The sequence below is a fragment of the Aquamicrobium terrae genome, from assembly GCF_040545735.1.
In the GTDB taxonomy this organism is placed as follows: Bacteria; Pseudomonadota; Alphaproteobacteria; order Rhizobiales; family Rhizobiaceae; genus Mesorhizobium; species Mesorhizobium terrae_A.
The window spans coordinates 1-57,671 of sequence record NZ_JBEPML010000018.1 but is presented as its reverse complement, the minus strand read 5'-3'; the positions used below and the strand labels follow the sequence as shown (position 1 = coordinate 57,671).

At 66.7% G+C, this 57,671-nt stretch carries 49 protein-coding genes (1 of these 49 running past the window's edge); 27 read left to right on the top strand and 22 right to left on the bottom strand.

The window, feature by feature from the left end; translation table 11 throughout:
- The 4 genes in view from hutH to ABID37_RS20480 are tightly spaced (at most 13 nt apart) and all read left to right on the top strand, a layout consistent with a single transcriptional unit that may run on beyond the window.
- Positions 1-609, top strand: partial view of a histidine ammonia-lyase gene (gene hutH, locus ABID37_RS20495; RefSeq protein ID WP_354198156.1) — the 3' portion only. It extends 927 nt beyond the left edge of the window; only the last 609 of its 1,536 coding nucleotides appear in the window; its start codon lies beyond the left edge, outside the window; the stop codon is at positions 607-609.
- A 1-nt stretch (position 610) separates the two neighbouring features.
- Entirely contained in the window at positions 611-1,414 is an 804-nt protein-coding gene (gene hutG, locus ABID37_RS20490; RefSeq protein WP_354198154.1) for an N-formylglutamate deformylase, read from the top strand.
- Between the two features lie 13 nt (positions 1,415-1,427).
- Positions 1,428-3,101, top strand: a complete 1,674-nt coding sequence (gene hutU / locus ABID37_RS20485; protein ID WP_354198152.1) for a urocanate hydratase — start codon at positions 1,428-1,430, stop codon at positions 3,099-3,101.
- Positions 3,102-3,109: 8 nt separating this feature from the next.
- On the top strand, positions 3,110-3,682 hold the full coding sequence (locus tag ABID37_RS20480; protein WP_354198150.1) for a HutD/Ves family protein: 573 nt from the start codon (positions 3,110-3,112) through the stop codon (positions 3,680-3,682).
- On the opposite strand, the gene ABID37_RS20475 is transcribed toward ABID37_RS20480, so the two are convergent.
- Positions 3,666-4,541 carry a carbon-nitrogen hydrolase family protein gene (locus ABID37_RS20475; protein WP_354198148.1) on the bottom strand — a complete coding sequence of 292 codons (876 nt, stop codon included), beginning with the start codon at positions 4,539-4,541 and terminating at the stop codon, positions 3,666-3,668. The two genes, ABID37_RS20480 and ABID37_RS20475, sit on opposite strands and share 17 nt — an antisense overlap.
- Positions 4,541-5,128 carry a GNAT family N-acetyltransferase gene (locus ABID37_RS20470; protein ID WP_354198146.1) on the bottom strand — a complete coding sequence of 196 codons (588 nt, stop codon included), beginning with the start codon at positions 5,126-5,128 and terminating at the stop codon, positions 4,541-4,543. Before ABID37_RS20470 ends, ABID37_RS20475 begins: the two co-directional genes overlap by 1 nt.
- 98 nt (positions 5,129-5,226) lie before the next feature.
- Between ABID37_RS20470 and ABID37_RS20465 the strand changes: the two genes are divergently transcribed.
- Entirely contained in the window at positions 5,227-5,628 is a 402-nt protein-coding gene (locus tag ABID37_RS20465) for a ketosteroid isomerase-related protein (RefSeq protein ID WP_354198145.1), read from the top strand.
- A gap of 72 nt (positions 5,629-5,700) precedes the next feature.
- Here the strand turns inward: ABID37_RS20465 and ABID37_RS20460 are convergent, their stop codons facing one another.
- The 6 genes from ABID37_RS20460 to ABID37_RS20435 all read right to left on the bottom strand — a co-directional run bounded on the left by ABID37_RS20460 (position 5,701) and on the right by ABID37_RS20435 (position 12,736).
- Positions 5,701-6,522: an ABC transporter permease gene (locus ABID37_RS20460; RefSeq protein ID WP_354198143.1), complete on the bottom strand. Its 822-nt coding sequence runs from the start codon at positions 6,520-6,522 to the stop codon at positions 5,701-5,703.
- 1 nt (position 6,523) lies between these two features.
- A complete protein-coding gene (locus ABID37_RS20455; protein ID WP_354198141.1) occupies positions 6,524-7,489 on the bottom strand; it encodes an ABC transporter permease subunit in 966 nt (321 codons plus the stop codon).
- Positions 7,490-7,498: 9 nt separating this feature from the next.
- Complete coding sequence (locus ABID37_RS20450) at positions 7,499-8,638, bottom strand: ABC transporter ATP-binding protein (protein ID WP_354198139.1); 1,140 nt, start codon at positions 8,636-8,638, stop codon at positions 7,499-7,501.
- A gap of 144 nt (positions 8,639-8,782) precedes the next feature.
- On the bottom strand, positions 8,783-9,880 hold the full coding sequence (locus ABID37_RS20445) for a polyamine ABC transporter substrate-binding protein (RefSeq protein ID WP_435521605.1): 1,098 nt from the start codon (positions 9,878-9,880) through the stop codon (positions 8,783-8,785).
- Positions 9,881-10,232: 352 nt separating this feature from the next.
- Positions 10,233-11,183, bottom strand: coding sequence for a DMT family transporter (locus ABID37_RS20440; RefSeq protein WP_354198137.1), 951 nt, complete (start codon positions 11,181-11,183; stop codon positions 10,233-10,235).
- A gap of 113 nt (positions 11,184-11,296) precedes the next feature.
- The gene (locus tag ABID37_RS20435) at positions 11,297-12,736 is read right to left on the bottom strand and encodes a helix-turn-helix domain-containing protein (protein ID WP_354198135.1); all 1,440 of its coding nucleotides are present in this window, start codon (positions 12,734-12,736) and stop codon (positions 11,297-11,299) included.
- A gap of 250 nt (positions 12,737-12,986) precedes the next feature.
- On the opposite strand from ABID37_RS20435, the gene aceA reads away from it, so the two are divergent.
- The 4 genes from aceA to pyrC all read left to right on the top strand — a co-directional run bounded on the left by aceA (position 12,987) and on the right by pyrC (position 16,489).
- Positions 12,987-14,273 carry an isocitrate lyase gene (gene aceA / locus ABID37_RS20430; protein WP_354198133.1) on the top strand — a complete coding sequence of 429 codons (1,287 nt, stop codon included), beginning with the start codon at positions 12,987-12,989 and terminating at the stop codon, positions 14,271-14,273.
- Between the two features lie 42 nt (positions 14,274-14,315).
- Positions 14,316-14,555: an SMc00767 family acetate metabolism repressor gene (locus ABID37_RS20425; protein ID WP_354198131.1), complete on the top strand. Its 240-nt coding sequence runs from the start codon at positions 14,316-14,318 to the stop codon at positions 14,553-14,555.
- A gap of 278 nt (positions 14,556-14,833) precedes the next feature.
- Positions 14,834-15,241: a response regulator gene (locus tag ABID37_RS20420; protein ID WP_354198129.1), complete on the top strand. Its 408-nt coding sequence runs from the start codon at positions 14,834-14,836 to the stop codon at positions 15,239-15,241.
- Between the two features lie 156 nt (positions 15,242-15,397).
- Positions 15,398-16,489, top strand: a complete 1,092-nt coding sequence (pyrC, locus tag ABID37_RS20415; RefSeq protein ID WP_354198127.1) for a dihydroorotase — start codon at positions 15,398-15,400, stop codon at positions 16,487-16,489.
- 97 nt (positions 16,490-16,586) lie between these two features.
- On the opposite strand, the gene ABID37_RS20410 is transcribed toward pyrC, so the two are convergent.
- Positions 16,587-18,095, bottom strand: a complete 1,509-nt coding sequence (locus tag ABID37_RS20410) for a trimethylamine methyltransferase family protein (RefSeq protein WP_354198125.1) — start codon at positions 18,093-18,095, stop codon at positions 16,587-16,589.
- Positions 18,096-18,197: 102 nt separating this feature from the next.
- A complete protein-coding gene (gene pdxR, locus ABID37_RS20405; RefSeq protein ID WP_354198123.1) occupies positions 18,198-19,688 on the bottom strand; it encodes a MocR-like pyridoxine biosynthesis transcription factor PdxR in 1,491 nt (496 codons plus the stop codon).
- Positions 19,689-19,986: 298 nt separating this feature from the next.
- Between pdxR and pgi the strand changes: the two genes are divergently transcribed.
- Genes pgi through ABID37_RS20390 form a run of 3 tightly spaced genes read left to right on the top strand, consistent with a single transcriptional unit; the run spans position 19,987 to position 23,184 of the window.
- A complete protein-coding gene (gene pgi, locus ABID37_RS20400; protein ID WP_354198122.1) occupies positions 19,987-21,633 on the top strand; it encodes a glucose-6-phosphate isomerase in 1,647 nt (548 codons plus the stop codon).
- A gap of 4 nt (positions 21,634-21,637) precedes the next feature.
- Positions 21,638-22,345, top strand: a complete 708-nt coding sequence (locus ABID37_RS20395; RefSeq protein ID WP_354198121.1) for an HAD family hydrolase — start codon at positions 21,638-21,640, stop codon at positions 22,343-22,345.
- Between the two features lie 41 nt (positions 22,346-22,386).
- Complete coding sequence (locus tag ABID37_RS20390; protein WP_354198119.1) at positions 22,387-23,184, top strand: glutamate racemase; 798 nt, start codon at positions 22,387-22,389, stop codon at positions 23,182-23,184.
- Positions 23,185-23,208: 24 nt separating this feature from the next.
- Here ABID37_RS20390 and ABID37_RS20385 read toward each other — a convergent pair whose 3' ends face one another.
- Complete coding sequence (locus ABID37_RS20385) at positions 23,209-25,485, bottom strand: long-chain-fatty-acid--CoA ligase (protein WP_354198117.1); 2,277 nt, start codon at positions 25,483-25,485, stop codon at positions 23,209-23,211.
- Between the two features lie 425 nt (positions 25,486-25,910).
- On the opposite strand from ABID37_RS20385, the gene ABID37_RS20380 reads away from it, so the two are divergent.
- From ABID37_RS20380 to ABID37_RS20355, 6 genes are all read left to right on the top strand, one after another.
- Positions 25,911-27,506 (top strand): ABC transporter substrate-binding protein, encoded by a 1,596-nt coding sequence (locus ABID37_RS20380; RefSeq protein WP_354198115.1) that lies wholly within the window; start codon positions 25,911-25,913, stop codon positions 27,504-27,506.
- 86 nt (positions 27,507-27,592) lie between these two features.
- Positions 27,593-28,597, top strand: coding sequence for an ABC transporter permease subunit (locus tag ABID37_RS20375; protein ID WP_354198113.1), 1,005 nt, complete (start codon positions 27,593-27,595; stop codon positions 28,595-28,597).
- A 10-nt stretch (positions 28,598-28,607) separates the two neighbouring features.
- Positions 28,608-29,516, top strand: a complete 909-nt coding sequence (locus ABID37_RS20370) for an ABC transporter permease subunit (protein WP_354198111.1) — start codon at positions 28,608-28,610, stop codon at positions 29,514-29,516.
- Positions 29,516-30,364 (top strand): ABC transporter ATP-binding protein, encoded by an 849-nt coding sequence (locus ABID37_RS20365; RefSeq protein ID WP_354198231.1) that lies wholly within the window; start codon positions 29,516-29,518, stop codon positions 30,362-30,364. Before ABID37_RS20370 ends, ABID37_RS20365 begins: the two co-directional genes overlap by 1 nt.
- Positions 30,361-31,206 carry a dipeptide ABC transporter ATP-binding protein gene (locus tag ABID37_RS20360; RefSeq protein ID WP_354198109.1) on the top strand — a complete coding sequence of 282 codons (846 nt, stop codon included), beginning with the start codon at positions 30,361-30,363 and terminating at the stop codon, positions 31,204-31,206. The genes ABID37_RS20365 and ABID37_RS20360 overlap by 4 nt, the downstream gene beginning before the upstream one ends.
- A 162-nt stretch (positions 31,207-31,368) precedes the next feature.
- Positions 31,369-32,328, top strand: coding sequence for a DUF1402 family protein (locus tag ABID37_RS20355; protein ID WP_354198107.1), 960 nt, complete (start codon positions 31,369-31,371; stop codon positions 32,326-32,328).
- Between the two features lie 75 nt (positions 32,329-32,403).
- Here the strand turns inward: ABID37_RS20355 and ABID37_RS20350 are convergent, their stop codons facing one another.
- Both ABID37_RS20350 and ABID37_RS20345 read right to left on the bottom strand, forming a co-directional pair.
- Complete coding sequence (locus ABID37_RS20350; protein ID WP_354198105.1) at positions 32,404-33,774, bottom strand: dicarboxylate/amino acid:cation symporter; 1,371 nt, start codon at positions 33,772-33,774, stop codon at positions 32,404-32,406.
- A gap of 228 nt (positions 33,775-34,002) precedes the next feature.
- Positions 34,003-36,282, bottom strand: coding sequence for an NADP-dependent malic enzyme (locus tag ABID37_RS20345; RefSeq protein ID WP_354198103.1), 2,280 nt, complete (start codon positions 36,280-36,282; stop codon positions 34,003-34,005).
- Between the two features lie 135 nt (positions 36,283-36,417).
- Here ABID37_RS20345 and mutS point away from each other — a divergent pair, with 135 nt between their 5' ends.
- Positions 36,418-39,138, top strand: coding sequence for a DNA mismatch repair protein MutS (mutS, locus tag ABID37_RS20340; protein ID WP_435521604.1), 2,721 nt, complete (start codon positions 36,418-36,420; stop codon positions 39,136-39,138).
- Positions 39,139-39,211: 73 nt separating this feature from the next.
- On the top strand, positions 39,212-39,961 hold the full coding sequence (map, locus tag ABID37_RS20335) for a type I methionyl aminopeptidase (RefSeq protein WP_354198101.1): 750 nt from the start codon (positions 39,212-39,214) through the stop codon (positions 39,959-39,961).
- A 181-nt stretch (positions 39,962-40,142) separates the two neighbouring features.
- Here the strand turns inward: map and ABID37_RS20330 are convergent, their stop codons facing one another.
- From ABID37_RS20330 to ABID37_RS20320, 3 genes are all read right to left on the bottom strand, one after another.
- Positions 40,143-40,982 carry an aldo/keto reductase gene (locus ABID37_RS20330; protein ID WP_354198099.1) on the bottom strand — a complete coding sequence of 280 codons (840 nt, stop codon included), beginning with the start codon at positions 40,980-40,982 and terminating at the stop codon, positions 40,143-40,145.
- Positions 40,983-41,048: 66 nt separating this feature from the next.
- Positions 41,049-41,438: a CopM family metallochaperone gene (gene copM / locus ABID37_RS20325; RefSeq protein WP_354198097.1), complete on the bottom strand. Its 390-nt coding sequence runs from the start codon at positions 41,436-41,438 to the stop codon at positions 41,049-41,051.
- Between the two features lie 32 nt (positions 41,439-41,470).
- Positions 41,471-44,005, bottom strand: a complete 2,535-nt coding sequence (locus ABID37_RS20320; RefSeq protein ID WP_354198095.1) for a heavy metal translocating P-type ATPase — start codon at positions 44,003-44,005, stop codon at positions 41,471-41,473.
- Positions 44,006-44,188: 183 nt separating this feature from the next.
- Here ABID37_RS20320 and ABID37_RS20315 point away from each other — a divergent pair, with 183 nt between their 5' ends.
- The 5 genes from ABID37_RS20315 (at position 44,189) to ABID37_RS20295 (ending at position 51,334) form a co-directional block, all read left to right on the top strand.
- Positions 44,189-46,984, top strand: a complete 2,796-nt coding sequence (locus ABID37_RS20315; protein WP_354198093.1) for a [protein-PII] uridylyltransferase — start codon at positions 44,189-44,191, stop codon at positions 46,982-46,984.
- A gap of 217 nt (positions 46,985-47,201) precedes the next feature.
- On the top strand, positions 47,202-48,791 hold the full coding sequence (gene murJ, locus ABID37_RS20310) for a murein biosynthesis integral membrane protein MurJ (RefSeq protein ID WP_354198091.1): 1,590 nt from the start codon (positions 47,202-47,204) through the stop codon (positions 48,789-48,791).
- Positions 48,792-48,962: 171 nt separating this feature from the next.
- Positions 48,963-50,030, top strand: a complete 1,068-nt coding sequence (trpS, locus tag ABID37_RS20305; RefSeq protein ID WP_354198089.1) for a tryptophan--tRNA ligase — start codon at positions 48,963-48,965, stop codon at positions 50,028-50,030.
- Positions 50,031-50,170: 140 nt separating this feature from the next.
- Positions 50,171-50,662 carry a universal stress protein gene (locus ABID37_RS20300; RefSeq protein WP_354198087.1) on the top strand — a complete coding sequence of 164 codons (492 nt, stop codon included), beginning with the start codon at positions 50,171-50,173 and terminating at the stop codon, positions 50,660-50,662.
- Positions 50,663-50,764: 102 nt separating this feature from the next.
- Positions 50,765-51,334, top strand: coding sequence for a NifU family protein (locus ABID37_RS20295; RefSeq protein WP_354198085.1), 570 nt, complete (start codon positions 50,765-50,767; stop codon positions 51,332-51,334).
- A 132-nt stretch (positions 51,335-51,466) separates the two neighbouring features.
- Here the strand turns inward: ABID37_RS20295 and ABID37_RS20290 are convergent, their stop codons facing one another.
- Complete coding sequence (locus ABID37_RS20290; RefSeq protein WP_354198083.1) at positions 51,467-52,081, bottom strand: L,D-transpeptidase; 615 nt, start codon at positions 52,079-52,081, stop codon at positions 51,467-51,469.
- Positions 52,082-52,288: 207 nt separating this feature from the next.
- On the opposite strand from ABID37_RS20290, the gene cueR reads away from it, so the two are divergent.
- The gene (cueR, locus tag ABID37_RS20285) at positions 52,289-52,693 is read left to right on the top strand and encodes a Cu(I)-responsive transcriptional regulator (protein WP_354198081.1); all 405 of its coding nucleotides are present in this window, start codon (positions 52,289-52,291) and stop codon (positions 52,691-52,693) included.
- Positions 52,694-52,779: 86 nt separating this feature from the next.
- The gene (locus ABID37_RS20280) at positions 52,780-53,280 is read left to right on the top strand and encodes an MmcB family DNA repair protein (protein WP_354198079.1); all 501 of its coding nucleotides are present in this window, start codon (positions 52,780-52,782) and stop codon (positions 53,278-53,280) included.
- 204 nt (positions 53,281-53,484) lie between these two features.
- On the opposite strand, the gene ABID37_RS20275 is transcribed toward ABID37_RS20280, so the two are convergent.
- The 5 genes from ABID37_RS20275 to ABID37_RS20255 all read right to left on the bottom strand — a co-directional run bounded on the left by ABID37_RS20275 (position 53,485) and on the right by ABID37_RS20255 (position 57,368).
- The gene (locus tag ABID37_RS20275; RefSeq protein WP_354198077.1) at positions 53,485-54,048 is read right to left on the bottom strand and encodes an ActR/PrrA/RegA family redox response regulator transcription factor; all 564 of its coding nucleotides are present in this window, start codon (positions 54,046-54,048) and stop codon (positions 53,485-53,487) included.
- A gap of 149 nt (positions 54,049-54,197) precedes the next feature.
- Positions 54,198-55,520 carry an ActS/PrrB/RegB family redox-sensitive histidine kinase gene (locus tag ABID37_RS20270; RefSeq protein WP_354198075.1) on the bottom strand — a complete coding sequence of 441 codons (1,323 nt, stop codon included), beginning with the start codon at positions 55,518-55,520 and terminating at the stop codon, positions 54,198-54,200.
- On the bottom strand, positions 55,520-56,014 hold the full coding sequence (locus ABID37_RS20265; protein WP_354198073.1) for a GAF domain-containing protein: 495 nt from the start codon (positions 56,012-56,014) through the stop codon (positions 55,520-55,522). The genes ABID37_RS20270 and ABID37_RS20265 overlap by 1 nt, the downstream gene beginning before the upstream one ends.
- A gap of 5 nt (positions 56,015-56,019) precedes the next feature.
- Positions 56,020-56,934 (bottom strand): DMT family transporter, encoded by a 915-nt coding sequence (locus tag ABID37_RS20260; protein WP_354198071.1) that lies wholly within the window; start codon positions 56,932-56,934, stop codon positions 56,020-56,022.
- 182 nt (positions 56,935-57,116) lie between these two features.
- Entirely contained in the window at positions 57,117-57,368 is a 252-nt protein-coding gene (locus tag ABID37_RS20255; protein ID WP_354198069.1) for a hypothetical protein, read from the bottom strand.
- Positions 57,369-57,671: the final 303 nt, after the last annotated feature.

Genomic DNA, 57,671 nt, shown 5'->3' with positions numbered 1-57,671 from the left:
GTCACCGACAATCCGCTGGTGCTGTCCGACGACAGCGTCGTCTCCGGCGGCAATTTCCACGCCGAGCCGGTGGCCTTCGCCGCCGACCAGATCGCGCTTGCCGTCTGCGAGATCGGCGCTATCGCCCAGCGCCGCATCGCGCTGCTGGTCGATCCGGCCCTTTCCTACGGCCTGCCGCCTTTCCTCGCCCGCAACCCGGGCCTCAACTCCGGCCTGATGATCGCCGAGGTCACGTCCGCCGCGCTGATGAGCGAGAACAAGCAGATGTCGCACCCGGCCTCGGTGGACTCGACGCCGACCTCGGCCAATCAGGAAGACCATGTGTCCATGGCCTGCCACGGCGCGCGCCGCCTGTTGCAGATGACGGAGAACCTGTTCAACATCGTCGGCATCGAGGCGCTGGCCGGCGCGCAGGGCGTGGAACTGCGCGGGCCGCTGACCACCAGCCCCGAATTGCAGAAGGCGATTGCCTGCCTTCGTGCTGCGGTCCCTGCGCTGGAAAACGACCGCTACATGGCCCCGGACCTCGCCATTGCCGCCCGCATCGTCGCCGACGGCTCGCTGACAGCCAGCGTTTCGGCAGGGCTGCTGCCCGCCCTGGAGGCGTAAGATGAGCGACGTGTTCGAAGTCCGGCGCGGCTCCTCGCCGGTCGTCCTCGGCTTTCCCCACACCGGCGTCGACGTGCCGGCCGACATCAGGGAACGCCTGAACGACAACGGGCTCAAGCTCGCCGACACCGACTGGCACCTGCACCGGCTCTATGAGGGCCTGCTGCGGAACGCGACCATCGTGCGCGCCACCTTCCACCGCTACGTCATCGACGCCAACCGCGACCCGGAAGGCATCAGCCTCTATCCGGGCCAGAACACCACGACGCTGGTGCCGCTGACCGATTTCGACGGCCAGCCGATCTGGAAGGAGGGGGCGGAACCGACCGAAGCCGATATCATCGCCCGCCGCGACGCCTTCCACCGGCCCTATCACGCGGCGCTGGCGGCGGAAGTCGAGCGCGTCAGGGCCGAGCATGGCGTGGCGGTGCTCTACGACTGCCATTCGATCCGCTCGCTGATCCCCTTCCTGTTCGAAGGCCGTCTGCCGGACTTCAACATCGGCACCGATGGCGGCGTCACCTGCGATGCGGCCATCGAGGCCGCCACGGTGGAGGCTTCGGCAGCGGCGGAAGGCTACACCCATGTTCTCAACGGCCGCTTTCGCGGCGGCTGGACCACACGCCACTACGGCCGTCCGCGGGACAATGTCCATGCCATCCAGATGGAGCTGGCGCAGGTCAACTATCTCGCCACCGAAACCGTGCCCTTCGCCTACGACGAGGCCAGGGCCGACCAGGTGCGCGCGCCCCTGAAAACCATTCTCGAACGCATCGAGCAGGTCGCGTTCGGGCTGAAACGCTGAGAGGAACAGAGCCATGACCAACCCCCGCCACAATGAACGCGAAGTCCGCGCCCCGCGCGGCGACGAGCTCAACGCCAAGAGCTGGCTGACCGAAGCGCCGCTGCGCATGCTCATGAACAACCTCGACCCCGACGTGGCCGAGCGCCCGCACGAGCTGGTCGTCTATGGCGGCATCGGCCGCGCCGCTCGCACCTGGGACGATTTCGACCGCATCGTCGCCACGCTGAAGACGCTCAACGAGGACGAGACGCTGCTGGTGCAGTCGGGCAAGCCGGTCGGCGTGTTCCGCACCCACAAGGATGCGCCGCGCGTGCTGATCGCCAACTCCAACCTCGTGCCGCACTGGGCGACGTGGGACCACTTCAACGAGTTGGACAAGAAGGGGCTGGCCATGTACGGCCAGATGACGGCCGGTTCGTGGATCTACATCGGCGCGCAGGGCATCGTGCAGGGCACCTACGAGACCTTCGTGGAGGCCGGCCGCCAGCACTATGACGGCAACCTGAAGGGCAAGTGGATCCTCACCGGCGGCCTCGGCGGCATGGGCGGCGCGCAGCCGCTGGCTGCCGTGATGGCCGGCGCCTGCTGCCTCGCCGTCGAATGCGACGAGACCCGCGCCGACTTCCGCCTGCGCACCCGCTATGTCGACGAAAAGACCCACAGCCTCGACGAGGCGCTGGCCAGGATCGACGCATGGACCAAGGCCGGCGAGGCGAAGTCCATCGCGCTGATCGGCAATGCGGCGGACGTGTTCCCCGAGCTGGTCAAGCGCGGCGTCAAGCCCGACATCGTCACCGACCAGACCTCGGCCCACGATCCGGTGCACGGCTACCTGCCGCGCGGCTGGACGGTGGCCGAATGGCGCGCCAGGCAGGAGAGCGACCCCAAGGCGGTCGAGAAGGCCGCCCGCGCCTCGATGAAGCTGCATGTGCAGGCCATGGTCGACTTCTGGAACATGGGCATTCCGACCCTCGACTACGGCAACAACATCCGCCAGATGGCGCTGGAAGAGGGCCTCGAGAACGCCTTCGCCTTCCCCGGCTTCGTGCCGGCCTATATCCGCCCGCTGTTCTGCCGCGGCGTCGGACCGTTCCGCTGGGGGGCCCTGTCGGGCGATCCGGAGGACATCTACAAGACCGACGCCAAGGTCAAGGAACTGCTGCCGGACAACGCCCACTTGCACAACTGGCTCGACATGGCGCGCGAGCGCATCGAGTTCCAGGGCCTGCCGGCGCGCATCTGCTGGGTCGGCCTCGGCGATCGCCACCGTCTCGGCCTCGCCTTCAACGAGATGGTGAAGAACGGCGAGCTTAAAGCGCCCATCGTCATCGGCCGCGACCACCTCGATTCCGGTTCGGTCGCCTCGCCGAACCGCGAAACGGAAGCCATGAAGGATGGCTCGGACGCCGTGTCCGACTGGCCGCTGCTCAACGCACTGCTCAACACCGCCTCGGGTGCGACCTGGGTGTCGCTGCACCATGGCGGCGGCGTCGGCATGGGCTTCTCGCAGCATTCCGGTATGGTGATCTGCTGCGACGGCACCGATGACGCGGCCCGCCGCATCGAGCGCGTGCTGTGGAACGATCCGGCCACCGGCGTCATGCGTCATGCCGATGCCGGCTACGACATCGCGCTGGACTGGGCGAAGAAGCAGGGCCTGCGCCTGCCGGCCATCCTCGGCAACTGAGGCCAGCGATGAGGATCGCGCGCCGCGCCGGCCACAAGCGCATGGCATGGAAGAACGGGCAGGGCCTCACCGAAGAGGTGGCGGCCTTCCCGGCGGGCAGCGACACCGACAGTTTCGACTGGCGGCTGTCGATCGCCCATGTCGGCGCCGACGGACCCTTTTCGGTGTTCGCCGGCATCGACCGCACCATCGCGCTGCTGGACGGTGCCGGCCTGGCGCTCGATCTGCCCGAGGAGAAAACCGTCGAGCTGCGGCCCGACGGTGCGCCCTTCTCCTTCCCGGGCGATTGGACAATCTCCAGCCGCAATCTCGGCGGGCCGACCATCGACCTCAACATCATGACAAGGCGCGGGCGCTGCACCCATGAGATGCGGCGCCTGACGCTGGCTCCCGGAGAAACATTCACCGCGCCGGGCACCGGCTGGGCGGTGTTCAATTCACCGGCGACAGTCGAGGCGAACGGTCAGGAACACGCCATCGAGCGGTTCGAGGCAATCGCGCTCGAGGCGAGCGAAAGCTTCGCCAACCGCGCCGGGACAGCGGCGGAAATCCTGTTCGTGGCGGTCAGCCCGGCAGCGTGAACTGCTCCGGCCAGTCGCGATAAAGCGCGACCTGGCCCTCGCGCCGCAGGGCGGCGACCTTTTCCAGGTCGATCTCGCCGAACAGCCACACGCTGGCTTCGGTGGCCACCGCTTCGCTTTCGGCGAACACTCCGCTCGGCGGCATGCCGTAATCGGCCGGCACATAGAGCGCGGCGCGGCCGAAATTCTCGTCCACCGCCGGCGACCAGGGCGCGAAGCCGGCCGTGGGCGACACCAGCACGGCCAACTGGTTCTCCAGCGCGCGCGCCTGCGCGCCGATGCGCACGCGATGATAGCCGGCTTCGGTGTCGGTGCAGCTCGGCGCGAGGATCAGGTCGACGCCGTCCTCCGCCAGCCGGCGCGCCAGCATGGGGAACTCGTTGTCGTAGCAGATCAATATGCCAAGCCTGCCGAGCGGCGTCTCGAAGCTGCGCAGGCCCCCGGTGCCGGCGGAAATGAACCATTGCTCGCGCTCGAAGCGCGTCATGACGATCTTGTCCTGATGGCCGGCCAGCCCGTCCGGCCCGAACAGATAGGCGCGGTTGCGGTACTTGCCGTCCGGATCGAGCACGGGAGCCGAACCGGGGCAGAACCACACACCATGGCGGCGGGCGATGGCCTCGCACAGGTCCAGCCAGCGCGGGATGAACGGCTGGATGGCGGCAATGGATTTGTGCAGGTCGCCGCGCTCGTCTTCCGGCAACAATCCGGTCAGCGCCATGGCGGCATATTCGGGCAGAAGCAGCAGTTCCGCCCCGGCGGCAACCGCCTCGCCCGTGAGCCGTTCCAGATGCGCGGCATAGGCATCGAAACCGTCGAACAGCTCGATGGCATATTGGCAGGAAGCGAATTTCACCATCAGCGCAGTTCCTTCATCCAGAACGACATGGGCTTGGCGCTTTCCTCACGCTCGCCGATATCGCGCCACGAGAACTCGGTGCGCAGTTCGGGATGGTGGACATAGCCGCGCCTGGTCCAGAACGCGTGGAGCGGCACATAGTCCGCCGGCCGCAAGGGGTGATCGGCGGGCCGTTCCACCGCGCAGAAGCAGCAATGCTCGAAGCGGCCGAGGCGGCGCGCATAGGCTTCCCGCTCCTCGAAGAAGCGCACGCCGATGCCCTGCCCGCGATAGCGGGGCAGAAGCACGGATTCGGCGAAATAGAAGATGCGCGCCGGGTTCCAGCCACCCTCGACAAACGGCTTCCTGAATGCCTCGGTCTCATGGTCCATCGGCATGCCGGTCGAGACACCGACGACGCTCTCTCCGTCGAAGGCCAGCACGAACAGGCTTTCGGGCGAGCTGGCATAGGTGGAAAGATAATTCTGCTCGTAGTCCAGCGAGCCCTCGTAGAGATAGGGAAAGGCGCGGAACACCTCGATGCGCAGCCGCGCCAGATCGTCGATATGCGGACCGATCTCAGGCCCCTGCCGAACCACGATATGCATTTTCCCTCCCGGAACAGGCCCAGGCTTCCAAAGCCCGACAAGCTGCTATAGGGCTTGGCCGCAGGCTTGGCCATTGCGTTTGCGAACAGGGAGAGATCATGAGCGCCAAAGACATCATCCGTGCCTATTACGACGCCTTCAACCGGCAGGACATGGCCGCCTTCCTCGACCTGCTGACCGACGACGTGGCGCACGACATCAACCAGGGCGAGCGCCAGACCGGCAAGGACGCGTTCCGCCGCTTCATGGACAAGATGAACCGTTGCTACCGCGAGCGGCTGACCGACATCGTCGTCATGGAAAGCGCCGACGGCACCCGCGGTGCCGCCGAATTCACCGTCAACGGCGAATATCTGGCGACCGACGAGGGCCTGCCGGAGGCGGATGGCCAGAAATACGTGCTGCCGGCCGGTGCCTTCTTCGAAATCCGCGACGGCAAGGTGGCGCGCATTTCCAACTACTACAATCTCAACGACTGGATCGCGCAGGTCGGCGCCTGATCCTGCTTCATCCCAAAAATGCCAACGGGCATCGGATGCAGCGCACCGGTGCCCGTTCTCCTTGAGGCTCCCTCAGGCCATGCGCAGCGCGGCCTGCTCGTCGCGCCGGCGCTGCACTTCGCGGCGCTTGTTGACGATCGAGGCGGCGATCACGCCCAGCGCCACAATGGCGATCAGCAGGGTGCAGGCCGCGTTGATCTCCGGGGTCACGCCGAGCCGCACCTGGCTGTAGATCTTCATCGGCAGCGTCGTCGCGCCCGGCCCGGAGGCGAAGCTGGCGATGACCAGATCGTCGAGCGACAGGGTGAAGGCCAGCATCCAGCCCGAGATGATGGCGGGCGCGATCACCGGCAGGGTGATCTGGAAGAAGGTGCGCACCGGGGGCGCACCGAGATCCATCGCCGCCTCCTCCAGCGAGCGGTCGAAGGAGATCAGCCGCGACTGCACCACCACCGCCACGAAGCACATGGAAAAGGTGATGTGGGCAAGCGTGACGGTGAGGAAGCCGCGGTCGAGGCCGATGGCGACGAACAAAAGCAGCAGCGACAGGCCGGTGATGACCTCCGGCATGACCAGCGGCGCGAACACCATGCCGGTGAACAGCACCCGGCCCCTGAAGCGCGTGTAGCGGGTCAGCACGAGTGCGGCCATGGTGCCGAGCACGGTGGCGACGGAGGCCGAGACCAGCGCCACGCGGATCGTCACCCAGGCGGCGTCCATCAGGCCCTGGTTGCGGAACAGCGCCACATACCATTGCGTGGAAAAGCCGCCCCACACGGTGACCAGCCGCGAGGCGTTGAAGGAGAAGACGACCAGAAGCACGATCGGCAGATAGAGGAAGGCAAAGCCCAGCACGATCGAGACGATGTTGAAACGGCTCCAGCTCGCATTCATGTCAGCGATCCTGTTCCTGGGCGCGGGCCTGCGCATGCTGGAAGAGCACGATCGGGACGACCAGCACCAGAAGCAGGATGGTGGCGACCGCCGAGGCGACCGGCCAGTCGCGGTTGGCGAAAAACTCGTTCCACAGCGTGCGCCCGATCATCAGCGTCTGCGAGCCGCCGAGCAGGTCGGGGATGACGAACTCGCCGACCGCCGGGATGAACACCAGCAGGCAGCCGGCGATGACGCCCGGCAGCGACAGCGGGAAGGTGATCTTCCAGAAGGCGCTGATCGGCGGGCAGCCGAGGTCCTGCGCGGCCTCGATCAGCGAATTGTCCATCTTCTCCAGCGACGAATAGAGCGGCAGCACCATGAAGGGCAGGTAGGAGTAGACGATGCCGATGAAGATCGCCGTATAGGTGTTCATGATGACAAGCGGCGAGGAGATTAAGCCAATGCCCATCAGGAACTGGTTGAGCAGCCCCTCGGGCTTGAGGATGCCGATCCAGGCGTAGACGCGGATCAGGAACGAGGTCCAGAACGGCAGGATGACCAGCATCAGCAAGGTGGGCCGCAGCGAGGCCGGCGCGCGCGCCATGCCATAGGCGATCGGATAGCCGACCAGCAGCGTCAGCACGGTCGAGATCCCCGCGATCACCACGCTGGAGATGTAGGCATTGAAATAGAGCGGGTCCTCGGTCAGCCACAGATAGTTTTCGAAGCTGAGTTCCTTCAGCGCCGCCATGAGGCCGGAGAACCCTTCGCCAAGGTCCATCACCGGCGCATAGGGCGGCATGGAGATCGCCGTCTGCGACAGCGATATCTTGAAGACGATGACGAAGGGGATGAGGAAGAAGAACAGCAGCCAGGCATAGGGCACGAGGATGACCAGCCGCCCGGTGAAGCCGGAAACGACGCGTGACAGCAGGGATTTTTCGGCCGGCGCGGCGGCAGGCGCGGAAGCGGAGACATTCGCCATGACCGCCCCCTACCGCGTCAGCACGACGCCGGCATCCGGCCGGAAGGAAATCCAGGCGCGATCGCTCCAGGTCAGCGGATCGTCGACGATGCGCGCGGCATTCAGCATCGAGGCGCGCACGATCTGGCCATCATCGAGCTTGACGTAATAGACGGTCATGTCGCCGAGATAGGCGATGTCGTAGATCTCGCCCTCGAGCGCGTTGACGGCATCCTGCGGCTTGCGCGACGAAACCCTGATCTTTTCCGGGCGGATGGCGAAGGCGACCTCATTGCCTTTTGCCGCCTCGCCGGCATTCTCGACCAGGATCTGCGCGCCGCTGCCGCCGGTGATGCGCGCCGTGTTTTCGGCGCGTTCGGCGACATTGCCCTCGAACAGGTTGACGTTGCCGACGAAGCCGGCGACGAAGCGCGAATTGGGCGCCTCGTAGATTTCGGCGGGCGTCGCAACCTGCATGACCTCGCCCTTGTCCATGATGGCGATGCGGTCGGCCATGGTCATGGCCTCTTCCTGGTCGTGGGTGACGACGACGAAGGTGAGGCCGAGTTCCTGCTGCAGGTCCATCAGCTCGAACTGGGTTTCCTCGCGCAGCTTCTTGTCGAGCGCGCCGAGCGGCTCGTCGAGCAGCAGCACCTTCGGCCGCTTGGCGACCGAGCGGGCGAGCGCCACGCGCTGGCGCTGGCCGCCGGAAAGCTGGTGCGGCTTGCGGGTGGCGAAGCGCTCCAGCTTGACCAGCTTGAGCATCTCGGCCACGCGCCTGTCGATGTCGGCCTTGGGCATGCCTTCCTGCTTGAGGCCGAAGGCGATGTTCTTCTCCACGCTCATATGCGGGAACAGCGCGTAGGACTGGAACATCATGTTGACCGGCCGGCGATAGGGCGGGATGCCGCGCAGGTCCTGCCCGTCGAGCAGGATGCGGCCCTCGGTCGGCTCCTCGAAGCCAGCCAGCATGCGCAGCAGCGTGGACTTGCCGCAGCCGGAAGCGCCGAGCAGGGCGAAGAATTCGCGTTCATAGATGGAGAGCGAGAGATTGTTGACGGCAGTGAAGTCGCCGAAGCGCTTGGTGATGTTCTCGAACCTGATATAGGGCTTGGCCTGCGGATCGCTCCACGGCGCAAAATCCCTGCGGATGCTGCCCAGTGACTTCATGCTTCGCTCTCCCCCGCCGGACGACAGATCACGATCTTCCTGTACAGTCGCCCGTGCGCTCCATTTTCGTGTTGAGCCGACTTCCTGTCGAGCGGAACGGCAAAAGGCCCCGGCGAAGCGTCTCGCCGGGGCCGCGCCGTGGCGTTACTGGCCGGTCACCACCTTGGTCCAGGTGCGGGTGAACAGGCGCTGGGTCTTGGAATCGAGCGGCGTGTTGACGAACAGCTTGGCCATCACGTCATCCGGCGGATAGACGGCCGGATCGTCACGGACCTCCTCGTCGAGGAATTCCTGCGAGGCCTTGTTGCCGTTGGCGTAGTAGACATAGTTCGACGACTTGGCGATGACTTCCGGCTTCATCATGTAGTTGAGGAACTCATGCGCCTCCGCCGGGTGCGGCGCATCGGCGGGGATCGCCATCTGGTCGAACCACATCTGCGTGCCCTCCTTCGGGATCACGTAGTTCAGTTCCACGCCGTTGTTGGCCTCCTCGGCGCGGTCGCGCGCCTGGAAGATGTCGCCGGACCAGCCGACGGCGATGCAGATGTCGCCATTGGCGAGGCCGTTGATGAATTCCGACGAATGGAACTTGCGCACATAGGGCCGGACCTTGAGCAGGGCTTCCTCGGCCTTGGCGATATCGTCCGGCTCATGGCTGTCCGGATCGAGGCCGAGATAGGCCAGGGTCACCGGGATCATGTCGGTCGGCGAATCGAGGAAGTTGATGCCGCAATCCTTGAGCTTGGCGGCCTGCTCGGGATCGAACACCGTCTGCCAGCTGTCGATCTCGTCGGTGCCCAGCACTTCCTTGATCTTGTTGACGTTGTAGCCGATGCCGATGGTGCCCCACATGTAGTTGATCGAGTATTCGTTGCCGGGGTCGAAGACCTGCATGCGCTCGCTGACCACATCCCACATGTTGGACAGGTTGGGCAGCTTGGACTTGTCGAGCTTCTGGTAGACGCCGGCCTGGATCTGGCGGGCGAGGAAGCTGCTGGTCGGCACCACCACGTCGTAGCCGCTGCCGCCCGCCAGCAGCTTGGTTTCCAGGATCTCGTTGGAATCATAGACGTCGTAGACGACCTTGATGCCGGTTTCCTTGGTGAACTCGTCGATGATCGAGGAATCGATGTAGTCGGACCAGTTGTAGACATTGACGACGCGCTCCTGCGCCCCGGCCGCGAAGGCGAACGCCGACGCCAGCATCGTGGTCGCGAGAAGCAAGGTTGTTTTGCGTTGCATAGGACACTCCCCTTTCAATGTTCCCCTGCCGGCCGCGCTCATGCGCCGTCGCCGGACATGTCGTTCAATCTATTGAGCTTTCGGAAGGCCAACAAGCGGCATTTGGCCGCTGGACGATGACGTTTGCGCGATGGCAGCCGGCCCCGGGAACAGCCGTCCTGCGGCGTCGGGGATATCCCTTCCGACAAACCCCTGAGCGAAACCGGCCGATGATCGAATAAGCCAGCCGGACACTGACGGGGTGGTGCGAACAAGGGCAAGATGGGCCTGTCTCGTTGTTGCCTTTCGTCCAGCCTGCCCGGGGCATGGAGGCTTTGTCAATGGGAATCGAAGCGGCGGGTCCCAGCCGTTCTCAGTTCGGCGCGGGCAGGCCGCTGACGCCCGGCCGCGGCGGCTGCGAATGGCGCCTGAACTCGCGCGCGATGTGCACCAGCAGGGCCGCGAACACGATGCTCCCGCCGAGGATGGTCCGGCCGGAGGGGACTTCCGCATGGGCCAGCCACACCCACAGCGGCCCCAATATGGTCTCGAAGGTGCCGAGAAGTGCGGCCAGCGCGGCGGGGATCATGCGCGCCCCGGTGGCGAAACAGGCAAGGCCGAGGCCCAGGTTGACGACGCCGAAGGCGAACAGGAACCCCATGTCGCGGCCCGAGACCCCGAGCGCCGAAGCCTGCGACAGCGCGAAGGCGGCGGCAAAGATCGTGCCGAGGCAGGTGGCCGGCGTCATGCGCACATGGGAATAGCGGCGGGTGATGACGGTGGCCGTGGCGAGGGCGCAGGCGATGGCCAGAGCCAGCCCGTCGCCGACGGGCGAGACCGTGCCGCCGAGCGATTCCGACACCATCACCGCCACGCCGACGACGACGAAGAAAATGGCGACCCATGTGCCGCCCGACACCTTTTCGCGCAGGGCGATCCACGCGAACAGCGCCGCGATCAGCGGCACGCCGGCCTGGATCAGCAGGATGTTGGCGACCGTGGTGTAGGAGAGCGCCACGACGAAACTCGACGACGCTGTGGCGAAGCAGGCGGCCACGGCCAGCCCCGGCAGGCCCATGCCCCGAAACAGGCGCAGCGTTCCGCGCCAGCCGTCGCGCCAGACCATGAAGGCCAGCAGGAAGGCGGTGGCCCACACGGAGCGCCAGAAGATGACGGCCCATGGGTCCGGCGCCTCGATATAGCGGGCGATGGCGCCGCCAAGGCTCCACAGCAGGGCGGACAGGAAGACGAGGACGGCGCCGAGGCGCGTCTCGCGGGCGGATGATGCGGTATCGGCAGCCGCCGATTGTGCGAATTCAGCCATGCCGCACCTTCTCCTCCCCCGAAGCGCAACGCTGTGCCAGCACCGACACATAAGGTCCCGATCGGGATGGAGTAAGGTCCAGAACCGCCCCAAGCGTTGGCCTGCCGTTCAGCCTACTGGAAGTCGAAGGCGGACAGGCCCGTCACCATCTCGTCCAGACCCAGCGGGCGCGTCACCGGCGGGGCCGCCCGCGACAGGCAGCCCGGCCGCTCGCACAGCCGGCAGGCGGGACCGACGGGCGTCACGGCGACGCTGCCCGATGCGCCCGGCCCCCTGCCGGCCAGCGCGGCGCCATAGACGACCTCGTCCTTGTAGGCGATGTCACAGCCGATGAGCAGGGCGGTGCGGCGCGGCCGCTCGTTGAAGGCGCCCTGCGGCCCCTCCAGCGTGCGGGCCACGGTCAGGAACTCGGCGCCGTCCGGCATTTCCACCGCCTCGACGAAGATCTGGCCGGGCTGGGTGAAGGCGGCATGAACGGCAAGCTTGGGGCAGCCGCCGCCGAAGCGGCTGTGCGGGAAGCCGACGCTGCCGGCCTTGCGGAAGGGGTGGCCGGCATTGTCCACCTCCAGCATGAAGAAGGGAACGCCGGCGCTGCCCTGCCGCTGCAACATGGTCAGCCGGTTGGCCGCCTGCTCGAACGAAACGGAAAAGCGCGAACGCAGCACGTCGACATCGCAGCGGGCGCGCTGGGCGGCGGCGAGGAATGCCTGGTAGGGCATCATCAGCGCATGGGCGGCGTAGCGGCCAAGCTCGAACCGGGCCAGCCGCCGCGCTTCGTCGCTAGACAGCTTCAGCGCCGCGATCTCGGCGGCGACGGTCACCGACATGCGCATCAGGCCGGCCTCCATCGCCACCTCGCGCAACTGGTCGAAGGGCGACAGCCGCTCCGACAGGAACAGGCGCTGCGAATGACGGTCGTAGCGGCGGCGCCAGTTGGGCATGGTCGCCACCGGCAGCACCCGCACGGTGATGCCGTGCTCGCGCTTCAGCCACCCTTTCAGCGCGCCGTAGAGGTCGTCGCCCGGCTCCAGCAGCCGGATGAAGGCCTCGGCCTCCTCCTCCAGCGCCGGATAGTGGTTCGGCCGCCGCTCGAACACCTCGTGCACCTCGTCCATCGGCAGGCGGGCGCCGGACAGCGCGGTGCCGCGCCCTTCCCGCGCCAGCAGCTCGTTGAGGTCCGACAGGCGCTCGGCCTGCTCGCGATAGGCACGGTAGAGCTTGATCATCGCCGCCGCCGCATTGGGCGCGGCCTCGGCCACCTCGACCAGTTCCTGCTCGCCCGGCAGTTCGCCTGCCAGCAGCGGGTCGGCGAACATTTCCCGCAGCGCGGCGATGGAACCGCCGGCCTCGGCCTGCAACTCCTCCGGCTCGACCTTGTAGACCGAGGCCAGCCGCAAAATGAGCTGCACGGTGAGCGGGCGCTGGTTGCGCTCGATCAGGTTGAGATAGGAGGGCGAGATGCCGAGCCCCTCGGCCATCGCCGTCTGGGTCAGCCCCTTGGCGTTGCGGATGCGGCGGATGCGGGGTCCGGCGAAGATCTTCTGTTCGGCCATGGCGAGGACATTTTACACGATTTTACAACATTTGACGCAGGAATTCGCGTCAGGTCGCTTTTACAGTTTTGACATCTTTACAAGCCCGTTCTGTCAAACGCAACACAGGTTTTCCTTTATTTACGGCGGAAATTCCCGGTTTTTCTCGCGTCTTTTGCAGCGCAATGTAAATCATGTCGTACCGGCACACACCAAGCCAGACGGCAAGGAAGTGTCCAGTATCTACATAACCGAAACGCTGGAGCCGCAAATGACCGATTTTTACAACCTCGTCCCGTCCGCGCCGGAAGGTCGCTTCGATGGCATCGAGCGCCCCTATACCCCGGAAGACGTGAAGCGGCTGCGCGGCTCGGTGCAGATCAAGTACACGCTGGCCGAGAACGGCGCCAACCGCCTGTGGAAGCTCATCCATGAGGAGGACTTCGTCAACGCGCTCGGCGCGCTCTCCGGCAACCAGGCCATGCAGATGGTCCGCGCCGGCCTGAAGGCCATCTACCTGTCCGGCTGGCAGGTCGCCGCCGACGCCAACACGGCCTCCGCCATGTATCCCGACCAGTCGCTCTACCCGGCCAACGCCGCGCCGGAACTGGCCAAGCGCATCAACCGCACCCTGCAGCGCGCCGACCAGATCGAGACGGCAGAAGGCAAGCTGTCGGTCGACACCTGGTTCGCGCCGATCGTCGCCGACGCCGAAGCCGGCTTCGGCGGCCCGCTCAACGCCTTCGAGATCATGAAGGCGTTCATCGAGGCCGGCGCCGCCGGCGTCCACTTCGAGGACCAGCTCGCCTCGGAGAAGAAGTGCGGCCATCTGGGCGGCAAGGTGCTGATCCCGACCGCGGCCCATATCCGCAACCTCAACGCCGCGCGGCTCGCCGCCGACGTCATGGGCACCCCGACGCTGATCGTCGCCCGCACCGATGCCGAGGCCGCCAAGCTGCTGACCTCCGACATCGACGAGCGCGACCAGCCCTTCGTGGACCATGATGCCGGCCGCACGGTGGAAGGCTTCTATCAGGTGAGAAACGGCATCGAGCCGTGCATTGCCCGCGCCATTTCCTATGCGCCGCATTGCGACCTGATCTGGATGGAGACCTCCAAGCCGGACCTGGCACAGGCAAGGAAGTTCGCCGAGGCGGTGCAGAAGGCGCATCCGGGCAAGCTGCTCGCCTACAACTGCTCGCCCTCGTTCAACTGGAAGAAGAACCTCGACGACGCCACCATCGCCAAGTTCCAGCGCGAGCTGGGCGCCATGGGCTACAAGTTCCAGTTCATCACGCTGGCCGGCTTCCACCAGCTCAACCACGGCATGTTCGAGCTGGCCCGCGGCTACAAGGACCGGCAGATGGCGGCCTATTCGGAGCTTCAGGAAGCCGAATTCGCCTCCGAGGCCAATGGCTACACGGCGACGAAGCACCAGCGCGAGGTCGGCACCGGCTATTTCGACGCCGTGTCGCTCGCCATCACCGGCGGCAAGTCGTCGACCACCGCCATGAAGGAATCCACCGAGCAGGCCCAGTTCAAGCCTGCCGCGGAATAGAAACCCAGCGCCGCAAGGCCGGCATTCCAAGGGAGAAGCGAAATGGCACAGATCACCCGCGTCAAGGAACGGGCTGAGGAACAGTCCTCGGCCATGAGCACCGACCAGCAGGCCGCGATCCGCATGCTGGCCAACGATCTGCACCGGATGAACCAGTCCGTGATGAAGGCCGTCGAGGCCGGCGTGTCGGTCGAGCTTGTCCGCTCGGCCCGCCACCACAGCGGTGACGGCAACTGGGGCGACCTGCTGATCCCGGTGATCGTGACCCAGGCCCACAAATAAGCCGCACACCCATGTGCCCGAAGGATATCCGACAGGGCGCATGGGAATGACAGAGGGCAATCCGGGCTCCCTGCCCAGCCTGAAGCCGCTCCCGCGATTTTCGCGAGGGCGGCTTCTTCTTCGTGAGACCGGCACCGGAAGCCGCGCCGCCCGCCCGCCGCCGGTTTCTTATCGCTTGACAGGATGAGCGAGGTCACCCAAAAGAGAAATGGTTTCAACCCTGCATTGAGTAGATGGTGTAGGTCGGATTGTCTTCGTATCTCGAACACGATGGCAGCATGGGCTCCGGACGCGCCATGCCCGTGGACGCGGACGGCGCTGCCGACCTGTCCAGGGTCATGGTCGTGGGCCGGTCCCGCATAACGCAGGTTGTGGTCTCCAAGATCATCGAGGGCCTGGGGTTGAAGCCGTTCAGTGAATCGCCCGAAACCGCAATCACGGCCCTGAACTCGCTGCTGCCGGGCATCATCGTGCTCGACGGCGGCTCCGAAAACCGCGACTGCGAGGCGCTGATGCCGGCGCTGGCTTCGCTGCGCCGCGCCACAGGCGGAATTCGGCCGGCGCTGGTGCTGCTGTCCACCCGCGTGGCGACGCCCGAAACCCTGTCCAGCCTCATCGATGCGGTGGTGGCCAAGCCGATCACGCCCGAGCAGTTGCAGCCGGTGCTCAGCCGCCTGGCGAGCTGAACCTTTCCCGTTCCCGCCGCTTTTTTCGTCGTGGAGCGGCAATGCGCCCTGCCAATTCCTTCAAGGCCATGTATATCGCTTGGCAAGGAGCGGCCGGTGCGGATTTGCGGATGCGCCGGGGCCGCAGGTGGAGAGGATTGCCGAAGAGGATTGCCCATGACCATCGACGCGCTTTTCGACACCGGCGCCGGCCCGCAGGCCGAGGCCGCGGCTTCGATCACCATCCCGCGTCCCGACGACTGGCACATCCACCTGCGTGACGGGGCCATGCTTGCGGCGGTGCTGCCCTATACGGCGGCGCAGTTCGCGCGCGGCATCATCATGCCCAATCTGGTGCCGCCGGTGGTGACGGTGGCGGATGCCGTGGCCTATCGCGGCCGCATCCTCGCCAACCGTCCGCAAGGCTCGGACTTCGAGCCGCTGATGACCTGCTACCTCACTGACCGTACCGATCCCGACGAGATCGAGCGCGGCTTCGCCGAGCGGGTGTGGATCGCCGCCAAGCTCTATCCGGCCGGCGCCACCACCAATTCCAGCCATGGTGTGGCCGATCTCGCCGGGCTGTCCCCGGTTCTGGAGCGGATGGAGAAGATCGGCATGCCGGTGCTGATCCATGGCGAATCGACCGACCCGGATGTCGACATCTTCGACCGCGAGGAGGTGTTCATGGACAACACCCTGCTGCCGATGCTGAAGCGGCATCAGGGCCTCAAGGTCGTGGTCGAGCACGCCACCACCTCCGGCACGGTCGACATCGTGCGCGCCCATGCGCCGCGCGTGGCGGCGACGATCACGCCGCACCATCTGGTCATCAACCGCACCTCGATCTTCCAGGGCGGCCTGCGCCCGCATCTCTACTGCCTGCCGGTGGCCAAGCGCGAGAGCCATCGTCTGGCGCTGCGCAAGGCGGTCACCTCCGGCGAAAGCTGCTTCATGATCGGCACCGACAGCGCCCCGCACATGCGCTCGGCCAAGCAGGCCGAATGCTGTTCGGCCGGCGTGTTCGGCGGCGTCACCGCGCTCCAGACCTATGTCCAGGTGTTCGACGAGGAAGGCGCGCTCGACCGCTTCGAGGCCTTCGCTTCGCTGAACGGCGCCCGCTTCCATGGGCTGGAGCCGAACAGGGGCACGATCACGCTGGTCAAGAAGCCGGGCATCGCCGTGGCCGCCGTGCCGATCGGCGACGAGGACATCGTCGTGTTCCGCGGCGGCGAGACGTTGCCCTGGTCGGTCGGAAAGGTCGGTTAGAACCTTTCCGCTTTTCCTCGAATCGCGAAAACGCTCCACTTTCTTATTTACGCAATTCCGAACGCAAAACCGCTTCACACTTTTTGCCGAAACTGCTTTAGCCACCCATCGCGGCGCGCGGCAGACAGATCAGGTCGCCGAAGCGGGCGCGCAGGCGCTCGTCCATGGCGCGCGGCACGTGGCGGGGAAAGCGGGCGGCAAGCACGCGCTGCTTTTCCGCCACCGCGCGCAGGACAATGTCGGGGCGGCCCTTCTCCTCCCATTCGCGCGGCGACCAGCGCTCGCCGACCAGCGGGTGGAACTGGCCGGAACGGGCAAGCTTCACCGTCTGGGGATGGCTGAGATAATGGCCGGGGCCATCCAGGCAGGTTTCGGCGATGACGGCGGCGGAAAGCTGCCCGGCATCGACGTCCATGCCGGCCCGGCCGTGCAGGCACAGGCCGAGCATGTCGTTGTCGATGATGAGGCTTTCCAGGCAAAAGCCGAGCAGCGAGGCATGCATGCCGGCCGCCTCATAGACCAGATCGGCGCCGCTGAGGGCGGCGATCAGATCGGTGATGCCCTTCTCGTAGCCAGACTGGACATCGGGCAGCTTGGCGTCGGTCATGCCGGCCGCCGTGCCGCATGGCAGATCGTAGAAACGGGCCATCTGGGCGCAGGCGACGCCGAGCATCGCCTGCTCGGCCGAGCCGCCGGCCATGGCGCCGGTGCGCCGGTCGGAGGCGAAGGGCCAGGCCCCGAAGATCGCCGGATGGCCGGGGCGCAGCGCATTGACATAGACCAGCGCGGCCAGCACTTCGGCCACCGTCTGCACCACCGCCCCGGCCAGCGCCGCGGGCGCGGTGGCGCCGACCTGCCCCACCGAAAGCAGCAGGACCGGCAGGCCGCCCTTCACGCATTCCTCCAGCACGCCGCAGGCATCCTCGGCGAACTTCATCGGCGAGACGACGAAAGCGTTGGAGTTGGAGACGAAGGGGCGGGCGCGGAACTTCTCCTCGCCGCCGGCGATCATGTAGAGCATCTCCAGCGCCGGCTTCACGTTCCCGCGCACCGTGAACGAGGTGCCGACATGCTTGGAGGTGCCGCTCACGCAGGCATAGAGCGTGTTGAAATCCAGCTCCAGCGGATCGGCGATGTCGCGCGCCACCATGGGGCGCTGGAAGAAATGGATGTTGTCCAGCCCCTCGGCCAGCCGGGCGGCGTCGTAGATGTCCCGCAGGCGCGATTCCCGATAGGTGCGCTCCCCCGCATCGACGAGGTTCACGGCGACGCCGGCGGTGCCGTAGTAAACCCGCCGGCCGTCGAGCCGCATGTCGTGCCGGGGGTGCTGCCCGTGCAGCGTGATGTGGCGGGCGGCTCGCCCGATCGTGTCGAGCACCAGGTTGCGCGGAAAGCGGATGCGCCCGTCCGTACCCAGTTCCGCACCGATGCCGGTCAGCGCCGCAATGCAGGAGGGAATGGCATCGGCGAAGCCCACCGTTTCCAGAACGGTGAGCACCGCTTCATGGATGCGCTCGATATCGTTCGGGCCCAACGGCAGGTAGCCGCCACCCGGCACGGCCGGCCGCGCCGGGGAATCGCTGTCGGCCGGCGACGTCTTCTTCATGGCCGCATCTCCCGCGTCAGGGCCACACCTTGCCGACTATGCAGCGTGGCGCCGCCCCGGCGATGAGCCAGCTTGCCGGGTCTTCTGTGCCAAAGCGTTGGCTCAGGCGGCGGCGGGCCGGCGGCCGGCAGCGGTGGCCAGTTCGCGGATGCCCGGCTCGATATGCTGCAAGGCGATCGACGAGATGCCCAGCCGCACGAAGCGCGACGGCTTGTCGGCATGCCCGAAATAGCGGTCGCCGGGCTCGATGATGACGCTGCGGCTGGCGGCGGCGGCGGCAAGGTCGCGCACATTGATGCCGCGCGGCCCCTCCAGCCACACCGAGGTGCCGCCCGCCGGGTGCGGCGCATGCCACTCCGGCAGGAAGGCCGAAACCGCCTGCTCGAGCCGCTTGCGCCGCTCCTCGAAGGCGCTCGACAGGCGCCGCACCAGCGCCTCGTGATGGCCGAGCGACAGGAACAGGGCGACGGCGCGCTGGTTGTTGGCCGGCGGGTGGCGCAGCATGAAGCGGCGCAGGGCCCGCAGCTCCGAGATCAGCCCGGCGGACGCGACGATGTAGCCGAGGCGCAGGCCCGGCGCGAGGGTCTTGGACATGGAGCCGACATAGACGACGCGGCCCGAGCGATCGATGCTCTTCAGCGCCTGCTGGGGCGCATTGTCCAGCAACTGGCTGTCATAGCCGTCCTCGATGATGATCTGGTTGTGGCGGTTGGCGCGGTCGAGCAGGTCCTGCCGACGCGCCTCCGACAGCGACACCATGGTCGGGCAATGGTGGCTCGGCGTCACGAACACGAAGCCGGCATCGGACGGAATCCGGTCGGTGACGATGCCCGAACCGTCGACCGGCACCGGCACGGTTTCGGCGCCGGCCAGGTTGAAGATGGAGCGCGCGTCGGGATAGCCCGGCTCCTCCATCGCCACCCTGGAACCCTTGCCCATCAGCAGCGTGGCCAGCATGTAGAGCGCGTTCTGCGCCCCCAGCGTGACGATGATCTCGTCGGGATTGGCGAAGATGCCGCGGCGCGGCAAAAGGCGCGCCTGGATCTGCTCGATCAGCAGCGGATCGTCGCGGTCGACCATGTCGGAGGCCCAGTTGCGGATCTCCAGCACGGCCAGCGCCATGCGATTGCATTCGCGCCATTCGGCGGTCGGGAACAGCGCCGGATCGAACTGGCCGTAGACGAACGGGTAGGACGACTTGATCCAGTTCTCGTGCTTGTTGGGCGGCGGCATGTCGGAGGCGGCGATGCGGCGGCGCGCCTTCCAGTCGATCTCGTTGGCCTGTTCCGGCGCCTTCTGCGGCCGGGCCGGCGTCGCCAGCACGTCGGGATTGACGAAATGGCCGCGCCGCTCGCGCGCGATCAGGAAGCCCTGGTCGACCAGTTGCTGGAAGGCCAGCACCACGGTGCCGCGCGCCACGCCCAGCTTCTCGGCCAGGATGCGGCAGGACGGCAGCGGCATCGACGCGGCGATCTGCCGGTCGAGAATGGCGGCGACGATGGCCTGCCGGATCTGGGCCTGAAGGGTCTGCCCCGAATCGGCGGATATGCGGAAAAGGCCCGACCAGATGGTCGCATCGTTTCGCTGGGACATGCAAACCTCCCCGGTGGACAGTCTTTTTCGACTATGTGGACCAGTGGAGTGTCGCTTGGCCCAAGCAATTAAGCCAATCAATTATTCTGATCCTATGGATTTATGCCAGTGATCGATCAGGCGGAAAATCGACGCAAAACAGCTATTGAATCGATTTAAATTCGGAACCATAAGGATGGCGCATCGTGCCGGCCCGAAACGCAGGGCGGGAAGGGTGTTCCATCCGCCGGGTGAAACGCTCTACAGTCCGCCGCGAGCCGTTCCGGGCGGGTGGCCGCCTTTCGCAACATCATCGGAGATGTCCGTGGACCGTTCCTCTTTCGACCGCATCCTTGCCGAGCTTCACCAGCACCGCACCGCAGAACCGGTGGACGTCCGTGCCGCCTTCCGCGCCGACCCGGGGCGTTTCGCCCGCTTTTCCGCGTCCGACGGCGACATGCTGCTCGACTGGTCGAAATGCGCCGTCGACGACGCCACCATGGATCTGCTTGGCAAACTGGCGGGAGCCGCCGGCGTGGAAGCGCGGCGCGACGCCATGTTCGACGGTGCCCACATCAACATCACCGAGGATCGCGCCGTCCTCCACACCGCGCTGCGCAATCCCGGCGCCGAAGGGCCGGTCGTCGACGGCCAGGACGTCGGCGCCGACGTCGCCGCGGTGCTGGATGCGATGAGCGCCTTCGCCGACGCCGTCCGCAGCGGCAAGGCCGGCGGCGCGACGGGCAAGGCGATCACCGACATCGTCAATATCGGCATCGGCGGCTCCGATCTCGGGCCGGTCATGGTGACGCTGGCACTGGCCCCCTACCATGACGGACCGCGCGCCCACTATGTCTCCAACATCGACGGCGCCCACATCCACGACACGCTGCAGGGGCTCGACCCGGAAACCACGCTGGTCATCGTCGCCTCCAAGACCTTCACCACGGTCGAGACCATGACCAATGCCGAGACCGCCAGGCGCTGGATCGAGACGGCGCTGGGCAAGGAGGCGGTGGGGCACCATTTCGCCGCCGTGTCGACGGCGCTCGATCGGGTCGCGGCCTTCGGCATCGCGCCGGAGCGCGTGTTCGGCTTCTGGGACTGGGTCGGCGGGCGCTATTCGGTGTGGGGCGCCATCGGCCTGCCGGTGATGATCGCGGTCGGCCCGCAGCGGTTCCGCGAATTGCTGGCCGGCGCCCACGCGATGGACGAGCACTTCCGCACCGTACCGCTGGAGCGGAACCTGCCGGCCCTGCTCGGCCTCGTCGGCTGGTGGCACCGGGTGGTGTGCGCCTGTCCGGCCCGCGCCGTCATTCCCTACGACCAGCGCCTGTCGCGGCTGCCCGCCTATCTCCAGCAGCTCGACATGGAATCGAACGGCAAGGGCACGGCCCTCGACGGCAAGCCGGTCGCCACGCCTACCGGCCCGCTGGTATGGGGCGAGCCCGGCACCAACGGCCAGCACGCCTTCTTCCAGCTGCTCCATCAGGGCACCGACATCATCCCGGTCGAATTCCTCGTCGCCGCCAACGGCCACGAACCGGAGCTGAAGCACCAGCACGACCTGCTGCTGGCCAACTGCCTGGCCCAGTCGGAGGCGCTGATGAAGGGCCGCACGCTGGAGGAGGCCCGCGTCCAGATGCTGGCCAAGGGCATGGAGGCGGCAAAGGTGGACGAGATCGCGCCGCACCGGGTGTTTTCCGGCAACCGGCCGTCGATCACCATCCTCTACCGGCTGCTCGATCCGGCCACGCTCGGGCGGCTGATCGCGCTCTACGAACACCGGGTCTTCGTCGAGGGCGTGCTTTACAACATCAATTCTTTCGACCAATGGGGGGTCGAACTGGGCAAGGAACTGGCGACACAATTGCTGCCTGTCGTGGAAGGCAAGGAGAATGCCGCGGGCAGGGATGCCTCGACGGCCGGACTGGTGGAACACATCCTCCAGTTGAAGGAGAGGTGAGGACTTGGCCGGCATCAAGGGAATCCTGTTCGACAAGGACGGCACGCTCGTCGACTTCCACGCGACCTGGTCGGCCGTGGCCGAGCTGATGGCGATGGAGGCCTCGGGCGGCGATGCGGTCAGGGCCGGCAGCCTGCTGCTGGCGGCCGGGCTCGACCCCGAGACGCACATGTTCAAGGCCGATTCGGTGTTCGCGGCCGGTACCAATCTCGACATCATCGAATTGTGGTTCCCCGAACTGTCGCGGCGCGAGCAGCTCGACGCGGTCGAGCGCTTCAACCTGATCACCACCGAAAAGGGGGCGGCCATGGCGGTCGCCCTGCCGGGCGTGGTCGACGCGCTGGGCAGCCTGCATGCGCGCGCCTACCGGCTCGGCGTGGCGACCAACGATTCCACGCTCGGCTGCGAGAAGACGCTGGCCGCGCTCGGCATCGCCCAGCTCTTCGAGGCCGCCTATGGCTACGACGCGGTGGCCAACGCCAAGCCGGCGCCCGATACGGTGCAGGCGTTCTGCGACCTCACCGGCTTGAGGCCATCGGAGATCGCCATGGTCGGCGACAACCGCCACGACCTCGACATGGCGCGCGCCGGGGGCTGCGGGCTGGCCATCGGCGTGCTGTCGGGCACCGGCACGCACGCCTCGCTTGCGCCGCTGGCCGACGTGGTGCTGGAGTCCGCCGCCGATCTTCCCGGCTATCTGGCCTCGATCTGAACCGTTCGCCTAACAATGAGACTTAAGCCCGGAGGAACGGGATGATCCCCACCCTGCACCGCCCGGTCGCGGTCTTCGACGCCGGCATCGGCAGCTACGCCATCGTCGCCGAAATCCACAAGGCATTCCCCAGCCAGGACATCCTCTATTTCGCCGACCGCGCCAGCTTCCCCTATGGCGGCAAGGGCCGCGACGAATTGCTGGCGGTGATGCGGCGCTCCATCGCCTTCCTCTCCCGCCATGAGGCGAGCGCCATCGTCATCGCCTCCAACGCGCCGTCGATCATGGTGCTCGACGAATTGCGGGGCGAGACGAGCCTGCCCCTGTTCGGCGTGCACCCGCCGCTGGAAAAGGCGCTGGCGCAGGCCGGCACCGGCCGGGTCGGCATATTGGGGGTCCAATCGCTGGTCGAAAGCCCGATGCTGGCCGGTTTCGTGGCGGCCCGGGCGCCGCAGCCGGGCCGGGTCGCGCTGATCAACGCCTCGCCCATGGTCGAGCTGGTCGAGGACGGATCCTTCCTGTTCGATCCGGCCGGCACGCAGCGGCGCGTCGACGCCTTCATGCGCGACGTGGGCGACCGGCATCCGGGCATCGACGTCTTCACCCTGTCGAGCACCCACCTGCCCTGGCTGGCCGGCTTCTTCGCCGCCGCCTGCCCAAAGGCCGCATTCCTCGACCCCGCCGCCGATGTGGTGGCCGCCCTGCGGCCCGAAGAGGGTGGCAGCGGCGCCATTGCCGGGCTGGTCACCGAAAGCCCGCGCTACGACCTCGCCTCGTTCCGGGCCATGCTGGACAAGGTGGGCGTCGAGATTCCGCTTGCGGCGGTGACCGTCGACTGACGGCCACCCGCACAGGCCGACGGATCAGGAATCGCGCAGTTCGCGCCGCAATATCTTGCCCACCGGGGTCTTCGGCAGCTCGTCGCGGAACTCGATATATTTCGGCCGCTTGTAGCCGGTGAGGTTGTCCTTGCAGTAGGCGATCAGCGTCTCGACGGTGAGGTTCGGATCGCGCCGCACCACATAGAGTTTCGGCACCTCGCCGGACTTCTCGTCCGGCACGCCGATGGCCGCCGCCTCCAGCACGCCCGGATGGCTGGCCGCCACCTCCTCCAGCTCGTTGGGATAGACGTTGAAGCCCGAAACCAGGATCATGTCCTTCTTGCGGTCGACGATCTTGGTGAAGCCGCCCTTGTCCATGAAGCCCATGTCGCCGGACTTGAAGAAGCCGTCGGCGGTCATGACCTTCTCGGTTTCCTCGGGCCGGTTCCAGTAGCCGGCCATCACCTGCGGGCCGCGGATGCAGATTTCGCCGACCTCGCCCAGCGGCAGGTCCCGTCCGTCGTCGTCGCGGATGGCGATCTCGGTCGAGGGGATCGGCAGGCCGATGGTGCCGGTGAAGTCCGGCGACGAGCATTTGTTGGCCGTCGCCACCGGCGAGGTCTCCGACAGGCCATAGCCTTCGGTGATGTGGTTGCCGGTCAGCGCCTTCCAGCGGTCGGCGACGCCCTGCTGCACGGCCATGCCGCCGCCCAGCGACAGCACCAGCGAGCTGAAGTTCAGCTTGCGGAACTCCTCATTGTTGAGCAGCGCGTTGAACAGCGTGTTGAGGCCGGGGAAGATGTTGAAGGAGTGCTTGCCCAGTTCCTTGACGAAGGCCGGTATGTCGCGCGGATTGGGAATGAGCACGTTGAGCGCGCCCTGCTGCATGCCCATCAGCGCGTTCACCGTCAGCGCGAAGATGTGGTAGAGCGGCAGCGCGCAGACATAGACCTGATGCGCCGGCTTCGGCTTGACCGTGAAGGCGTCCTCCACCCACATCGAAAGCTGCAGGACATTGGCCAGCACATTGCGATGCAGCAGCGTGGCGCCCTTGGCGACGCCGGTGGTGCCGCCGGTATATTGCAGGAAGGCGATGTCGTCGGGGCCGACGTCGACGGGTTTCAGCGTCCGGCCGGCCCCCGCCTTCAGCGCGGCGTTGAAACGGATGTGCCCGGGCAGCGACCACGCCGGCACCAGCTTCTTCACCCGCCGCACCACCAGGTTGACCAGCGCGCCCTTGAGACCGAGCAGGTCGCCCATGGCGGCGACCACCACATGCTTCACCCCGGTCCTGCCGATGGCCGCCTGCAAGGTGGCGGCGAAGTTCTCCAGGATGACGATGGCCTCGGCGCCCGAATCCTTGAGCTGGTGCTGCAGTTCGCGCGCCGTGTAGAGCGGGTTGACGTTGACGACGACATAGCCGGCCCTGAGCACCGCCATCATCGCCACAGGATATTGCAGCACGTTGGGCATCATCAGCGCCACGCGCGCGCCCTTCTTCAGGCCCAGCGACTGGAGATAGGCCCCGAAGGCCGCCGACATCCGCTCCAGCTCGGCGAAGGACACCGTCTTGCCCATGCTGGAGAAGGCGGGATTGCCGCCGTAGCGCTTGCAGGAGTCCACCAGCAGCCCGCCGATCGAAGGCGACGGCAGCGGTCCGATCTCGGCCGCCACATTGGCGGGATAGGAGGCCAGCCACGGCTTTTCCGGCCTGCCGGTCCCAATCTTGCCGGCCCCATCCTTGCCCGCCCGCTTCGGCGCGGCCTTCGCCGCCGCCGCGATTTCGGCGACCGCCGCCGCGGCCGCAGGCTTTGCCGGCGCGGGCTTGCTGCGGGCCGGTTTCCTTGCGGCCGGCGCGGCTGCGGTTTTCGCCGCAACCGCCGGCTCGGATGCTGCCGGCCCGGAGGCCGGGTTGCCTGCCGCCGGCTTTTTCCGGGTGGATGTCTTCACGGCCGGCGCGGCAGCGGGCTTCGCAGTCGTGCGGGCGCCTTTCGATGCAGGGCTGGCGTCCGTCTTCGAAGCCGAGGCGGCGCCTGGCTTGGCCGCCGGTTTTTCCGCAGCCTTGGCCGGCTTGGCGGTCGCGGCCTTGCCGGCGGCCGGCCTGGGCGCGGTCTTGCCGACCGCCGGGACAGAAGCCTTCGCCACGGCCGGTTTCTTTTGCGTCGCCTTCGGTGCAGGCTTTGCCGCCGCGGCCTTGGCGGTCGCCTTTGCGCCGGATGTTTCCGCCGCCGCCCTCGTCCGTGCCGGCTGCGCGCCGGTGGCGCTCTCCGACCCGGTGGCCGCCGTCTTCTTCGCTGGACCCTTCGTTGCCTTGGCCAATGCATCCTCCCTGGTTAGGTTTCGGGGATGCCGTTCGAGCCGGCCCGCTTCCTGCCGGGGAAGCGCCTCCCCGCTGGCCATTCTTCCTCGAAGAACCGCCTCTTCCACCCTGCACCTGCTATCTATGGCGACAAATCCGCGCCTTGCAAGTCGTGCCGCAGCGGCAGGACGGTGCGAATCTTTCGCGGCGCGCGCATCGGCGGAACCGGGGACCGGCCGAGCAAAGGACGCCGCCGGTCATATTAGATCGCAAGTATTGGCCTTGATTTTCACAGAATTACCCAAAACAGGCGGTGTCGGAAATTTTATTCGCGTTACGCTGGGGCAGATCGACAGGGAGTTCCAAAGCCGGGAAAACGGTGCTTATATGCCGGCTTCACCAGGCTGATAAAAACTGGGCTTGGGAAAATATCAGGGAGTCCTCAATGACCAAGAAGCTGACTATTGCAGCCGCTCTGCTGGCTGCAACCGTCATGGGTGGAGCAGCCAACGCGAAAACCTTCGTCTACTGTTCGGAAGGATCGCCGGAAGGCTTCGATCCGGGTATGTATACGGCAGGCACCACCTTCGACGCCGCCGCCCATACCGTCTACAACCGTCTGCTCGAGTTCAAGCCGGGCACGACCGAGACCGAACCGGGCCTCGCCGAGAGCTGGGAGATTTCCGACGACGGCCTCGAATACACGTTCAAGCTTCGCCAGGGCGTCAAGTTCCAGACCACCGAATTCTTCACGCCGAGCCGTGACCTCAACGCCGATGACGTCGTGTTCTCCTTCGACCGCCAGCTCAACACCAACAATCCGTGGAACCAGTACGTGGCCGGCGCCTCGTGGGAATATGCCAACGGCATGGGCTTCCCGACGCTGATCAAGTCGGTCGAGAAGGTTGACGACAGCACCGTCAAGGTCACCCTCAACCAGCCGGAAGCGCCGTTCCTCGCCAACCTCGCCATGCCGTTCATGTCGATCGTGTCGAAGGAATATGCCGACAAGCTGGAAGCCGAGGGCAAGAAGGAGCAGATGAACCAGATGCCGGTCGGCACCGGTCCGTTCGCCTTCGTCGCCTATCAGCAGGATGCCGTCATCCGCTACAAGGCCAACCCCGACTACTGGGGCGGCAAGCAGAAGATCGACGACCTCGTCTTCGCCATCACCACCGACGCCGCCGTGCGCTACCAGAAGCTGAAGGCCGGCGAATGCCACCTGATGCCGTTCCCGAACGCGGCCGACGTGGAAGCCATGAAGGCCGATCCGAACCTCAAGGTGATGGAGCAGGAAGGCCTCAACATCGCCTATCTCGCCTACAACACCACCCAGGCGCCGTTCGACAAGGTCGAGGTGCGCAAGGCGCTCAACATGGCCATCAACAAGAAGGCCATCGTCGACGCGGTGTTCCAGGGCGCGGCCACGGAAGCCAAGAACCCGATCCCGCCGACCATGTGGTCCTACAACGACGCCATCCAGGACGACGCCTACGATCCGGATGCGGCCAAGAAGATGCTGGAGGACGCCGGCGTCAAGGACCTTTCGATGAAGGTCTGGGCGATGCCCGTGTCGCGGCCCTACATGCTCAACGCGCGCCGCGCCGCCGAGCTGATCCAGTCCGACTTCGCCAAGATCGGCGTCAAGGTCGAAGTGGTCTCCTATGAGTGGGCCGAATATCTCGACCGCTCCAAGGCCAAGGACCGCGACGGCGCGGTGATCCTCGGCTGGACCGGCGACAACGGCGACCCGGACAACTTCCTGCACACCCTGCTCGGCTGCGACGCAGTGGGCGGCAACAACCGCGCCCAGTGGTGCAACGAAGAGTTCAACGACCTCGTCGTGAAGGCCAAGGCGACCACCGATCAGGCCGAGCGCACCAAGCTCTACGAGCAGGCGCAGGAAGTCTTCAAGCGCGAGGCCCCGTGGGCCACGCTCGACCACTCGCTGTCGGTCGTGCCGATGCGCAAGGAGGTCGAAGGCTTCCACCAGAGCCCGCTCGGCGACTTCGCCTTCGAGGGCGTCGACCTCGTCGAGTAACCCAGCCCAGGCAATTGGGGCGCCCGCCATGCGGGCGCCCTTTGCTATTGTGAGTGCCCTCCGGAAGGGCAACGCGAAGGTCCGTCATGCTTCGGTTTTTCCTCGGGCGGCTTGCCGTCCTGATCCCGACTTTCCTCGGGGTCTCCATCATTGCATTTTCATTCATCCGGCTGCTGCCGGGCGATCCCGTCGCGCTGCTTTCGGGCGAGCGCGTCATGTCGCCGGAGCGCCATGCCGAAATCATGCACCAGCTCGGTTTCGACCGGCCGCTGCCGATCCAGTACCTCGATTACATCGGCGGCGTGCTGACCGGCGACTTCGGCACCTCGATCGTCACCAAGCGGCCGATCCTGGACCAGTTCTTCTCGCTGTTTCCGGCAACGCTGGAACTGTCGTTCTGCGCCATCGTCATCGCCGTGGTGATCGGCATCCCGGCCGGCATCTTCGCGGCCATGAAGCGCGGCTCCTTCTTCGACCAGTCGGTGATGGGCGTGGCGCTGGTCGGCTATTCCATGCCGATCTTCTGGTGGGGCCTGCTGCTCATCATCCTGTTCGCCGGCATATTGCAGTGGACGCCGGTGTCGGGCCGCATCTCGCTGATGTATTTCTTCCCGCCGGTCACCGGCTTCATGCTCATCGACTCGCTGCTGTCGGGCCAGAGCGGCGCCTTCAAGTCGGCGGTCAGCCACCTGATCCTGCCCTCCATCGTGCTCAGCACCATCCCGCTGGCGGTGATCGCGCGCCAGACGCGCTCGGCGATGCTCGAGGTTCTGGGCGAGGACTATGTGCGCACGGCGCGCGCCAAGGGCCTCTCCACCTTCCGCGTCATCGGCATCCATTCGCTGCGCAACGCCATGATCCCGGTCATCACCACGATCGGCCTGCAGGTGGGCGTGCTGATGGCCGGCGCCATCCTGACCGAGACGATCTTCTCGTGGCCGGGCATCGGCAAGTGGATGGTCGATTCCGTCTTCCGCCGCGACTACGCCGTCATCCAGGGCGGGCTGCTTTTGATCGCCGGCATCATCATGGTGGTCAATCTGGTGGTCGACCTGCTCTACGGCCTCATCAATCCGCGCATCCGGTACTGAGGAGGACGCCATGACCGACACAGCAACCGTCGCCGGCATCGGCACCGACCCCTCGCTCAAGGCCCGCTTCACCGAGTTCTGGTTCTACTTCTCCGAAAACCGCGGCGCCGTCATCGGCCTGTGGGTGTTCATCGCCCTGGTGATCGTGGCACTGCTGGCGCCGTGGATCGCCCCGCATGGACCCGCCGCCCAGTTCCGCGACGCGGTGCTGGTGCCGCCGGCCTGGGAGGAAGGCGGCCGGCAGGCCTTCCTGCTCGGCACCGACGCGGTGGGCCGCGACATCCTCTCGCGCCTCATCCACGGCACCCGCTACTCGCTGTTCATCGGCACCATCGTGACCACGCTGGCGCTGGTCGGCGGCATCATCATCGGCGTCATCGCCGGCTATTTCCGCGGCTGGGTCGACACCGTGATCATGCGCGTCATGGACATCATCCTGGCCTTCCCGTCGCTGCTGCTGGCGCTGGTGCTGGTGGCCGTGCTGGGGCCCGGCCTCACCAATGCGATGATCGCCATCGCGCTGGTGCTGCAACCGCATTTCGTGCGCCTCACCCGCGCGGCGGTGATGGCCGAGAAGAGCCGCGACTACGTCGTCGCCGCCAAGGTGGCCGGCGCCGGGCACCTGCGGCTGATGTTCAAGACCATCCTGCCCAACTGCCTCGCCCCGCTGATCGTGCAGGGCACGCTGTCCTTCTCCAACGCCATCCTCGACGCGGCGGCCCTCGGCTTCCTCGGCATGGGCGCGCAGCCGCCCACGCCCGAATGGGGCACGATGCTGGCCGAGGCGCGCGAGTTCATCCTGCGCGCCTGGTGGGTGGTCACCTTCCCCGGCCTCGCCATCCTCGTCACCGTGCTCGCCATCAACCTGGTCGGCGACGGCCTGCGCGACGCGCTCGATCCCAAGCTGAAGAGGTCGTGATGCCGCTTCTCGAGATCAAGAACCTCACCGTCTCCTTCGAGACGTCCACCGGCGCGTTCATGGCCGTGCAGGGCATCGACCTGTCGGTCGAGCCCGGCGAAGTGCTGGCCATCGTCGGCGAATCCGGGTCCGGCAAGTCGGTGTCGATGCTGGCGGTGATGGGCCTGCTGCCCAAGACCGCCACCGTCAAGGCCGACCGCATGGCCTTCGACGGCATCGACCTGACCACCCTCGATCCGGCCCAGCGCCGCAAGATCGTCGGCAAGGACATCTCGATGATCTTCCAGGAGCCGATCGCCAGCCTCAACCCCTGCTTCACGGTCGGCTTCCAGATCGAGGAGGTGCTGCGCTTCCACATGGGCATGGACCGCGCCCGGCGGCGCGCCCGCGCCATCGAGCTGTTCAAGCTGGTCGGCATTCCCGAGCCCGAGCAGCGGCTCGGCTCCTACCCGCACCAGATGTCGGGCGGCCAGTGCCAGCGCGTGATGATCGCCATGGCCATCGCCTGCAATCCCAAGCTGCTGATCGCCGACGAGCCGACCACCGCGCTCGACGTCACCATCCAGAAGCAGATCCTCGACCTTCTGGTGCGCCTGCAGGCCGAATACGGCATGGGACTGATCATGATCACCCACAATATGGGCGTGGTCGCCGAGACGGCCGACCGGGTCATCGTCCAGTACCGGGGCCGCAAGATGGAGGAGGCCGACGTGCTGTCGCTGTTCGAGAACCCGAAGAGCAACTACACCCGCGCCCTGCTCGCCGCCCTGCCCGACAACGCCGTCGGCGACAGGCTGCCGACCATCTCCGACATGATGTTCGAACCCGCCCCGGGAGCCGCACAATGAACACAGCCATCAAGGGGCCCGTCGTCGTCGAGGGCAAGGACATCAAGCGCGACTATCATGTGCGCGGCGGCCTGTTCACGCCTTCGCGCACCGTGCACGCGGTCAAGGGCGTGTCGTTCAGCGTCGAGAAGGGCAAGACGCTGGCCATCGTCGGCGAGAGCGGCTGCGGCAAGTCCACGCTGGCGCGCATCATCACGCTGATCGATCCGGCGACGGCGGGCGAACTGTTCATCGACGGCCGCAAGATCGACATCGCCAACGAGCCGCTGACGCCGGAAATGCGCCGCAAGGTGCAGATCGTGTTCCAGAATCCCTATGGCTCGCTCAACCCGCGCCAGAAGATCGGCGACATCCTGTGCGAGCCGCTGCTCATCAACACCGACGTCAAGGCCGAGGAGCGGCGGGACCGGGCCATGACCATGCTCAAGAAGGTGGGCCTCGGCACCGAGCACTACAACCGCTATCCGCACATGTTCTCCGGCGGCCAGCGCCAGCGCATCGCCATCGCCCGCGCGCTGATGCTCAATCCGTCGCTGCTGGTGCTGGACGAGCCGGTGTCGGCGCTCGACCTGTCGGTGCAGGCGCAGGTGCTCAACCTGCTGGCCGACCTGCAGGACGAGTTCGGCCTCACCTACATCTTCATCAGCCACGACCTTTCGGTGGTGCGCTACATCGCCGACGAGGTGATGGTGATGTATTTCGGCGAGGCGGTCGAATACGGGTCGCGCGACGCGGTGTTCTCCGACCCGCAGCACAGCTACACCAGGACACTGTTCGCCGCGACGCCGCGCGCCGATGTCGAGAGCATCAAGGCGAGGCTGGCGCGCAAGAACGCGGCCTGACCGGCGGGACGACGGGCAGCGCAAGTCAGGCTGCCCGCCGCTGCCCGAATTGCCGCATTTATGCAACGCCGGGCGCGGTACAGGCCGGCAAGACGCTTACGGCCTCGACTTGGAGCCGCCGTTTTCATAGTTTGTGCCGCATCCATCCTCGGGCAGCACCACATGAAGAAAGTCACTTCCGTCGTTCTCGGCCTGCTGGCGGCGGCTGTCGCCCTGCCTGCGCAGGCCGCCACGCCGGTGCCGCCCGGCAACCGCTCGGTCGAGCAGCCGCCCGTTCCGGGCGCCTCGACGCGACGCACCCAGGCGCTGAGCACCACCTTCCAGGGCAAGTACCGCAAGATCTACGCGCTGCTGAAGAACGACGCGGCGCTGCGCGGCAAGATCGCGAAGGTCTCCGCCGCCTATGGCATCGAGCCGATCCACATGGTCGGCGCCATCGTCGGCGAGCACACCTACAATGTCGACGCCTATGACCGGCTGCAGACCTACTACGTCAAGGCGATCTCCTACCTCTCCAACCGGCTGACCTTCTCCTACAAGGGCGAGGACGTGTCGGACTTCGTGCAGCGGGCCGAATTCGACGGCTGCGACGACAAGGCCGACAGCTACGGGCTGTGGCAGTGCCGCGAGCGGGTGTGGAACAGGTCGTTCCGCGGCAGGTCGGTCGACGGCACCGGCTATCCCAACGACCGCTTCGGCGCCACCTTCTTCCAGCCGCTCTATGCCGGCCAGACCTTCGGCCTCGGCCAGCTCAACCCGCTCACCGCCTTGCAGATGAGCGACATGGTGCACAAGGTTTCGGGCCTGCCGAAGCTCGACGTGGGCGACCCCAACCAGGTCTACAAGACCATCATGGACCCGGACCTGACCCTGCCCTATGTGGCGGCGACGATCCGCCATTCCATCGATGCCTACAGGCAGATCGCCGGCTTCGACATTTCCGGCAACCCCGGCCTCACCGCCACGCTCTACAATGTCGGCGACCCAGAAGGCCGGGCACAGGCGCTGAAGGCCGAGAATGCGCGCCGCAAGGCGGCGGGCGAGGCGCCGAAGCTGCCGCAGGAAAACTATTACGGCTGGCTGGTCAACGACAAGCTGGACGAGCTGAAGGCCCTGTTCTGAGCGATCCGGCCCGGACGACAAAAGCCGGAGCGGCGACACCGCTCCGGCTTTTCTTTACCTGAAGTCTTGCCGGACTTATTCGGCCGGCGCGAGCTGGCCGTCGTCCGGCTCGACGATCTCGCCCCGATTGTAGGCGTTTTCGTCGAGGATGCCCTGCCGCTTGGCGACGATGGTCGGCACCAGCGCCTGGCCGGCGACGTTGACGGCCGTGCGGCCCATGTCGAGGATCGGATCGACGGCGAGCAGCAGGCCGACGCCCTCCAGCGGCAGGCCGAGCGTCGACAGCGTCAGGGTCAGCATCACCGTGGCGCCGGTAAGGCCGGCGGTGGCGGCCGAGCCGATGACCGACACGAAGACGATCAGCAGGTAGTCCTGGATGGCGAGGTCGATGCCGAAGAACTGGGCGACGAAGATGGCCGAGATCGCCGGATAGATCGAGGCGCAGCCGTCCATCTTGGTGGTGGCGCCGAGCGGCACGGCGAAGGCCGCATATTCGCGCGGCACGCCGAGATTGTTCTCGGTCACCTGCTCGGTCAGCGGCAGGGTGCCGATCGACGAACGCGACACGAAGGCGAGCTGGATCGCCGGCCAGGCGCCCTGGAAGAAGCGCAGCGGGTTCAGCCCGTTGGCGCCGAGCAGCACCGGGTAGACCACGAACAGCACCAGCGCCAGTCCGATGTAGATGGCGGCCGAGTACCAGCCGAGCTGCGCCAGCGCATCCCAGCCATAGACGGCGACCGCATTGCCCAGAAGGCCGATGGTGCCGATGGGCGTGAGGCGGATGACCCACCACAACAGCTTGTGCACCACCTTCAGGAACGAGCGGTTGAAGGCAAGGAAGGGATCGGCGGCGGGGCCGACGCGCAGCGCCGCCACACCCACGGCAATGGAGATCACCAGGATCTGCAGCACGTTGAAGCCGAGGCTGGTCGAGGCAGCGCCGTCGGTGATCCTGGTGGAGGCGGTGAGGCCGAGGATGTTGGACGGGATCAGGCCCTTGAGGAAATCGAGCCAGCTTCCGGTGGACGACGGCGCGCGCGCAGCACTTTCCGTCACCGCGGTGTGCAGGCCGGGCTGCAGGATGAGGCCGAGCGCGATGCCGATGACGACGGCGATCAGCGCGGTGGCGGCGAACCACAACAGCGTCTGCCAGACCAGCCGGGCGGCGTTGTTCAGCTCCCGCAGGTTGGCGATGGAGGCGACGATGGCCGTGAAGACCAGCACCGGCACCAGCGCCCTCAGCAGCGAGACGAAGGACGAGCCGATGGTCGCCAGCGTCACCGTCAGCCAGTTGGCGTTGCCGGCGGCGTCGGGACCCATCTGGCGGGCGACGTAGCCGAGCACCAGGCCGACCACCATGGCGACGAGAACCTGGAAGCCGAAGGAGGCGTAAAGGGGTTTGGGCGCACGCGCGGGGCGCGAGGCAGCTTGGGGAGAGGAGGACATGTCCGGACCTTCTTTCAGGCGCGCCACGTCAGCCACGGGCGCGCCGCTACGAGATTGGCCGGAATTTACAACGCGCGGCGGCCGCTTTCACCAGATGAAATTTTGGCCGGACCGGAAAACCAGAAAATTATTTCCCATGAAATCGATTCACGGGAAACCAGATTCTCATCCAGGAGAATTTCCTGCCTGAAATCGGGCGGCTCCGGAGGCGGGACCGCCCGAAACGGTTCAGGTGCCGGCGGAGAAGGCCGCGATCGCCGCCATGTTGACGATGTCGCTGTCCTTGGCGTTGAGCGACACGATCTGCACCGGCTTGTTGAGGCCGACCAGCAGCGGGCCGATGACGGTGGAGCCGCCCAGCTCCTGCAGCATCTTGGTGGCGATGGAGGCCGAGTGGAAGGCCGGCATGACCAGCACATTGGCCGGCCCGTTCAGGCGCATGAACGGATATTGCTGCATGGCGGCCGGGTTGAGCGCCACGTCGGCGGCCATCTCGCCGTCATACTCGAAATCGACGCGGCGCTTGTCGAGGATCTTCACCGCCTCCTGGATGCGCTCCGAGCGCTCGCCCTGCGGGTGGCCGAAGGTGGAATAGGCGAGCATAGCCACGCGCGGCTCGTAGCCCATGCGGCGCGCGAAGCTGGCCGCCTCCTCGGCGATGTCGGCGATCTGCTCGGCATTGGGCATGTCGTGCACGGCCGTGTCGGCGACGATCACCGTGCGGCCGCGCGCCAGCACGATGGAGGCGCCGATGACGCAATGGCCGGGCTTGGCGTCGATGACGCGGCGCACATCCTCCAGCGCCGTCGAATAGTTGCGGGTGACGCCGGTGACGATGCCGTCGGCATCGCCCAGCGCCACCATGCAGGCGGCGAAGTGGTTGCGGTCGTTGTTGATCAGCCGCTGGCAGTCGCGGAACAGGTAGCCCTTGCGCTGCATGCGCTCGTAGAGGTAGTCGGCATAGACCGCGTTGCGGCGCGACAGGCGCGCATTGATCACCTCGATGCCGGGCTTGTGGAGGTCGATGCCGGCATGGCGGGCGTTTTCCTTGATGATGTCGTCGCGGCCGAGCAGGATGGCGGTGCCCAACCCCTGATTGACGTAGGAGACGGCGGCGCGCATGACCTGCTCCTCCTCGCCCTCTGCGAAGACGATGCGCTTGGGCTGGCGCCGCACGCGGTCGTAGATGCGCTGCAAGGTCGAGGCGATCGGGTCGCGGCGGGCCGAAAGCTCCTGCGCGTAGCGCTCCAGATTGACGATCGGCCGGCGCGCCACGCCGGTTTCCATCGCAGCCTTGGCCACCGCCAGCGGAATGGCGGAAATCAGGCGCGGGTCGAACGGCACCGGAATGATGTAGTTGGCCCCGAATTTCGGGCGGTTGCCCTGATAGGCGGCGGCGACGTCGTCGGGCACGTCCTTGCGCGCCAGATCGGCCAGCGCATGGGCGGCGGCGATCTTCATGTCGTCATTGATGGTGGTGGCCTGCACGTCGAGCGCGCCGCGGAAGATGTAGGGGAAGCCCAGCACGTTGTTGACCTGGTTCGGAAAGTCCGACCGGCCGGTCGCCATGATGGCGTCGGTGCGGATCTCGGCCACTTCCTGCGGGGTGATCTCCGGATCGGGATTGGCCATGGCGAAGATGATCGGGTTCCTGGCCATGGACTGGACCATGGCCGGCGTCAGCGCTCCCTTGGCGGAAAGGCCGAAGAACACGTCGGCGCCCTCCATGGCGTCGGCCAGCGTGCGCGCGTCGGTCTTCACCGCATGGGCCGACTTCCACTGGTTCATGCCCTCCTCGCGGCCCTGGTAGACGACGCCCTTGGTGTCGCACAGAAGGACGTTCTCCGGCGAGAAGCCCATCGACTTGATCAGCTCGATGCAGGCGATGCCGGCCGAGCCCGCGCCGTTGCAGACCAGCCTGGTCGTCTTCATGTCGCGGCCGGTGATCTCCAGCGCGTTGATGAGGCCGGCGGCGGCGATGATGGCGGTGCCGTGCTGGTCGTCATGGAAGACGGGAATGTCCATCAATTCGCGCAGCCGCTGCTCGATGATGAAGCATTCCGGCGCCTTGATGTCCTCCAGATTGATGCCACCGAACGAGGGGCCGAGGAACTTCACGCAATTGATGAACTCGTCGGCGTCCTCGGTGTCGACTTCCAGGTCGATGGAATCGACGTCGGCGAAGCGCTTGAACAGCACCGCCTTGCCTTCCATCACCGGCTTGGAGGCGAGCGCGCCGAGATTGCCGAGGCCGAGAATGGCGGTGCCGTTGGAAATCACCGCCACCATGTTGCCGCGGCTGGTGTAGTCGAAGGCGCGGCTGGGGTCCTCTGCAATAGCCTGCACCGGCACGGCGACGCCCGGCGAATAGGCGAGCGACAGGTCGCGCTGCGTGGCCATCGGCTTGGTCGGCACAACTTCCAGCTTGCCGGGGCGGCCCCGCGCGTGGAATTCCAGCGCCTCCTCCGGACTGACTGAGGGGCTTGCGTTCTCTGTCTTGCTGGGCATGTGCTAAAGTTTTCCTCACCGGCGCCGCGCTTGTCCGGGCCGCGGCTTGTTTTTGTGGAGTTTGCGCAATTAAGGCTACACTTCACGACCGTAAAGCGCCAAGCCAATGCTTACAGAAATTTTGGAAACAGTTTCTTGAACGACGCATCTCCCACGCCTCCCGACAGCGTGAAAACGCCGGCGGCAGCAGCCGGCGCCACGCCGATGATGGAACAGTATCTCGAGATCAAGGCGGCGAACCCGGATTCGCTGCTGTTCTATCGCATGGGCGATTTCTACGAGCTGTTCTTCGACGATGCGGAGGTGGCCGCGCAGGCGCTGGGCATCGTGCTGACGAAGCGCGGCAAGCATCAGGGCCACGACATCCCCATGTGCGGCGTGCCGGTGCATGCCGCCGACGACTATCTGCAAAAGCTGATCGCGCTCGGCTTCCGCGTCGCCGTCTGCGAGCAGATCGAGGATCCGGCCGAGGCGAAGAAGCGCGGCTCCAAATCGGTGGTGCGGCGCGACGTGATCCGGCTGGTGACGCCCGGCACCATCACCGAGGACAAGCTGCTGGCACCGGCGGAAGCCAGTTTCCTGATGGCGCTCGGCCGGGTGAAGGGGGCCGCCGACCAGGCCTGGGCGCTCGCCTGGATCGACATTTCGACCGGCGCATTCCGGGTGGCCGAAACCTCCCAGGACCGGCTGCTCGCCGACATATTGCGCGTCGATCCGCGCGAGCTGATCGTGGCCGAGCCGGTGTTCTACGATCCCGATCTCAAGCCCGTGTTCGACGTGCTCGGGCGGGTGGCCAATCCGCAGCCCTCCAGCCTGTTCGATTCCACCTCCGCGCCGGCCCGCATCGCCCGCTTCTTCGAGGTGGCGACGCCGGACAGCTTCGGCACGTTCGGCCGCGCCGAGTTGTCGGCCATTTCCGGCATCATCGCCTATGTCGAGAAGACGCAGAAGGCGGAACGGCCGCCGCTGTCGCGCCCCGAGCGCGAGGAAAGCGGCACCACGCTGTTCATCGATCCGGCGACGCGCGCCAATCTGGAGCTGCTGCGCACGCTCTCCGGCAATCGCGAAGGCTCGCTGTTCAAGGCCATCGACCGCACGGTGACCGGCGGCGGCGCGCGCCTGCTGGCAGAACGGCTGACCGCGCCGCTGACCGACCCTGCCGCGATCGCCGCGCGGCTCGATTCGGTTTCCTTCTTCCGTACCGAGCCGCGCCTCGGCGAAGCGGTGCGCCTTGCGCTGAAGGGCGTGGCCGACATGCCCCGCGCCCTGTCGCGGCTGGCCCTCAACCGCGGCGGCCCGCGCGACCTCGGGGCGCTGCGTTCCGGCCTGTCGGCGGCGGCTTCGATTGCCGGCCTGTTCGCCACGGCCGAGCCGTCGGCCGAGATCAGGGATGCGTTGCAGGCCATCGCCGCGTTGCCGTCTACGCTGGCGCAGCATCTGGAACGGGCGCTGGGCGACGAGTTGCCGCTGATCCGGCGCGACGGCGGCTTCGTGCGCGCCGGCTACGACGCCGAACTCGACGAGATGCGGGCGCTGGCGACCGAATCCCGCCGGGTCATCGCCGGCATGGAGCGCGACTTGGCCGAGGAAACCGGCATCCGCTCGCTCAAGATCCGGCACAACAATGTGCTCGGCTACTATATCGAGGTGACCGCCAACCATCAGGCGGCAATGACCGGCACGGACGCGGCCAAGGCGCGCTTCATCCATCGCCAGACCATGGCCAACGCCATGCGCTTCACCACGACCGAACTGGCGGGTCTGGAGAGCAAGATCGCCAATGCCGCCGCAAGGGCGCTGAGCATCGAACTGGCCGTGTTCGAGGCGCTGGTGAAGGAAGCCGTTGCCGAGGCGGAAGCGATCCGCGCCGGGGCCGAAGCGCTTGCCGTGCTCGACGTATCTGCGGCGCTGGCGCTGCTGGCCGAGCGCGAGGACTGGTGCCGGCCGCAGGTCGATGCAAGCCTTGCCTTCGAGATCGAGGGCGGCCGCCATCCGGTGGTGGAGCAGGCGCTGCGCCGTTCCGGGGAAGGCCCGTTCGTCGCCAATGATTGCGACCTGTCGCCCGAGGGCGACGGCAAGAACGGAGCGATCTGGCTGCTGACCGGCCCCAATATGGGCGGCAAGTCGACCTTCCTGCGCCAGAACGCGCTGATCGCCATCCTCGCCCAGACCGGCTCCTTCGTGCCGGCCGCAAAGGCCCGTATCGGCGTGGTCGACCGGCTGTTCTCCCGCGTCGGCGCTTCCGACGACCTGGCGCGCGGGCGCTCGACCTTCATGGTCGAGATGGTGGAGACGGCGGCGATCCTCAACCAAGCCGGCGAGCGCTCGCTGGTGATCCTCGACGAGATCGGGCGCGGCACCGCCACCTTCGACGGGCTTTCCATCGCCTGGGCGGCGGTGGAATATCTGCACGAGCAGAACCGCTGCCGGGCGATCTTCGCCACCCATTTCCATGAGATGACGGCGCTGGCCGAAAAGCTCACACGCCTTCACAACGTCACCATGCGGGTCAAGGAATGGGAGGGCGACGTCGTCTTCCTGCACGAGGTGGGCAAGGGCGCGGCCGACCGCAGCTACGGCGTGCAGGTCGCGCGCCTCGCCGGCCTGCCGGAGGCCGTGGTGGCGCGCGCCCGCGAGGTGCTGCACCAGCTCGAGGCGGGCGAGGTTTCGGGCAAGGCCGAGCGGCTGATCGACGATCTGCCGCTGTTCTCGGCGGCCGTGAAGCGCGAGCCACCCAAGCCCGCGCCGCGCTCCGACGCGCTCACCGAGACGCTGGCCGGCTTGCATCCCGACGAGATGACGCCGCGCGAGGCGCTGGAGGCGATCTATCGGCTGAAGGGGCTGGCATCCGGCTGAACCGGCCTCGGCTTGCGACGGCGGCGCGCGCGGTCTATCTGCGGGTGACCGGAAAAGCGGGGCAACAAGGCCGATGACCATTTCGAACGAGGACGAATTCGACGCTCTCCAGGAGATCGGCCGCATCGTCGCCGATACGCTCAAGGCGATGGGCGGCGCCATCGAGCCGGGCATGACGACGGCCGAGCTGGACGCATTCGGCCGCAGGCTGCTGGAACAGGCCGGCGCCCGCTCCGGGCCGGAGCTTGCCTATGGCTTTCCCGGTGCAACCTGCATCAGCGTCAACGAGGAGATCGCCCACGGCATTCCCGGCAACCGCCGCATCGAGAAGGGCGACCTCGTCAATATCGACGTGTCGGCGGAAAAGAACGGCTTCTTCGCCGACACCGGCGCGTCGTTCACCGTGCCGCCGGTGTCGCGCCCGATCGAGCGGCTGTGCCGGGACGGCAAGCGGGCCATGTGGACGGGAATCGCGCAGGTGGGGGCGGACAAGCCGCTTTCCGGCATCGGCCGGGCGATCGGCGCCTTTGCCGACAAGAACCGCTATACGCTGGTGCGCAACCTCGCCAGCCACGGCGTCGGCCGCTCGCTGCACGAGGAGCCGTCTTCCATCTCGACATGGCCGGACCGTTCGGAGCGCCGCATCATGAATGACGGCCTCGTCTTCACGGTCGAGCCGTTCCTGTCGCTGGGCGCGGAATGGGCGGAGGGCGGCGGCGACGACTGGACGCTCTACAGCGAACCGCACGCACCGACCGTGCAATATGAACATACTGTCGTCGCCACGCGCGGCGGGCCGGTGGTGGTGACCCTGCCGGGCTGAGGTCCCGTCCCGACCTTGCCTGCACAGGGTCGGAACCTGTCAGTTCGACAAAAATAGCCTCTCTCCCCGCAGACGGGAGAAGGAGGAGATCGGCGTTGCGGACGGCATCCTTCTCCCCGCGCGCGGGGAGAGGCTCCCGGCAGGGGGATGAGGGGCAGGCCCGCCTGAACCGGAAATGATCTTAGATCATCTCCAGCGGCCGCTTGCGCGAGGGCGGCGCGAAGGCGCGGTCGAGCGCGGCGAGATCGTCCTGCGTCAGCGAAATGTCCGCGGCGGCGATGTTCTGGCGCACATGCTCCGGCCTCACCGCCTTGGGGATGGCGATGACGCCGTCCCCTCGCATCACCCAGGCCAGCGCGATCTGGGCCAGGCTCGCGCCATGGCGGTCGGCGACGGCCTGGAGGGCGCGGTTGCCGGCCAGCGCGCCCTGCTCGATCGGCGAATAGGCCATGACGGGCATGGAGCGCTCGCGGCTCCATGGCAGGAGGTCGAACTCGATGCCGCGCCGGGTCAGGTTGTAGAGCACCTGGTTGCTCTGGCAGTTGCCGCCGGCGGGCAGCGCCGACAGTTTTTCCATGTCGTCGGTGTCGAAATTGGAGACGCCCCAGTGGCGGATCTTGCCGGCCGCCTTCAGCGCCTCGAACGCCTCCACCGTCTCGGCGAGCGGCACGCCGCCGCGCCAGTGCAGCAGGAAAAGGTCGATGCGGTCGGTGCCGAGCCGCTTCAGGCTGCGCTCGCAGGCGGCCACGGTGCCGGCGTGCGAGGCGTTGGAGGGCAGCACCTTGGAGACGATGAACAGGCCGTCGCGCCGCCCTTTTACCGCCTCGCCCACCACCAGTTCGGCATCCGCGTACATCTCGGCCGTGTCGATCAGCGTCGCGCCGAGATCGAGGCCGAGCCGCAGCGCCGCCACCTCGTCGGCGAAGCTTTCCTTGCGCTCGCCCATCATCCATGTGCCGAGCCCGAAGACGGGCACGGGCTCGCCGCACGGCAAGGCGGTGGTTCTGATCGGCATCGGCATCCTCCGGCTGACGGGAATCAGGCCATGATGACGCGGATCGGCAAGGGAGGCAATTTTTTGCCGGCCCTACTGCACCGGATGCGCCTCCAGCCACTCCTGCATCTGCCGGATCTCGGCTTCCTGCGCGGTGATGACCTCCTCGGCCAGCTTGCGCATCTCCGGGTCCTTGCCGTGCTCCAGCACCACCCTGGCCATGTCGATGGCCGCCTGATGATGGGGGATCATGCCGCGGGCGAAATCGACATCGGCGTCGCCGCTGTAGTCCATCGCCGCCGTGGCGGCATGCATCTTGTCCATGGCCGCCTTGTAGCCGGCAATGGAAGCGCTTTCCGTGGCCGCCGCCGGCGCGCCGTGGCCGCTGTGGTCGTCCTGCGCCAAGGCGAGCTGGGAGCTGCCGAGGCCGACAGCGAGAGCGGCGGCAACGGCGGCGATCTTCATTTTCCTGCACATCGTCATGGTTCTCCTGTGTGGTGCCCCGCTGCCCGCCTTCAGAGTTTCACCGCCCGCAGCCGGAGCGCATTGGCGATCACCGAGACCGACGACAGGCTCATGGCGGCCGCGGCCAGCATCGGCGACAGCAGCGTGCCGGTGATCGGATAGAGCACGCCGGCCGCCACCGGCACGCCGAGCGCGTTGTAGAGGAAGGCGAAGAACAGGTTCTGCCTTATGTTGGACAGCGTCTTTTCCGCCAGATGGCGCGCCCGCACGATGCCGGTGAGGTCGCCCTTGACCAGCGTGATACCGGCGCTTTCCAGTGCCACGTCGGCACCGGTGCCCATGGCGATGCCGACATCGGCGGCGGCAAGGGCGGGCGCATCGTTGATGCCGTCGCCGGCCATGGCCACCACCGCGCCCTTGCCCTTCAGCTCCGCGACAAGATCGGCCTTGGCCTCCGGCAGCATGCCGGCCCGCACCTCGGCAATGCCGAGATTGGCGGCAATCGCCTTCGCCGTGCGCTCATTGTCTCCGGTCGCCATGACGATGCGCATGCCCGAACGCGTCAGCTCGCGCAGCGCCTCCGCCGCGGTCGGCTTGATCGGGTCCGAAACCGCCACCACGCCCGCCGGCTTGCCATCGATGGCGACGAGGATGGCCGAGCGCCCGTTCTCGCGCAGTTCACCCGCATGCTGCGAGATGAGCGTGGCGTCGATGCCGTGCTCCTGCATGAACAGCGCATTGCCGAGCACCAGCTTGTGCCCGTCGGCCGTGCCGGACACGCCCTTGCCGTTGACCGCCTCGAAATCGCCGGCAGCCGGGAGAGACAGCCCACGCGCCTTGGCGCCGGCGACGATGGCCTCGGCCAGCGGATGCTCGGAGCCCTGCTCGATTGCCGCGGCCAGCGCCAGCACCTCGTTCTCGTCGAAGCCGTCCTCGGCGCGGACATCGGTCAGCTCCGGCCGGCCCTCGGTCAGCGTTCCCGTCTTGTCGACGATCAGCGTGTCGACGGCAGCCAGCCGCTCCAGCGCGGCCGCCTCGCGGATCAGCACGCCGGCCTGCGCCCCGCGCCCGGTGGCGGTCATGATCGACATCGGCGTCGCCAGGCCCAGCGCACAGGGGCAGGCGATGATGAGCACCGACACCGCCGAGACGATGGCGAAGACGAGGCGCGGCTCGGGCCCGAAGGTCATCCAGCCGATGAAGGCGAGGATGGCGATCAGCACCACGGTCGGCACGAACCAGGCCGACACGCGGTCGGCAAGACTCTGGATCGGCGCGCGGCTGCGCTGCGCCTTGGCGACCAGCTCCACGATGCGCGACAGGGTGGTTTCGGAGCCCACCTTCTCGGCCCGCATGACCAGCGTGCCGTTGCGGTTCAGCGTGCCGCCGATCAGGCTGTCGCCCTCGCCCTTCTCGACCGGGATGGGCTCGCCGGTGATCATCGATTCGTCGACGGTGGAGCGGCCCTGTTCGACGATGCCGTCGACCGGCACCGATTCGCCGGGACGGATGCGCAGCCGCTCGCCCGTCCTGACCTCGGCCAGCGGCACGTCGCGCTCGGAGCCGTCGGCGCCGATCAGCCGCGCGGTCTTGGGCGCGAGATCAAGCAGGGCGCGGATGGCCGAGCCGGTCTTCTCGCGCGCCTTCAGTTCCAGCACCTGGCCGAGGAAGACCAGCGCGATGATGACGGCGGACGCCTCGAAATAGACCGGCACCGAATCGCCGTGGCCGCGCACCTCATGCGGGAACAGGCCGGGGAACAGCGTCGCCACGACGCTGTAGAGATAGGCCGCCGCCACGCCGATGGAGATCAGCGTCCACATGTTGGGGCTGCGGTTGAGGATCGAGGCCCAGCCGCGCTTGAAGAACGGAAACGCCGCCCACAGCACCACAGGCGTGGCCAGCGCGAATTCGGCCCACACGGCCACCCGTTCGCCCAGCCAGTCGCGCACCGGCAGGCCGACCATCGGCCCCATGGAGATGACCACCAGCGGCAGCGCCAGCGCGACGCTGACCCAGAAGCGGCGGGTGAAATCGACCAGCTCGGGGTTCGGGCCTTCCTCGCCGGTCGGCACGCCCATCGGCTCCAGCGCCATGCCGCAGAGCGGGCAGTCGCCGGGGCCGTCCTGGACGATCTCGGGATGCATCGGGCAGGTGTACTGGGTGCCGGCCGGCATCGGCTCGGGCGCCGGGCGGTCGCCGAGATATTTTTCGGGCTCGGCCTCGAATTTTTCCAGGCAGCGCGCCGAGCAGAAATAATGCCTCTCGCCCTGATGGCGCAGGAAATGGCGGGCGCTGGCACGGTCCACCTTCATGCCGCACACCGGGTCTTTTGCGGTGATGCAGGCGTCCGGGTCGGCCGCGAACTTGGTACGGCAGCTTTCGCAGCAGAAGTGATAGGTGTGGCCGTCATGGACGAGGCTCGGCTTGCCCGCTTCGGGATCGACCGTCATGCCGCAGACGGGATCGCGCACCACTTCCGCCGTGTCGGCCAGGGCGGTGGCGCCGGAACAGCAGGAGCCGCCGCTCCCATGCCCGTGGTGGGGGGTGTGGCCGTGAGTGTGGTTATGGTGGTCGTGTGCCATGACAGCCTCGTTTAACTGCTTTTCCCCGAGATAGGGCTTCCAGTCACTGGAAGGTCAAGGGCCCTTCTTGAGGCATCGCTGATCGATAACGGGCAGGCCGGCATGGGCGGCGGCAAGCCCATACCGTTTTCACCGGAAACAGGCTATAGACGCGGCTCCGAACCACGGGAAAAGCCGGCACGCATGGCCAGGATCGCGCTCAGGCTGGACGAACTCATCGACGGCGCCGCACTGCGCGGCGAACTGGCGGTGCTGGCCGGCGAACAGGCCGCCGGCGCTTCCGAGACCCGCAACGCCGTGCTTGCGCTGCTCAAGCGGCGGCGCAAGGAGGGGCTGCGCATCGCCGAGGAATTACTGCGGCAGGACGGCGGCGGCGCGGCCTGCGCGCGCCGGCTCTCGCATGTCATGGATGAGATCGTGCGGGCGCTCTACGAATTCACCGCGACCCGCGTCTATCCGGCCGACAATCCCTCGACCGCCGAGCGCATGGCGGTGGTGGCGGTGGGCGGATACGGGCGCGGCACGCTGGCGCCGGGCTCCGACATCGACCTCCTGTTCCTGTTGCCCTACAAGCAGACGCCGTGGAGCGAGCAGATTGCCGAATACATGCTCTACATGCTGTGGGACATGGGGCTGAAGGTCGGCCACGCCACCCGCAACATCGACGAATGCATCCGCCTGTCGTTCGCCGACATGACCATCCGCACCTCGCTGCTGGAAAGCCGCTTCCTGTGCGGCGAGGAGGCGCTGAGCCGCGAGCTGATGGCGCGCTTCGACCGCGAGGTGGTGGCGGCCACCGGGGCCGAATTCGCCCAGGCCAAGCTGGCCGAGCGCGACGTGCGCCACGCCAAGGCCGGCGAAAGCCGCTATCTGGTCGAGCCCAACGTCAAGGACGGCAAGGGCGGCCTGCGCGACCTGCACACGCTGTTCTGGATCGGCAAATACTACTACCGGGTGCGCAGCGGCGCCGAACTGGTCGGCAAGGGCGTGTTCACCCAAAGCGAATACAGGCTGTTCCTGAAATCCGAGGATTTCCTGTGGGCGGTGCGCTGCCAGATGCATTTCCTCACCGGCAAGGCCGAGGAGCGGCTGCATTTCGACATCCAGCGCGACATCGCCGAGCGCCTCGGCTACACCAGCCATCCGGGCCTGTCGGCGGTCGAGCGCTTCATGAAACACTATTTCCTGATCGCCAAGGATGTCGGCGATCTCACCCGCATCTTCTGCGCCGGGCTTGAGGAGGAGCAGGCCAAGCAGGTTCCTGGCATGGCCGGCATGTTCGCCGGTTTCACCCGGCGGCGCCGAAAGCTGGCCGGCAGCAGCGATTTCGTCGTCGACAACCACCGCCTCAGCGTGGCCGACGACAAGGTGTTCGAGCGCGACCCGGTCAATCTGCTGCGCCTGTTCTGGTTCGCCGACCGCCACGGGCTGGAATTCCACCCGGATGCGCTGAAGCTGGTGACGCGCTCGCTGCGCCTCGTCGACAAGGCGCTGCGCCGCGACGCCGAGGCCAACCGGCTGTTCCTCGACATTCTGACCTCGGACCGCTACGCCGAACTCAATCTCAGGCGCATGAACGAAGCGGGGCTGCTCGGGCGGCTGATCCCCGATTTCGGCAAGATCGTCGCCATGATGCAGTTCAACATGTACCACCACTACACGGTGGACGAGCACCTGATCCGCTGCGTGGGCGTGCTGGCCGAGATCGAGCGCGGCGACGATGCCCGCATGCATCCGCTTTCGCATTCGCTGATGCCCGGCCTCTCCAAGAGCCGCGACGCGCTCTATGTCGCGGTGCTGCTGCACGACATCGCCAAGGGGCGGCCGGAGGACCATTCCACAGCCGGGGCACGCATCGCGCGGCGCATCTGCCCCCATATGGGTCTGTCGGCGGCCGACACCGAGACCGTCTCCTGGCTGGTCGAGAATCATCTGCTGATGTCGATGACGGCGCAGACGCGCGACCTCAACGACCGCAAGACCATCGAGGACTTCGCCGCGGTGGTGCAGTCGGTGGAGCGGCTGAAGCTTCTGCTCATCCTGACCGTATGCGACATCCGCGGCGTCGGCCCCGGCGTGTGGAACGGCTGGAAGGGCCAGCTCCTGCGCACGCTCTATTACGAGACCGAACTGCTTCTCACCGGCGGCTTCTCGGAAATGTCGCGCTCGGAGCGCGCCGACGAGGCGCGCGACCAGCTCCTCCAGGCCCTGTCCGGCTGGACGGAAGAGGCACGCACCGCCTATGTCGGGCTGCTCTATCCGAACTACCTGCTCACCGTCGATCCTGCCGACCAGCTTCGCCATGCCGAGTTCGTGCGGGCCGCCGATGCCGCCGGCCGCAAGCTCGACACCATGGTGCGCACGCATGAATTCGAGGCGGTGACCGAGATCACCGTGCTGGCGCAGGACCACCCCCGCCTGCTGTCGGTGATTGCCGGCGCCTGCGCCGCCGCCGGCGCCAACATCGTCGACGCGCAGATCTTCACCACGGCCGACGGGCGCGCCCTCGACACCATTTTGATCAACCGCGAATTCGACCTCGACGAGGACGAGCGGCGGCGCGCCGAGCGCGTCGGCACACTGATCGAGGACGTGCTTGCGGGACGGAGCTGGCTGCCTGAGGTGATCGCCAAGCGCAGCAAGGGCAGGCGCAGTTCCAAGGCCTTCACCATCGCGCCCCGCGCCGAAATCCGCAACACGCTCTCCCACCGCTTCTCCGTCATCGAGGTCGAGGGGCTGGACCGGCCGGGCCTGCTGTCGGAGATCACAGGGGCGCTGTCCGACCTGTCGCTCGACATCGCCTCGGCCCACATCACCACCTTCGGCGAAAAGGTCATCGACACCTTCTATGTCACCGATCTGACCGGGCAGAAGGTCGAGAACCCGGTCCGCATCGCCGCCATCCGAAAACGCCTGGTCGAGGTGCTGGAGGGCGCGGGGTTCGGCGAGCTTTACAAGCCCCGCTCGGCGGCGGAATAGGTGACGATGCCGTTGCAGTCATTTGCGTCTCGTTCCCTTGCGGGAAGAACCGTTTCCCAGACTCCGCGTCATCCCGGCCAACCGAGCGAAGCGAGGGCAGAGCCGGGATCCATGCCGGTATCTGGCCACGTCACGGAATGGATCCCGGATATGCCTCCAGGCTTCGCCTTCCGGCGTTCCGGGATGACGGTAGCCGCGTTGCAGGAGCGTTAGTCAGTTGAGCCTCGTCAAAAAATTCGCGACGGTCGCCTCCGGTACGCTGATGAGCCGCGTGCTCGGCTTCACCCGCGAGATGCTGATGGCCGCCGCGCTCGGCACCGGCCCGGTGGCCGACGCCTTCTATGCCGCCTTCCAGTTCCCCAACACCTTCCGGCGCCTGTTCGCCGAGGGCGCCTTCAACACCGCCTTCGTGCCGCTGTTCGCCAAGGAGATCGAGGCCGGCGGCATCGACGGGGCGCGCCGCTTCTCCGAGGAGGTGTTCGGCGTGCTGTTCTCGGTGCTGATCGCGCTGACCATCGTCATGGAACTGGCCATGCCGCTTCTGGTGCGCACCATCATCGCGCCCGGCTTTGCCGGCGACCCGCAGAAATACGGCCTCACCGTCGCGCTCGCCACCATCATGTTCCCCTATCTGATGTGCATGTCGCTGGCGGCGATGATGGCCGGCATGCTCAATTCCCTGCGCCGCTATTTCGCCGCGGCGATCGCCCCCGTCTTCCTCAACGTGATCCTGATCGCCGTGCTCGGCCATGCCTGGTACAAGGGCGCCGACGGCCTCAGCGTCGGCTATGCCATGGCCTGGGGCGTGATGGCGGCAGGCGTCGTGCAACTGGCCATCGTCTGGATCGCGGCCCGCCATGCCGGCATTTCCATCGGCTTCAAGCGGCCGCGCCTGACGCCCAATGTGAAGCGGCTTCTGTGGCTGGCGCTGCCGGCGGCGATCACCGGCGGCATCACCCAGATCAACACGCTGATCGGCACGGCCATCGCCTCCACGCAGGCCAGCGCGGTGTCGTCGCTGGCGCTCGCCGACCGCGTCTACCAGCTTCCGCTCGGCGTGGTCGGCATCGCGGTGGCCATCGTGCTGCTGCCCGAACTGTCGCGGGCGCTGAAGGCCGGCAATCTGGTCGAGGCCGCCAGCCTCCAGAACCGCTCGGTCGAGTTCACGCTGTTCCTCACCCTGCCCGCCGCCGCCGCGCTGCTGGCGATTTCGGAGCCGATCGTGCGCCTGCTCTACGAACGCGGCGAATTCGCCGCCAGCGGCGCCACCTCCACGGTCTCGGCGATCCTTGCCATATTCGGCCTCGGCCTGCCCGCCTTCGTGCTCATCAAGGCCTTCACACCCGGCTATTTCGCCCGCGAGGACACCAAGACGCCGATGGTGTTCGCCGCCATTTCGGTGGCCGTCAACATCGCCACGGCGCTGATGCTGTTCCCCCGCATGGGCGCGCCGGGCATCGCGGTGGCCTCGGCGATCGCCGGCTGGGTCAACGCCCTGATGCTGCTCGCCGTTCTGGTCCGGCGCGGCCACTGGGGCCATGACGCGCCGCTGATGCGGCGCATTCCCCGGCTGGTGCTGTCCTCGGCGCTGATGGGCGGAGCCCTTTACGGCGGCGCGATCTGGCTGGCGCCGTGGCTGGCCTCTTCCGCCCCGGTGCTGTCGCAGGCGACGGCGCTGGCGCTGCTGTGCGGGGCGGGGGCGCTGCTCTATTTCGTGCTCGCCTTCGCGACGGGCGGGACCGACATCGCCATGATCCGCCGCAACATCAGGCGCGGACAGGCCGCTGCGGCCAGCATGGAAGAGTGACGGCGCACATGTCCCCTTGATGGCCACCCCTTGATTGTGCGGGGGCCATCGTCCATAAGCCCGCGTCGGTGAATTTCGCCACGCGGGGTTTCCGGCCGCATGATTCCGTCCGAAAGCCGAACGCTTGCGGGGGTCATGCTCGAACGGCCCTCCACAAGCCAGGAAGACATCATGACCGCCTTCAAGCCACTCGTCTTTTCCGGGGTCCAGCCGACCGGCAACCTGCATCTCGGCAACTATCTCGGCGCCATCCGCAAATTCGTCGCCCTGCAGGAGACCTCCGACTGCATCTACTGCGTGGTCGACCTGCATTCGCTGACCGCCCAACTCGTCCATGACGACCTCGCCTCGCAAACGCGCTCGATTACCGCCGCCTTCCTCGCCGCCGGCATCGACCCGAAGAAGCACATCGTCTTCAACCAGTCCCGCGTCATGCAGCATGCGGAGCTGGCCTGGATCTTCAACTGCGTGGCGCGCATCGGCTGGATGAACCGGATGACGCAGTTCAAGGACAAGGCCGGCAAGGACCGCGAGAACGCCTCGCTCGGCCTGCTCGCCTATCCGAGCCTGATGGCGGCCGACATCCTCGTCTACCGCGCCACCCATGTGCCGGTGGGCGACGACCAGAAGCAGCATCTGGAACTGACCCGCGACATCGCCCAGAAGTTCAACAACGACTTCTCCGGCCGCATCGCCGAGCTGGGGCTGGGCGTGGAGATGCAGATGGGCGACGAGACCGTCAACGGCTTCTTCCCCCTCACCGAACCGGTGATCGGCGGGCCGGCGACGCGCGTCATGAGCCTGCGCGACGGCTCCAAGAAGATGTCGAAGTCGGACCCCTCCGACCTGTCGCGCATCAACCTCACCGACGATGCCGACGCCATCTCGAAGAAGATCAAGAAGGCCAAGACCGACCCCGAGCCGCTGCCGGGCGACGTCGAGGGCCTTGCCGGGCGGCCGGAAGCCGACAACCTCGTCGGCATCTATGCCGGCCTTGCCGAAACCAGCCGCGAGGCGGTGCTGAAGGAATTCGGCGGCCAGCAGTTCTCCGCCTTCAAGCCGGCGCTGGCCGATCTGGCGGTCGACAAGCTCGCCCCCGTCGCCGGGGAGATGCGCCGGCTGGTGGCCGATCCCGGCCATATCGACGCCGTGCTGAAGGATGGCGGCGAGCGTGCCGGCGCGCTGGCCGAGCAGACCATGCGCGCGGTGCGCGACATCATCGGCCTGTTGCAGGACTGACGCCGGGCCGGGTCGCTGCGCTCTTGCCGCCGGCTTCGGCCGGTGGCAGATTGCGCCGGTTGGAGCACCGGACCGGGAAGCATCCTCGGTTGCCGGTTGTTCCGATGCCAGATCACAAGCCAGCAGGGCAGATCACGCATATGGTATCCAAACGTCTCAGCCGGGAAGCTGGCCATCGCCGCAAGTTCCTGGCGATCATCGACGAAACCCCCGAATCGGAACGGGCGGTCACCTACGCCTCGATCCGCATGCAAAGCACCAATGGCGTGCTGGTGCTGCTCTATGTGATCGAAACGGAAGATTTCCAGCAATGGCTGGGCGTCGAGAAGATCATGCGCGAGGAGGCGACGGCCGCCGCGCACGCCGCGCTCGACGCGCAGGCCACCCGCGTGCGCCAGAGATTCGGCATCGAGCCCGAGCTGGTGGTGCGCGAGGGCAGCCGCGTGGAGGAAATCCACAAGCTGATCGAGGAAGACCAGGACATCGCCATACTGGTCCTGGCCGCGGGGTCCGGCAAGGAAGGGCCCGGGCCGCTGGTCGCCTCCGTGGTCGGCAAGGGCGCGGCCTTCCCCATTCCGGTGACGGTCATCCCGCAGAGCCTTTCGGACGAGGACATCGAAAGCCTCGCCTGAGTCCAATCGTCCGCCATGGCCGGCACGGCTTGAACGGCAAGGGCTGCGGGACTATCTAGAGAAGATATTTTCCCAACGGCCGGAACGGCCATGGAGACGGCCATGTTCATCCAGACCGAGGCGACCCCTAACCCCGCCACGCTGAAATTCCTGCCCGGCCGCGAGGTGCTGCGCGAGGGCACGGCGGATTTCCGCGATGCCGAGACGGCGCGCACCGCTTCACCGCTGGCCGGGCGCCTTTTCGACATTCCCGGCGTCACCGGCGTGTTCTTCGGCTACGACTTCATCACCGTCTCCAAGGACGGCGCCGACTGGCAGCATCTGAAGCCAGCCATCCTCGGCACCATCATGGAGCACTTCATGTCGAACCAGCCGGTCATGGCCGGCGCCGGTCCCGCTCCCGAAAGCAGCGAGACCGAGGAGTTCTACGACAAGGAGGACGAGGAGATCGTGCTCACCATCAAGGAGCTGCTCGACACCCGCGTGCGCCCCGCCGTCGCCCAGGATGGCGGCGACATCACCTTCCGCGGCTACGAGAACGGCGTCGTCTTCCTGCACATGAAGGGCTCTTGCGCCGGCTGCCCGTCGTCCACGGCGACGCTCAAGCACGGCATCCAGAACCTGCTGCGCCATTTCGTGCCGGAAGTGCAACAGGTCGAGCAGATCGCCTGAGCGGGCGCCACGCCGTCCCCGACCCTCTTCAAAACAACAAAAAACCGGGCTTTTGGCCCGGTTCTTCGTTTGGGACGTCCGTGTTGCCGAGACGGTCCGCATGCAAACTTCTTTCGGGCAGAGCCCGCGGTTTCAGAGCACGATCACCTTGGCGCCGCTTTCGGCGCGGTTGTAGAGGTCGATGATGTCCTGGTTGATGAGGCGGATGCAGCCCGACGACATCGCCTTGCCGATCGAGTTCCACTCCGGCGTGCCGTGCAGCCGGTATCCGGTGTCGCCACCCTTGTTGAACAGGTAGAGCGCGCGCGCGCCGAGCGGGTTGTTGAGCCCCGGCTCCATGCCGCCGGCATATTTGGCCAGTTCCGGCTGGCGCTTGATCATCTGCGCGGGCGGCGTCCAGGTCGGCCATTCGCGCTTCATGGCGACGCGCGCCGTGCCGCGCCATTCGAAGCCCTCGCGGCCGACGCCGATGCCGTAGCGCATGGCCTTGCCGTCTTCCATCACCAGATAGAGGAACTTCTCGCCGGTATCGACGACGATGGTGCCCGGCTTTTCCTTGGTGTCGTAGCGGACGACCTGGCGGTGGTACTTCTTCTGCACCTTGTCGATGGGAATGCGCGGCAGGCTGTAGCCCGCATCGGTCACCGCGCCGTAGCTGTTGGAGAACATCGGCGTGGTGCCGATGGTGCTGCACCCGGCAAGGGACGCGCTGAGCGCAAGGGCCGCAAGTACCGTTTTGATCCGCATCGAAAAGACTTGCCCCCTCCCGCCAATCTTCGTGGAAGCCGACTCGGGCTTCGGCGCTGTATTGATTGACGGCTTTTCTTTGCTTGCCAAGCAGGCGGCGCCTATATGACAGACACAACCCGCGCGTAAGTTGCATACTATTGCAAATGGGCAACAGTTGCTCACGGGAATGTGAAGGAAAATCAACGTTTCGAAAGGCCAGCATCCATGAATGTCGGAGATGCCGCCCGCCGCACCGGGCTCCCCGCCAAGACCATCCGCTATTATGAGGAGATCGGGTTGATCGCGCCGCAGCGCTCGGCCAATGGCTATCGCGACTACACCGGCGAGGATGTGCATCGCCTCGCCTTTCTCAAGCGGGCCCGCAATCTCGGCTTCTCGATCGAGGATTGCCGGCAGCTGATGGCGCTCTACCGCGACCGCTCGCGCGCCAGCGCCGATGTACACCGCATCGCCTCCAGCCATGTCACGGCGATCGAGGAGAAGATCGGCGAGCTGCAATCGATGCGCGCCACGCTGCAGAAGCTCATCCATGCCTGCCACGGCGACGACCGCCCCGACTGCCCGATCCTGGAAGAGATGGCGGGGACCAAGGAACACGCGGCAGGCTGAGCGGCCCCTGCCCTTTCCGGCATTCGCGATGCACCAAGCTCACAAAAACAGGTTCAAACCGTGAACAAAATCGGCGATACTGGGCCATGCCCATCGTTTCGCCGATTCCCCGCAACCCTCTCGCCGACGGCCGCCAGTCCGAGCGGGCCATGCTCGTGCGCCGCGGCGTGCAGCGCCTTCTGATGGAGATGGGGGCGCATGTGCTACCCGAATTGTCGCTGGCCACCGGTCGCCGCGCCGACCTCGTGGCGCTGACCCGGCAGGGCGACATCTGGATCATCGAGATCAAGTCCTCGGTCGAGGATTTCCGCGTCGACCGCAAATGGCCGGATTACCGGCTGCATTCGGACCGGCTGTTCTTCGCCACCCATCCGGGCGTGCCGGCCGAGATCTTCCCGCCCGATTGCGGTTTCATCCTGTCCGACGGCTACGGCGCCGAGATCATGCGCGAGGCGCCCGAGCACCGGCTGCCCGCCGCCACCCGCAAGGCGCTGATGCTGCGCATGGCGCGCGCCGGTGCGGCGCGCCTGCTCGCCGCCGAGCTTGCCGGCGTGCCCGTGCCGGCGCTGGAGGGAGAGAGTGAATAGGAAGGGCAGTAGGACAGTAGGACAGTAGGACAGTAGGGCAGTAGGGCAGTAGGGCAGTAGGAAAATAAGGACGTAGCCCTACAGCAACAAGTTCATCAGGCCGTGGGAAGGGCTTTTCGGGGACCAGCGCGGCCCCTCGATTTCAGCCAGCTCTTATTTCCCTACTGCCCTATTCCCATACTGCCTTACTGCCCTTCTGCCTTTTTACCGCGGCGCGCGCTTGGCGAGGATGCGCTGCAAGGTGCGGCGATGCATGTTGAGGCGGCGGGCCGTCTCCGACACGTTACGCTCGCACATTTCGTAGACGCGCTGGATGTGCTCCCAGCGCACGCGGTCGGCCGACATCGGGTTTTCCGGCGGCGCGGCGCGCTCGCCCGAGGCACGGGTCAATGCCGCGAACACGTCGTCGGCATCGGCCGGCTTGGACAGATAGTCGACCGCGCCGAGCTTCACCGCGGTCACCGCCGTGGCGATGTTGCCGTAGCCGGTCAGGATGATGGTGCGCGTGTCCTCGCGCTTCTCGCGGATGGCGGCCACCACGTCGAGCCCGTTGCCGTCGCCCAGCCGCATGTCGACCACCGCATAGGCGGGCGGATTGGCCCGCGCCTTGGCGACCGCCTCCTCGACGCTCTCGGCCGTCTCGACGGTAAAGCCGCGCGTTTCCATGGCCCGTGCCAGACGGGTGAGGAAGGGCTTGTCGTCATCCACGAGCAGGAGCGAGGTATCGTCGCCCGTCACCACGCCGCCATTGCCATCTTCGCCGGTCATGATCTTCAACCCCAATCGAATTTCGTGCGACAAACTGTTCCTGCACGGAAATATATGTGTTGGACGCCGCTGTCCAATTTTTGAGCATTTTTTTGCCGCCCCTGCGGACGGAAAAGCATTTGCTCGCCTGCCCTACGTCTTGCCTGCCCCTATGTCTTGCGCGGCGGCAAGGCGGCGCCCTCCTCGGCATAGACGAAGGCGCTGCGCGGCCACCGCACCTTGACCATGGCGCCCTCGCCCGGCCCGCTCGAATTGCCGAAGCTGATGGTGGCGCCGGAGCGCTCCAGCAGCGTCTTGGCGATGAACAGGCCGAGCCCCAGCCCGCCGCCGGGCTCGGCGCCCTGCCGGGTCGACATATAGGGCTCGCCGATGCGGTCGAGCACCTCGACGGGGAAGCCCGAGCCGTCGTCGACGATGGACAGCGACACGACGTTCTCGTCCCAGTTCCAGCGCACGCTGACGCTGGTGTGGGCGAAGTCCACCGCGTTCTCGACCAGATTGCCGAGCCCGTAGAGGACACCCGGATTGCGGCGCCCGACCGGCTCGGGCCCGACGCAGGTGCCCGGCTGGAGACGGATGGTGATGCCGAAGTCGCGGTGCGGCGCCGTCACCTCCTCGACCAGCGAGGTCAGCGGCAGCCGGGCAAGCTGCGGCTCGCCCTCCGACGACAGGCTGGTCAGGCGCTTGAGGATTTCGCGGCAGCGCTCGCTCTGGCTGCGCAGCAGAGTGACGTCGTCGCTGTATTTCGGGTCCTTGCCGAGCGCCTTCTCCATCTCCCTGGCGACCAGCGAGATGGTGGCGAGCGGCGTGCCCAGCTCATGCGCGGCGGCGGCCGCCAGCCCGTCCAGCGCCGACAGGTGCTGCTCGCGCTGCAGCACCAGTTCGGTGGCGGCCAGCGCATCGGAAAGCAGGCGCGCCTCGTCGGCGACTCGGAAGGCGTAGATGGCAGCGAAGGCGGTGGCCGACAGCACCGCCATCCACATGCCGGCGACATAGACGAAGGGCATCACCAGCGTGGTGCCCTCGATCCACGGCAGCGGCCGGTGAACGAAAACCAGCAGCGAGGCGACGGCGATCACCAGGACCGCCTGGATGGCGGTGAGCCTCAATGGCAGCGAGGTGGCCGAGACGACGACCGGCACGATGAGCAGCAGAGAAAACGGGTTGGTGAGGCCGCCGGTCATGTAGAGCAGGCCGGCGAGTTGCAGCGTATCGAAGGTGAGCAGGCCCATGGCGGCCAGCGGGGTCAGCCGGTGCGCGGCCGGATAGCGGAAGGCCAGCCACAGGTTCATCCACGCCGAGGCGGCGATCAGCGCGAAGCACAGGCCGACCGGCAGCGGGAACTGCAGCCAGTAGGCGACGAACAGCACCGCCACGCTCTGGCCGAATATGGCGAGCCAGCGCAGGCGGATCAGCGTGTTGAGGCGGAGCCTGTGGCTCTGGCGCAGGTCGGGAGCGTTCAGCCTTATCATCAGGAACCTGCGCCGGCGGCGACATAGATGGCGGCCAGCCGTTCGACGCCGGCCTGGTCCTCGGCATCGAAGCGGCCGGGAACGGGACTGTCGAGGTCGAGCACGCCGAGGACATCGCCGCCGCGAATCAGCGGCACGACCAGTTCGGAGCGCGAATCCGGATCGCAGAAGATGTGGTTCTCGGCCTTGGTGACATCGTCGACGCGGATCGAGCGGCGCTCGGCGACGGAGGTGCCGCACACGCCGCGCCCCACCGGGATGCGCACACAGGCGGGCTTGCCCTGGAAGGGGCCGACGACCAGCTCCTGCGGCGTGCGCAGGAAGTAGAACCCGGCCCAGTTCAGTTGCGGCATGGTCTGGAAGATCAGGGCGGACGCGTTGGCGGCGTTGGCGATTGCATCGCTCTCGCCCGCAAGCAGCGCCTCCATCTGGGCGGCGAGCTCGCGGTAGAAGCCGGGCTTGTCTGTGCTGTCGATATGGCTTGCTGAAAACATGGCGCTCAATTGACCCCTTTCGGCACGGTCTCCGGCGGCACCGTATCCTTGACGTTCTGGCGATGGAAGATGAACAGGCCGGCCAGGACGACAATGCCGGCGCCGATCAGGATGCGCGGCCCCGGCACGTCGCCGAAGAAGATGACGCCGAACACCACCGCCCACAGAAGCAGCGTGTAATGCAGCGGCGCCAGCGTCGAGGCCGGCGCCATCTTCAGCGCGCGGGTGATCATCAGATGCGCGGCGCCCGAGACGATGCCCAGAAGCAGCATGGCGCCGTAGTCGACGGCCGAGGCGGCATGCCAGTCGCCGATGGCCATCACCGCTCCGCAAAGGCCGACGCCCACGGTCTGCCAGGTCACCAGCGCGGTGTCGCTGGTGCCGCGCAGCAGGCGGCTGAGCACGATAGCGACCGCGAAGGAGACGGAGCCGACCAGCGCGTAGAGCGATTCCACCGACAGCGCCGCCGAGGACGGCTTGAGCATGACCAGCACGCCGCAGAAGCCGATGACGATCGCCAGCCAGCGCCGCCAGCCGACCTTCTCGCCGAGGAACATGTGCGACAGCGCCGCCACGTAGATCGGGCCGGCCATGTAGAAGCTCATCACGTCGGCCAGCGGCAGATGCACGACGGCGGCGTAGAACAAAATCGTGTCCAGCGCCGTGGCGACGACGCGCGCAACCTGCAATCCGATCCGGTCGAGACGGAACAGCTTCACCGGTCCCTGGCGGGCGATCATCGGGCCGAGGATGACGAAGGCGCCGATCGAGCGGATGAACACCACCTGCCCGACCGAGAAACTGGCCACCAGCCATTTGCCCATGGCGTCGTTGAGCGCGAACATGAAGTCGCCGGCCAGCATCAACAGGATGCCGGCCACAAGCATGTTGCGGGTCAGGAGTCCGGGCAGCCGAAACATCGCGCATTTCCTTGGAGAGGCCGTTGCGGCCGTTAGTGCGCTGTTATCCGTGCCACGGAGATTTTGCGAGCAAATTCGGTTGGCGCAGCCAAACGCCGCCAAGGCCGGTCACGACCTGTCCGATCCGCTTGCCGGGCTTCCGGCTCCTGCCCCGAACCCTTCCAGCCTTCGGGAGACAGGCCTTACTTCGCCCTCACCGGCACATAGACCGGCCGGTAGACCACGCGCGGGAACGGGTCGATGTAGCGGGTCTCGCGCGCGGCGGCGCGGCGGTCCAGTTCGATGCGCTGCAGGCATTCGGCAAAGGCGTCGTTCTTGCGCGTGAAGCCGTAGGACCGGCATTTCTCCTCGTCGGCGGCGCGCTGCTGCTCGGCCGTCATGCAGCCGGAAAGCAGAAAGCCAAGGACGATGACGGCTGTGGTTCTGAGAAGCATGACGAGATCCTCGAATGGTCCCTGCCCGTGCGTGATTCCTACACCAGCATGCGGCGATGACAAGATGCCATGCAACCGGCGAGGGTCTCACAAACTTGTGCGGCGCAATACCTCCCCACCCGACGGCGGCGGCCATCAGGTGCCAAAGCTTCTGGCAGCGGCGAAGCTCCCCCTCCCCTTGTAGGGAGAGGGGCCTGTCGAGGGTCAGTCCGGCAGTTTCCGGACGGCGCCCTTGTCTGCGCTTGTTGCGAAGGCGGCGTAGGCCTTGAGGGCTGTGGTGACGTTGCGGCGGCGTTGCTCGGC

Coding starts and splice junctions, on each gene's coding strand:
- hutG (WP_354198154.1), top strand. CDS start 611: ATGAGCGACGTGTTCGAAGTCCGGCGCGGCTCCTCGCCGGTCGTCCTC.
- hutU (WP_354198152.1), top strand. CDS start 1,428: ATGACCAACCCCCGCCACAATGAACGCGAAGTCCGCGCCCCGCGCGGC.
- ABID37_RS20480 (WP_354198150.1), top strand. CDS start 3,110: ATGAGGATCGCGCGCCGCGCCGGCCACAAGCGCATGGCATGGAAGAAC.
- ABID37_RS20475 (WP_354198148.1), bottom strand. CDS start 4,541: ATGGTGAAATTCGCTTCCTGCCAATATGCCATCGAGCTGTTCGACGGT.
- ABID37_RS20470 (WP_354198146.1), bottom strand. CDS start 5,128: ATGCATATCGTGGTTCGGCAGGGGCCTGAGATCGGTCCGCATATCGAC.
- ABID37_RS20465 (WP_354198145.1), top strand. CDS start 5,227: ATGAGCGCCAAAGACATCATCCGTGCCTATTACGACGCCTTCAACCGG.
- ABID37_RS20460 (WP_354198143.1), bottom strand. CDS start 6,522: ATGAATGCGAGCTGGAGCCGTTTCAACATCGTCTCGATCGTGCTGGGC.
- ABID37_RS20455 (WP_354198141.1), bottom strand. CDS start 7,489: ATGGCGAATGTCTCCGCTTCCGCGCCTGCCGCCGCGCCGGCCGAAAAA.
- ABID37_RS20450 (WP_354198139.1), bottom strand. CDS start 8,638: ATGAAGTCACTGGGCAGCATCCGCAGGGATTTTGCGCCGTGGAGCGAT.
- ABID37_RS20445 (WP_435521605.1), bottom strand. CDS start 9,880: ATGCAACGCAAAACAACCTTGCTTCTCGCGACCACGATGCTGGCGTCG.
- ABID37_RS20440 (WP_354198137.1), bottom strand. CDS start 11,183: ATGGCTGAATTCGCACAATCGGCGGCTGCCGATACCGCATCATCCGCC.
- ABID37_RS20435 (WP_354198135.1), bottom strand. CDS start 12,736: ATGGCCGAACAGAAGATCTTCGCCGGACCCCGCATCCGCCGCATCCGC.
- aceA (WP_354198133.1), top strand. CDS start 12,987: ATGACCGATTTTTACAACCTCGTCCCGTCCGCGCCGGAAGGTCGCTTC.
- ABID37_RS20425 (WP_354198131.1), top strand. CDS start 14,316: ATGGCACAGATCACCCGCGTCAAGGAACGGGCTGAGGAACAGTCCTCG.
- ABID37_RS20420 (WP_354198129.1), top strand. CDS start 14,834: ATGGGCTCCGGACGCGCCATGCCCGTGGACGCGGACGGCGCTGCCGAC.
- pyrC (WP_354198127.1), top strand. CDS start 15,398: ATGACCATCGACGCGCTTTTCGACACCGGCGCCGGCCCGCAGGCCGAG.
- ABID37_RS20410 (WP_354198125.1), bottom strand. CDS start 18,095: ATGAAGAAGACGTCGCCGGCCGACAGCGATTCCCCGGCGCGGCCGGCC.
- pdxR (WP_354198123.1), bottom strand. CDS start 19,688: ATGTCCCAGCGAAACGATGCGACCATCTGGTCGGGCCTTTTCCGCATA.
- pgi (WP_354198122.1), top strand. CDS start 19,987: ATGTCCGTGGACCGTTCCTCTTTCGACCGCATCCTTGCCGAGCTTCAC.
- ABID37_RS20390 (WP_354198119.1), top strand. CDS start 22,387: ATGATCCCCACCCTGCACCGCCCGGTCGCGGTCTTCGACGCCGGCATC.
- ABID37_RS20380 (WP_354198115.1), top strand. CDS start 25,911: ATGACCAAGAAGCTGACTATTGCAGCCGCTCTGCTGGCTGCAACCGTC.
- ABID37_RS20375 (WP_354198113.1), top strand. CDS start 27,593: ATGCTTCGGTTTTTCCTCGGGCGGCTTGCCGTCCTGATCCCGACTTTC.
- ABID37_RS20370 (WP_354198111.1), top strand. CDS start 28,608: ATGACCGACACAGCAACCGTCGCCGGCATCGGCACCGACCCCTCGCTC.
- ABID37_RS20365 (WP_354198231.1), top strand. CDS start 29,516: ATGCCGCTTCTCGAGATCAAGAACCTCACCGTCTCCTTCGAGACGTCC.
- ABID37_RS20360 (WP_354198109.1), top strand. CDS start 30,361: ATGAACACAGCCATCAAGGGGCCCGTCGTCGTCGAGGGCAAGGACATC.
- ABID37_RS20355 (WP_354198107.1), top strand. CDS start 31,369: ATGAAGAAAGTCACTTCCGTCGTTCTCGGCCTGCTGGCGGCGGCTGTC.
- ABID37_RS20350 (WP_354198105.1), bottom strand. CDS start 33,774: ATGTCCTCCTCTCCCCAAGCTGCCTCGCGCCCCGCGCGTGCGCCCAAA.
- ABID37_RS20345 (WP_354198103.1), bottom strand. CDS start 36,282: ATGCCCAGCAAGACAGAGAACGCAAGCCCCTCAGTCAGTCCGGAGGAG.
- map (WP_354198101.1), top strand. CDS start 39,212: ATGACCATTTCGAACGAGGACGAATTCGACGCTCTCCAGGAGATCGGC.
- ABID37_RS20330 (WP_354198099.1), bottom strand. CDS start 40,982: ATGCCGATGCCGATCAGAACCACCGCCTTGCCGTGCGGCGAGCCCGTG.
- copM (WP_354198097.1), bottom strand. CDS start 41,438: ATGACGATGTGCAGGAAAATGAAGATCGCCGCCGTTGCCGCCGCTCTC.
- ABID37_RS20320 (WP_354198095.1), bottom strand. CDS start 44,005: ATGGCACACGACCACCATAACCACACTCACGGCCACACCCCCCACCAC.
- ABID37_RS20315 (WP_354198093.1), top strand. CDS start 44,189: ATGGCCAGGATCGCGCTCAGGCTGGACGAACTCATCGACGGCGCCGCA.
- trpS (WP_354198089.1), top strand. CDS start 48,963: ATGACCGCCTTCAAGCCACTCGTCTTTTCCGGGGTCCAGCCGACCGGC.
- ABID37_RS20300 (WP_354198087.1), top strand. CDS start 50,171: ATGGTATCCAAACGTCTCAGCCGGGAAGCTGGCCATCGCCGCAAGTTC.
- ABID37_RS20295 (WP_354198085.1), top strand. CDS start 50,765: ATGTTCATCCAGACCGAGGCGACCCCTAACCCCGCCACGCTGAAATTC.
- ABID37_RS20290 (WP_354198083.1), bottom strand. CDS start 52,081: ATGCGGATCAAAACGGTACTTGCGGCCCTTGCGCTCAGCGCGTCCCTT.
- cueR (WP_354198081.1), top strand. CDS start 52,289: ATGAATGTCGGAGATGCCGCCCGCCGCACCGGGCTCCCCGCCAAGACC.
- ABID37_RS20280 (WP_354198079.1), top strand. CDS start 52,780: ATGCCCATCGTTTCGCCGATTCCCCGCAACCCTCTCGCCGACGGCCGC.
- ABID37_RS20275 (WP_354198077.1), bottom strand. CDS start 54,048: ATGACCGGCGAAGATGGCAATGGCGGCGTGGTGACGGGCGACGATACC.
- ABID37_RS20270 (WP_354198075.1), bottom strand. CDS start 55,520: ATGATAAGGCTGAACGCTCCCGACCTGCGCCAGAGCCACAGGCTCCGC.
- ABID37_RS20265 (WP_354198073.1), bottom strand. CDS start 56,014: ATGTTTTCAGCAAGCCATATCGACAGCACAGACAAGCCCGGCTTCTAC.
- ABID37_RS20260 (WP_354198071.1), bottom strand. CDS start 56,934: ATGTTTCGGCTGCCCGGACTCCTGACCCGCAACATGCTTGTGGCCGGC.
- ABID37_RS20255 (WP_354198069.1), bottom strand. CDS start 57,368: ATGCTTCTCAGAACCACAGCCGTCATCGTCCTTGGCTTTCTGCTTTCC.